Source organism: Pseudomonas sp. NCCP-436 (assembly GCF_019656335.1).
Classification (GTDB): domain Bacteria; phylum Pseudomonadota; class Gammaproteobacteria; order Pseudomonadales; family Pseudomonadaceae; genus Aquipseudomonas.
Genome location: NZ_BPLZ01000003.1, coordinates 165,248 through 221,366, shown reverse-complemented (window position 1 = coordinate 221,366; position 56,119 = coordinate 165,248). Strand labels below are relative to the sequence as shown.

The 56,119-nt window shown below is 62.8% G+C and carries 53 protein-coding genes and 1 pseudogene (2 of these 54 cut by a window edge); 28 read left to right on the top strand and 26 right to left on the bottom strand.

What is annotated here, in order from left to right; genetic code table 11:
* From mlaE to hisC, 9 genes are all read left to right on the top strand, one after another.
* On the top strand, positions 1-734 hold the 3' portion of the coding sequence (gene mlaE / locus NCCP436_RS05105; RefSeq protein WP_220802716.1) for a lipid asymmetry maintenance ABC transporter permease subunit MlaE. 64 nt of this gene lie to the left of the window's left edge; the window shows 734 of its 798 coding nt (coding positions 65-798); the start codon falls outside the window, past its left edge; the stop codon is at positions 732-734.
* Positions 734-1,204: an outer membrane lipid asymmetry maintenance protein MlaD gene (gene mlaD / locus NCCP436_RS05100; RefSeq protein WP_220802715.1), complete on the top strand. Its 471-nt coding sequence runs from the start codon at positions 734-736 to the stop codon at positions 1,202-1,204. Before mlaE ends, mlaD begins: the two co-directional genes overlap by 1 nt.
* Before the next feature lie 14 nt (positions 1,205-1,218).
* Positions 1,219-1,851 (top strand): phospholipid-binding protein MlaC, encoded by a 633-nt coding sequence (locus NCCP436_RS05095; RefSeq protein WP_220802714.1) that lies wholly within the window; start codon positions 1,219-1,221, stop codon positions 1,849-1,851.
* Entirely contained in the window at positions 1,848-2,153 is a 306-nt protein-coding gene (locus NCCP436_RS05090) for a lipid asymmetry maintenance protein MlaB (protein ID WP_220802713.1), read from the top strand. The genes NCCP436_RS05095 and NCCP436_RS05090 overlap by 4 nt, the downstream gene beginning before the upstream one ends.
* A gap of 98 nt (positions 2,154-2,251) precedes the next feature.
* Complete coding sequence (locus NCCP436_RS05085) at positions 2,252-2,491, top strand: BolA family protein (protein ID WP_220802712.1); 240 nt, start codon at positions 2,252-2,254, stop codon at positions 2,489-2,491.
* Positions 2,492-2,513: 22 nt separating this feature from the next.
* A complete protein-coding gene (murA, locus tag NCCP436_RS05080; protein ID WP_220802711.1) occupies positions 2,514-3,779 on the top strand; it encodes a UDP-N-acetylglucosamine 1-carboxyvinyltransferase in 1,266 nt (421 codons plus the stop codon).
* A 48-nt stretch (positions 3,780-3,827) separates the two neighbouring features.
* Positions 3,828-4,463 (top strand): ATP phosphoribosyltransferase, encoded by a 636-nt coding sequence (gene hisG / locus NCCP436_RS05075; protein ID WP_220802710.1) that lies wholly within the window; start codon positions 3,828-3,830, stop codon positions 4,461-4,463.
* Between the two features lie 125 nt (positions 4,464-4,588).
* Positions 4,589-5,896, top strand: a complete 1,308-nt coding sequence (gene hisD / locus NCCP436_RS05070) for a histidinol dehydrogenase (RefSeq protein WP_220802709.1) — start codon at positions 4,589-4,591, stop codon at positions 5,894-5,896.
* Between the two features lie 54 nt (positions 5,897-5,950).
* Complete coding sequence (gene hisC / locus NCCP436_RS05065; RefSeq protein WP_220802708.1) at positions 5,951-7,003, top strand: histidinol-phosphate transaminase; 1,053 nt, start codon at positions 5,951-5,953, stop codon at positions 7,001-7,003.
* A gap of 55 nt (positions 7,004-7,058) precedes the next feature.
* On the opposite strand, the gene NCCP436_RS05060 is transcribed toward hisC, so the two are convergent.
* The 3 genes from NCCP436_RS05060 to algW all read right to left on the bottom strand — a co-directional run bounded on the left by NCCP436_RS05060 (position 7,059) and on the right by algW (position 11,113).
* Positions 7,059-7,784, bottom strand: a complete 726-nt coding sequence (locus tag NCCP436_RS05060; RefSeq protein WP_220802707.1) for a DUF4198 domain-containing protein — start codon at positions 7,782-7,784, stop codon at positions 7,059-7,061.
* An 11-nt stretch (positions 7,785-7,795) separates the two neighbouring features.
* The gene (locus NCCP436_RS05055; protein ID WP_375709471.1) at positions 7,796-9,883 is read right to left on the bottom strand and encodes a TonB-dependent siderophore receptor; all 2,088 of its coding nucleotides are present in this window, start codon (positions 9,881-9,883) and stop codon (positions 7,796-7,798) included.
* An 87-nt stretch (positions 9,884-9,970) separates the two neighbouring features.
* The gene (algW, locus tag NCCP436_RS05050) at positions 9,971-11,113 is read right to left on the bottom strand and encodes a Do family serine endopeptidase AlgW (RefSeq protein WP_220802705.1); all 1,143 of its coding nucleotides are present in this window, start codon (positions 11,111-11,113) and stop codon (positions 9,971-9,973) included.
* A gap of 110 nt (positions 11,114-11,223) precedes the next feature.
* Between algW and NCCP436_RS05045 the strand changes: the two genes are divergently transcribed.
* The 3 genes from NCCP436_RS05045 to cysN all read left to right on the top strand — a co-directional run bounded on the left by NCCP436_RS05045 (position 11,224) and on the right by cysN (position 14,942).
* Positions 11,224-11,982: a Nif3-like dinuclear metal center hexameric protein gene (locus NCCP436_RS05045; protein ID WP_220802704.1), complete on the top strand. Its 759-nt coding sequence runs from the start codon at positions 11,224-11,226 to the stop codon at positions 11,980-11,982.
* A 134-nt stretch (positions 11,983-12,116) separates the two neighbouring features.
* Positions 12,117-13,034 (top strand): sulfate adenylyltransferase subunit CysD, encoded by a 918-nt coding sequence (gene cysD / locus NCCP436_RS05040; RefSeq protein ID WP_220802703.1) that lies wholly within the window; start codon positions 12,117-12,119, stop codon positions 13,032-13,034.
* A 12-nt stretch (positions 13,035-13,046) separates the two neighbouring features.
* Positions 13,047-14,942 carry a sulfate adenylyltransferase subunit CysN gene (cysN, locus tag NCCP436_RS05035; protein WP_220802702.1) on the top strand — a complete coding sequence of 632 codons (1,896 nt, stop codon included), beginning with the start codon at positions 13,047-13,049 and terminating at the stop codon, positions 14,940-14,942.
* A gap of 90 nt (positions 14,943-15,032) precedes the next feature.
* Here the strand turns inward: cysN and lipA are convergent, their stop codons facing one another.
* From lipA to leuS, 6 genes and pseudogenes are all read right to left on the bottom strand, one after another.
* On the bottom strand, positions 15,033-16,085 hold the full coding sequence (lipA, locus tag NCCP436_RS05030) for a lipoyl synthase (protein ID WP_220802701.1): 1,053 nt from the start codon (positions 16,083-16,085) through the stop codon (positions 15,033-15,035).
* Between the two features lie 139 nt (positions 16,086-16,224).
* Positions 16,225-17,478, bottom strand: a complete 1,254-nt coding sequence (locus NCCP436_RS05025; RefSeq protein ID WP_220802700.1) for a lytic murein transglycosylase — start codon at positions 17,476-17,478, stop codon at positions 16,225-16,227.
* Between the two features lie 80 nt (positions 17,479-17,558).
* Positions 17,559-17,705 (bottom strand): annotated as a pseudogene (gene arfA / locus NCCP436_RS05020) (alternative ribosome rescue factor ArfA); the annotation flags it as partial.
* A gap of 85 nt (positions 17,706-17,790) precedes the next feature.
* Positions 17,791-18,822: a DNA polymerase III subunit delta gene (gene holA / locus NCCP436_RS05015; protein WP_220802698.1), complete on the bottom strand. Its 1,032-nt coding sequence runs from the start codon at positions 18,820-18,822 to the stop codon at positions 17,791-17,793.
* A 43-nt stretch (positions 18,823-18,865) separates the two neighbouring features.
* Positions 18,866-19,477 (bottom strand): LPS assembly lipoprotein LptE, encoded by a 612-nt coding sequence (gene lptE / locus NCCP436_RS05010; protein ID WP_220802697.1) that lies wholly within the window; start codon positions 19,475-19,477, stop codon positions 18,866-18,868.
* A 54-nt stretch (positions 19,478-19,531) separates the two neighbouring features.
* Positions 19,532-22,144, bottom strand: coding sequence for a leucine--tRNA ligase (gene leuS, locus NCCP436_RS05005; RefSeq protein WP_220802696.1), 2,613 nt, complete (start codon positions 22,142-22,144; stop codon positions 19,532-19,534).
* 361 nt (positions 22,145-22,505) lie between these two features.
* On the opposite strand from leuS, the gene NCCP436_RS05000 reads away from it, so the two are divergent.
* Both NCCP436_RS05000 and NCCP436_RS04995 read left to right on the top strand, forming a co-directional pair.
* A complete protein-coding gene (locus tag NCCP436_RS05000; RefSeq protein WP_220802695.1) occupies positions 22,506-22,670 on the top strand; it encodes a hypothetical protein in 165 nt (54 codons plus the stop codon).
* A gap of 35 nt (positions 22,671-22,705) precedes the next feature.
* Entirely contained in the window at positions 22,706-23,476 is a 771-nt protein-coding gene (locus tag NCCP436_RS04995; protein ID WP_220802694.1) for a YdcF family protein, read from the top strand.
* Positions 23,477-23,480: 4 nt separating this feature from the next.
* Here NCCP436_RS04995 and lnt read toward each other — a convergent pair whose 3' ends face one another.
* The 5 genes from lnt to miaB form a co-directional block, all read right to left on the bottom strand.
* Positions 23,481-25,004, bottom strand: a complete 1,524-nt coding sequence (gene lnt / locus NCCP436_RS04990; protein WP_220802693.1) for an apolipoprotein N-acyltransferase — start codon at positions 25,002-25,004, stop codon at positions 23,481-23,483.
* Between the two features lie 103 nt (positions 25,005-25,107).
* On the bottom strand, positions 25,108-25,947 hold the full coding sequence (locus tag NCCP436_RS04985) for an HlyC/CorC family transporter (RefSeq protein ID WP_220802692.1): 840 nt from the start codon (positions 25,945-25,947) through the stop codon (positions 25,108-25,110).
* 121 nt (positions 25,948-26,068) lie between these two features.
* Complete coding sequence (ybeY, locus tag NCCP436_RS04980) at positions 26,069-26,524, bottom strand: rRNA maturation RNase YbeY (protein WP_220802691.1); 456 nt, start codon at positions 26,522-26,524, stop codon at positions 26,069-26,071.
* Complete coding sequence (locus tag NCCP436_RS04975; protein ID WP_375709470.1) at positions 26,517-27,554, bottom strand: PhoH family protein; 1,038 nt, start codon at positions 27,552-27,554, stop codon at positions 26,517-26,519. Before NCCP436_RS04975 ends, ybeY begins: the two co-directional genes overlap by 8 nt.
* A 56-nt stretch (positions 27,555-27,610) precedes the next feature.
* The gene (miaB, locus tag NCCP436_RS04970; RefSeq protein WP_220802689.1) at positions 27,611-28,954 is read right to left on the bottom strand and encodes a tRNA (N6-isopentenyl adenosine(37)-C2)-methylthiotransferase MiaB; all 1,344 of its coding nucleotides are present in this window, start codon (positions 28,952-28,954) and stop codon (positions 27,611-27,613) included.
* Positions 28,955-29,118: 164 nt separating this feature from the next.
* On the opposite strand from miaB, the gene NCCP436_RS04965 reads away from it, so the two are divergent.
* A complete protein-coding gene (locus NCCP436_RS04965) occupies positions 29,119-29,442 on the top strand; it encodes a DUF1820 family protein (RefSeq protein WP_220802688.1) in 324 nt (107 codons plus the stop codon).
* Between the two features lie 51 nt (positions 29,443-29,493).
* Here NCCP436_RS04965 and NCCP436_RS04960 read toward each other — a convergent pair whose 3' ends face one another.
* From NCCP436_RS04960 to NCCP436_RS04945, 4 genes are all read right to left on the bottom strand, one after another.
* Positions 29,494-30,042 carry a tetratricopeptide repeat protein gene (locus NCCP436_RS04960; protein ID WP_220802687.1) on the bottom strand — a complete coding sequence of 183 codons (549 nt, stop codon included), beginning with the start codon at positions 30,040-30,042 and terminating at the stop codon, positions 29,494-29,496.
* A gap of 203 nt (positions 30,043-30,245) precedes the next feature.
* Complete coding sequence (hemL, locus tag NCCP436_RS04955; protein ID WP_220802686.1) at positions 30,246-31,535, bottom strand: glutamate-1-semialdehyde 2,1-aminomutase; 1,290 nt, start codon at positions 31,533-31,535, stop codon at positions 30,246-30,248.
* A 23-nt stretch (positions 31,536-31,558) separates the two neighbouring features.
* The gene (gene thiE / locus NCCP436_RS04950) at positions 31,559-32,182 is read right to left on the bottom strand and encodes a thiamine phosphate synthase (RefSeq protein ID WP_220802685.1); all 624 of its coding nucleotides are present in this window, start codon (positions 32,180-32,182) and stop codon (positions 31,559-31,561) included.
* Entirely contained in the window at positions 32,179-32,976 is a 798-nt protein-coding gene (locus NCCP436_RS04945) for a bifunctional hydroxymethylpyrimidine kinase/phosphomethylpyrimidine kinase (RefSeq protein WP_220802684.1), read from the bottom strand. The genes thiE and NCCP436_RS04945 overlap by 4 nt, the downstream gene beginning before the upstream one ends.
* Before the next feature lie 144 nt (positions 32,977-33,120).
* Here NCCP436_RS04945 and NCCP436_RS04940 point away from each other — a divergent pair, with 144 nt between their 5' ends.
* From NCCP436_RS04940 to amn, 10 genes are all read left to right on the top strand, one after another.
* A complete protein-coding gene (locus tag NCCP436_RS04940; protein WP_220802919.1) occupies positions 33,121-34,281 on the top strand; it encodes an MFS transporter in 1,161 nt (386 codons plus the stop codon).
* 89 nt (positions 34,282-34,370) lie between these two features.
* Entirely contained in the window at positions 34,371-35,117 is a 747-nt protein-coding gene (locus tag NCCP436_RS04935; protein WP_220802683.1) for a siderophore ferric iron reductase, read from the top strand.
* Positions 35,111-35,878, top strand: coding sequence for an ABC transporter ATP-binding protein (locus tag NCCP436_RS04930; protein WP_220802682.1), 768 nt, complete (start codon positions 35,111-35,113; stop codon positions 35,876-35,878). Before NCCP436_RS04935 ends, NCCP436_RS04930 begins: the two co-directional genes overlap by 7 nt.
* Before the next feature lie 2 nt (positions 35,879-35,880).
* Positions 35,881-37,857, top strand: coding sequence for a Fe(3+)-hydroxamate ABC transporter permease FhuB (fhuB, locus tag NCCP436_RS04925; protein ID WP_220802681.1), 1,977 nt, complete (start codon positions 35,881-35,883; stop codon positions 37,855-37,857).
* Complete coding sequence (locus NCCP436_RS04920) at positions 37,854-38,744, top strand: ABC transporter substrate-binding protein (RefSeq protein WP_220802680.1); 891 nt, start codon at positions 37,854-37,856, stop codon at positions 38,742-38,744. The genes fhuB and NCCP436_RS04920 overlap by 4 nt, the downstream gene beginning before the upstream one ends.
* A gap of 88 nt (positions 38,745-38,832) precedes the next feature.
* A complete protein-coding gene (locus tag NCCP436_RS04915) occupies positions 38,833-41,226 on the top strand; it encodes a hybrid sensor histidine kinase/response regulator (protein ID WP_220802679.1) in 2,394 nt (797 codons plus the stop codon).
* Positions 41,227-41,387: 161 nt separating this feature from the next.
* Complete coding sequence (locus NCCP436_RS04910; RefSeq protein ID WP_220802678.1) at positions 41,388-42,026, top strand: TetR/AcrR family transcriptional regulator; 639 nt, start codon at positions 41,388-41,390, stop codon at positions 42,024-42,026.
* A complete protein-coding gene (locus NCCP436_RS04905) occupies positions 42,026-43,675 on the top strand; it encodes an acyl-CoA dehydrogenase family protein (protein WP_220802677.1) in 1,650 nt (549 codons plus the stop codon). Before NCCP436_RS04910 ends, NCCP436_RS04905 begins: the two co-directional genes overlap by 1 nt.
* 11 nt (positions 43,676-43,686) lie before the next feature.
* Positions 43,687-44,124, top strand: a complete 438-nt coding sequence (locus tag NCCP436_RS04900; protein ID WP_220802676.1) for a PaaI family thioesterase — start codon at positions 43,687-43,689, stop codon at positions 44,122-44,124.
* 408 nt (positions 44,125-44,532) lie between these two features.
* Positions 44,533-46,005, top strand: coding sequence for an AMP nucleosidase (amn, locus tag NCCP436_RS04895; protein ID WP_220802675.1), 1,473 nt, complete (start codon positions 44,533-44,535; stop codon positions 46,003-46,005).
* A 41-nt stretch (positions 46,006-46,046) separates the two neighbouring features.
* Here amn and NCCP436_RS04890 read toward each other — a convergent pair whose 3' ends face one another.
* Positions 46,047-47,015, bottom strand: a complete 969-nt coding sequence (locus NCCP436_RS04890; RefSeq protein WP_220802674.1) for a threonine dehydratase — start codon at positions 47,013-47,015, stop codon at positions 46,047-46,049.
* A gap of 80 nt (positions 47,016-47,095) precedes the next feature.
* Between NCCP436_RS04890 and NCCP436_RS04885 the strand changes: the two genes are divergently transcribed.
* On the top strand, positions 47,096-48,424 hold the full coding sequence (locus tag NCCP436_RS04885; RefSeq protein ID WP_220802673.1) for a PLP-dependent aminotransferase family protein: 1,329 nt from the start codon (positions 47,096-47,098) through the stop codon (positions 48,422-48,424).
* Between the two features lie 12 nt (positions 48,425-48,436).
* Here the strand turns inward: NCCP436_RS04885 and NCCP436_RS04880 are convergent, their stop codons facing one another.
* The gene (locus tag NCCP436_RS04880; protein WP_220802672.1) at positions 48,437-48,886 is read right to left on the bottom strand and encodes a GNAT family N-acetyltransferase; all 450 of its coding nucleotides are present in this window, start codon (positions 48,884-48,886) and stop codon (positions 48,437-48,439) included.
* Between the two features lie 102 nt (positions 48,887-48,988).
* Between NCCP436_RS04880 and NCCP436_RS04875 the strand changes: the two genes are divergently transcribed.
* Complete coding sequence (locus NCCP436_RS04875) at positions 48,989-49,612, top strand: pseudouridine synthase (RefSeq protein WP_220802671.1); 624 nt, start codon at positions 48,989-48,991, stop codon at positions 49,610-49,612.
* Between the two features lie 60 nt (positions 49,613-49,672).
* On the opposite strand, the gene NCCP436_RS04870 is transcribed toward NCCP436_RS04875, so the two are convergent.
* The 5 genes from NCCP436_RS04870 to NCCP436_RS04850 form a co-directional block, all read right to left on the bottom strand.
* Positions 49,673-50,065 (bottom strand): globin, encoded by a 393-nt coding sequence (locus NCCP436_RS04870; protein ID WP_220802670.1) that lies wholly within the window; start codon positions 50,063-50,065, stop codon positions 49,673-49,675.
* Positions 50,066-50,166: 101 nt separating this feature from the next.
* On the bottom strand, positions 50,167-50,379 hold the full coding sequence (locus NCCP436_RS04865) for a DUF2788 domain-containing protein (protein WP_220802669.1): 213 nt from the start codon (positions 50,377-50,379) through the stop codon (positions 50,167-50,169).
* 89 nt (positions 50,380-50,468) lie between these two features.
* Positions 50,469-50,948 (bottom strand): Lrp/AsnC family transcriptional regulator, encoded by a 480-nt coding sequence (locus NCCP436_RS04860; protein WP_220802668.1) that lies wholly within the window; start codon positions 50,946-50,948, stop codon positions 50,469-50,471.
* 350 nt (positions 50,949-51,298) lie between these two features.
* A complete protein-coding gene (locus tag NCCP436_RS04855; RefSeq protein ID WP_220802667.1) occupies positions 51,299-52,192 on the bottom strand; it encodes a cation diffusion facilitator family transporter in 894 nt (297 codons plus the stop codon).
* A 2-nt stretch (positions 52,193-52,194) separates the two neighbouring features.
* A complete protein-coding gene (locus NCCP436_RS04850) occupies positions 52,195-52,614 on the bottom strand; it encodes a polyribonucleotide nucleotidyltransferase (protein ID WP_220802666.1) in 420 nt (139 codons plus the stop codon).
* Positions 52,615-52,802: 188 nt separating this feature from the next.
* Between NCCP436_RS04850 and hrpB the strand changes: the two genes are divergently transcribed.
* Positions 52,803-55,337 carry an ATP-dependent helicase HrpB gene (gene hrpB / locus NCCP436_RS04845; RefSeq protein WP_220802665.1) on the top strand — a complete coding sequence of 845 codons (2,535 nt, stop codon included), beginning with the start codon at positions 52,803-52,805 and terminating at the stop codon, positions 55,335-55,337.
* Between the two features lie 24 nt (positions 55,338-55,361).
* Here the strand turns inward: hrpB and NCCP436_RS04840 are convergent, their stop codons facing one another.
* Positions 55,362-56,119, bottom strand: the 3' portion of a protein-coding gene (locus tag NCCP436_RS04840; protein WP_220802664.1) for an endonuclease/exonuclease/phosphatase family protein. Its footprint extends 226 nt past the window's final position; only the last 758 of its 984 coding nucleotides appear in the window; the start codon falls outside the window, past its right edge — the gene reads right to left on this strand; the stop codon is at positions 55,362-55,364.

Sequence of the window (56,119 nt, the reverse complement as noted above, 5' to 3'; positions counted from 1 at the left end):
CAACGCTGGGGCGTTCGGTGATGTTTCTGGGGGGCGCGCTGTTTGCCCGCAGCCGCGCCGGCAAGCCGCTGCAGTTGTTGACCCGGCAGTTGTTCGCCGTGGGTGTGATGTCGCTGGCAATCATTGTGGTGTCCGGCATCTTTATTGGCATGGTGCTGGCACTGCAGGGCTATAACATTCTGGTCAGCTACGGTTCCGAGCAGGCTGTCGGGCAGATGGTGGCCCTGACCCTGCTGCGTGAGTTGGGACCTGTAGTCACGGCGTTGCTGTTTGCCGGTCGTGCAGGTTCGGCGCTGACCGCCGAGATCGGCAACATGAAGTCCACCGAGCAGTTGTCCAGCCTGGAAATGATTGGCGTGGATCCGCTCAAGTACATCATCGCGCCGCGCCTGTGGGCCGGTTTCATTTCGATGCCGCTGCTGTCGATGATCTTCTGTGTGGTCGGCATTTGGGGCGGGGCGATGGTTGCCGTGGACTGGCTGGGAGTCTACGAAGGTTCCTACTGGAGCAATATGCAAAACAGCGTGTCCTTCCAGGAAGACGTTCTCAACGGGGTGATCAAGAGCGTCGTGTTTGCCTTCGTCGTTACCTGGATCGCGGTGTTCCAGGGCTATGACTGCGAGCCCACTTCCGAAGGTATCAGTCGGGCAACCACCCGTACCGTGGTATATGCCTCGCTTGCCGTGCTCGGCCTCGATTTCATTCTGACCGCTTTGATGTTTGGAGACCTCTGATGCAAAACCGCACGCTGGAGATTGGTGTCGGCTTGTTTCTCATGGCCGGGGTGCTGGCCCTGTTGCTGCTGGCCCTGCGTGTCAGTGGCCTGAGCGTCGGAAGCTCGGGCGATACCTACAAGGTGTATGCCTACTTCGACAATATCGCCGGGTTGACCGTGCGCTCGAAGGTGACTATGGCCGGGGTAACCATCGGCAAGGTAACGGCCATCGACCTGGATCGCGACAGCTACATGGGGCGTGTGACCCTGGAGCTCGATAGTGCCGTCAACAATTTGCCTGAGGACTCCACTGCGTCGATCCTGACTGCAGGCTTGCTCGGTGAGAAGTACATCGGCATCAGTGTCGGAGGCGAGGAGGCGGTGCTCAAGGATGGCGCTACCATCCATGACACCCAGTCCGCGCTGGTGCTGGAAGACCTGATTGGCAAGTTCCTGCTCAATTCGGTTAACAAAGACGAAGCCAACTGATGAGAGTGTCCGAGATGTTCAAGACTTTGCGTAATTCGTTGCTGGCGCTGCTGGCTGCCATGCCGTTGCTGGCTCTGGCTGCGCCGAGTGCCCATGAGGTAGTGCAGCAGACCACCGATACTCTGCTGGCCGACCTTAAGGCCAACAAGGAGCATTACCGCAATGACCCGAACGCCTTTTACCAGGCACTCAACGACATCCTCGGGCCGGTTGTGGACGTGGATGGCATTTCCCGTGGAGTGATGACTGTGCGCTACTCGCGTCAGGCCTCTGCCGAGCAGATGGCGCGCTTCCAGGAGAACTTCAAGCGCAGCCTGATGCAGTTCTATGGCAATGCGCTGCTGGAGTATGACAATCAGGATATTCGTGTGCTGCCAGCCAGCACTGTGCCGGAGGGCGATCGCGCATCGGTGGGCATGGAGATTCGTGACGGCAAGGGTGTGGTCTACCCGCTCTCCTACACCATGGTGTCGCTGGACGGTACCTGGAAACTGCGCAATGTGGTGATCAATGGCATCAATATCGGCAAGCTGTTCCGTGATCAGTTCGCCCAGTCGATGCAGAATCATCGTAACAATCTGGACAAGGTCATTGATACCTGGGCCGACACCGTGGCCAAGGCCCGTCAAGCTCGGGGCGAGTCGTGAGTCGCGCCAGCCTCGTCGAGCGTGCGCCGGGCCGCCTGCAGCTCGTCGGTGTTCTGGACTACGTCAGTGGCCCGCAACTGCGCGAGCAGGGTGCCCGGCTGATTGCCGGAAGCTGCGAATCGCATCTGTCGCTCGATTGCAGCGGTGTGGAAAAGTCCAGTAGTGTCGGTCTGGCGCTGCTGCTGGCCTTTATCCGCGACGCCAGCAAGGCCGGGCGGGAGCTGCGGATTGCCGCATTGCCCGAGGACATGCGGCAGATTGCCCAGGTCTGCGGCCTGCTGGAGCTGCTGCCGCTGGAATAACGGCGGCGCAGCATGCGGGGTTCGCAGGCGAGGGGCTTTTTTGTATGATGGCCGGCCCGCGGGCGCAGGTAGCCCGGATGCGTCAGTCGAGGTCGAGCATGCAGGCTGCAGAAGTGAAAAGCCTCCTAGAGGAAAAACTCCCGAATACCCAGGTGGAAGTCGAAGGCGAAGGCTGCAACTTCCAGCTCAACCTGATCAGCGACGAACTGGCCGCTCTCAGCCCGGTCAAGCGTCAGCAGCAGATCTATGCCCACCTCAACGCCTGGATCGCCGATGGCAGCATCCACGCCGTGACCATGAAATTCTTCAGCCGGGCCGACTGGGCCGCGCGTTCCTGAGCCTGCGGGCGACGAGATTGCTATGGACAAACTGATCATTACCGGCGGCGCCCGCCTCAATGGCGAAATCCGCATTTCCGGTGCCAAGAACTCGGCTTTGCCGATTCTTGCCGCCACCTTGCTGGGCGACGAGCCCGTCACCATCTGCAACCTGCCTCATCTGCACGACATCACCACGATGATCGAGCTGTTCGGGCGCATGGGCATCGAGCCGGTGATCGACGAGAAGCTGGCTGTGGAAGTCGATGCGCGGGCGATCAAGACCTTGGTCGCGCCCTACGAGCTGGTCAAGACCATGCGTGCCTCAATCCTCGTGCTTGGGCCGATGGTGGCACGCTTCGGTGAAGCCGAAGTGGCACTGCCGGGCGGTTGCGCCATCGGCTCGCGTCCGGTCGACCTGCACATCCGTGGCCTTGAGGCCATGGGCGCGATCATCGATGTCGAGGGCGGCTACATCAAGGCTCGGGCTCCTGAAGGTGGCCTGCGTGGTGCGCATTTCTTCTTCGACGTGGTCAGTGTGACCGGCACCGAGAACATCATGATGGCCGCGACCCTGGCCAAGGGCCGCAGCGTGCTGGAAAACGCGGCGCGCGAGCCTGAAGTGGTCGACCTGGCCAACTGCCTGATCGCCATGGGGGCGAAGATCCAGGGCGCCGGTACCGACACCATAATCATCGACGGCGTCGAGCGCCTGCATGGCGCGCGTTACAACGTGATGCCCGACCGTATCGAAACCGGTACCTATCTGGTTGCTGCTGCCGTCACCGGTGGTCGCGTCAGGGTCAAGGATGCCGATCCGTCGACCCTGGAGGCCGTGCTGGCCAAGCTGCAGGAAGCAGGTGCCGAGATCACCACCGGTCCGGACTGGATCGAACTGGACATGAAGGGCAAGCGCCCGAAGGCGGTCAACCTGCGTACCGCTCCGTACCCGGCATTCCCCACCGACATGCAGGCGCAGTTCATTGCCCTGAATGCCGTGGCCGAAGGCACCGGCACCATCATCGAGACCGTTTTCGAAAACCGTTTCATGCACGTGTACGAAATGCTGCGCATGGGGGCCAACATCCTGGTCGAAGGTAATACCGCCGTCGTCACCGGGGTAGAGAAACTCAAGGGTGCGCCGGTAATGGCTACGGATCTGCGTGCCTCGGCCAGTCTGGTGCTGGCAGCGCTGGTGGCTGAGGGCGATACGCTGATTGATCGCATTTACCACATCGACCGTGGTTACGAGTGCATTGAGGAAAAACTGCAATTGCTGGGCGCTGCGATCCGTCGCGTGCCGGGCTAAGGCTCGCCTTCCCTTAGCCGTCCGACCTTCGCCCAAGGAAAACCTTTCATGCTGACCATCGCCCTGTCCAAAGGCCGTATTCTCGATGACACCCTGCCGCTGCTGGCGGCAGCCGGCATCGAGCCGACCGAGAATCCGGACAAGAGCCGCAAGCTGATTATTCCCACCAGTCAGGACGATGTGCGCCTGCTGATCGTACGGGCCACCGATGTGCCCACCTATGTCGAGCACGGTGCTGCCGATCTTGGCGTGGCCGGTAAGGACGTGCTGATGGAATACGGCGGTGAGGGGCTGTATGAGCCGCTTGACCTGCAGATTGCCCGCTGCAAGCTGATGACGGCCGGCAAGGTCGGCGCGAGTGAGCCGCAGGGGCGGCTGCGCGTAGCCACCAAGTTCGTCAACGTCGCCAAGCGCTACTACGCCGAACAGGGCCGTCAGGTCGAAGTGATCAAGCTGTATGGTTCCATGGAGCTGGCGCCGCTGGTAGGACTGGCGGACAAGATCATCGACGTGGTCGATACCGGCAATACGCTGCGCGCCAACGGCCTGGAGCCTCAGGAGCTGATCGCAACCATCAGTTCCCGACTGATCGTCAACAAGGCATCGATGAAGATGCAGCATGCTCGCATTCAGGCGCTGATCGAAACGCTGCGCAGCGCTGTCGACGCGCGACACCAAGGCTGATTCCTCACGCGGCCAAATGCCGCGCAGCCCTATCCGTGTCATAGCCATTTTTCTCGGGTGCCCGCACGGTGGGCCTGCTACATTACGGGCGCCCGAGAAAACGCCATTTAGATGAGGCTTTCGCTATGACTGCTCCCGTTGCCATCCGCCGACTCAACGCTGCCGATACGGATTTCGCGCGTCATCTGGATCATCTGCTGTCCTGGGAAAGCGTGTCCGACGATGCCGTCAACCAGCGTGTGCTGGAAATCATCCAGGCAGTGCGTGCACGTGGTGACGAGGCGCTGGTCGAGTACACCTGCCGCTTCGACGGTCTGGAGGTTGCCTCGATGGCTGACCTGATCCTGCCGCGTGAGCGTCTGGAACTGGCCCTGACCCGTATCAGCTCCGAGCAGCGTCAGTCGCTCGAAGTTGCCGCCGAGCGTGTGCGCAGCTATCACGAGAAACAGCGCCAGGATTCCTGGCGTTACACCGAGGCCGATGGCACTGTGCTTGGCCAGAAGGTCACTCCATTGGATCGTGCCGGCCTCTATGTCCCGGGCGGCAAGGCCTCCTATCCGTCATCGGTGCTGATGAACGCCATTCCGGCCAAGGTGGCCGGCGTCCCCGAGGTGGTCATGGTGGTGCCGACCCCGCGTGGCGAGATCAACGAGATCGTTCTGGCCGCAGCGGCCATCGCCGGTGTTGACCGAGTATTCACCATCGGTGGTGCACAGGCCGTTGCCGCTTTGGCCTATGGCACCGAGAGCGTGCCGCCAGTAGACAAGATTGTCGGCCCGGGCAACATCTATGTGGCCACCGCCAAGCGCCATGTGTTCGGCAAGGTTGGTATCGACATGATCGCAGGTCCCTCAGAGATCCTCGTGGTCTGCGATGGCGGCACCGATCCGGACTGGATCGCCATGGATCTGTTCTCCCAGGCTGAGCACGATGAGGATGCCCAGGCCATTCTGGTCAGCCCGGATGCCGCCTTCCTCGACCGTGTTGCCGAGAGCATTGCCCGTCTGCTGCCGACCATGGAACGTGCGGAGATCATCCGAACCTCCATGGAAGGCCGCGGCGCACTGATTCAGGTTGCCGACATGGAGCAAGCCGTCGAGGTGGCCAACCGTATCGCACCGGAACATCTGGAGCTGTCGGTGGCCGACCCTGAAGCCTGGTTGCCGAAAATCCGCCATGCCGGCGCCATCTTCATGGGACGCTATACCGCCGAAGCGCTGGGTGATTACGTGGCTGGTCCCAACCACGTGCTGCCGACTTCCGGTACGGCACGTTTCTCTTCGCCGCTGGGGGTGTACGACTTCCAGAAACGCTCGTCGATCATCTTCTGTTCGGCCGATGGGGCCTCGGAGCTGGGCAAGAGCGCCTCGGTGCTGGCCCGCGGCGAATCGCTGACTGCGCATGCGCGTAGTGCCGAGTACCGTATCAAGTGACCGGGTGCGCTCGGCGCACCTCATGATTCCCTGTATTCGAGGAGAGAAGGGCAGATGAGCAAGTTCTGGAGCCCCTTCGTAAAAGACCTGGTGCCCTATGTGCCGGGTGAGCAGCCCAAGTTGAGCAAGCTGGTCAAGCTCAACACCAACGAGAATCCCTACGGCCCGTCGCCGAAGGCCATCGTGGCCATGCAGGCCGAGCTGAACGACAATTTGCGTCTGTATCCGGATCCGAACGGCGAGCGCCTCAAGCAGGCGGTGGCCGATTACTATGGGGTGCAGACCAATCAGGTATTTGTCGGCAATGGTTCCGACGAGGTGCTGGCGCATGCCTTTCATGGTCTGTTCCAGCACGGTAAGCCGTTACTGTTTCCGGACGTGACCTACAGCTTCTACCCGGTCTACTGCGGCCTCTACGGCATCGAGCCGCAGAGCGTGCCCCTGGATGAGCAGTTCCGGATCCGTGTCGAGGATTATGCCCGGCCCAACGGTGGCATCATCTTCCCCAACCCCAATGCACCGACTGGCTGCCTGCTGCCGCTGGAGGCCATCGAACGGCTGCTGCAGGGCAGCCCGGACTCGGTGGTACTGGTGGACGAGGCCTATATCGATTTCGGCGGTGAGACGGCAATAAGCCTGGTCGACAAGTATCCGAACCTGCTGGTGACGCAGACGCTGTCCAAGTCGCGCTCGCTGGCCGGGTTGCGGGTCGGCATTGCTGTCGGTCATCCGGACCTGATCGAGGCGCTGGAGCGGATCAAGAACAGCTTCAACTCCTACCCGCTCGACCGTATGGCGATTGCCGGTGCGGCGGCCGCCTTTGAGGATCGTGCCTATTTCGAGCAGACCTGCCAGCAGGTGATCGACAGTCGCGAGCGCCTGACGGCCGGCCTGCAGGCACTGGGCTTCGAGGTGCTGCCTTCGGCGGCCAACTTCGTCTTTGCCCGTCACCCGGCCAAGGATGCCGCCGATCTGGCGGCCAACCTGCGTGAGCAGGGTGTGATTGTGCGCCACTTCAGACAGGAGCGTATTGCTCAGTTCCTGCGTATCACCATCGGGACAGCAGAGCAGAATCAGGCGTTGCTGGAGGCGTTGCAGAGTTTGTAAGTGCCGGCCTCGGGTGCGGACTCACTTGCCGATGAATCCGCACCCGCGAGTCTGATCAGTGATGGTGATCCGATCCAGCAAAGGTCAGTGAGGTGAACAGGCCACGTGTTTCGATATCGGCATTATCTGTCACCGGCAGGTTCACTTCTGCGGCGATGATATTCAGTCCCTGGTTGCGCACCACGACTATGGCGCGACCTTCGTTATCGGTTGTGGCGCTGATCTCGTTTGGGGCGCCACGGTAGTCACCCACCAGTTTGACCCCGGCCATGGGCTTGCCGTCTACCAGGACGCGCACGGCAAGTGGTTTGCCCGGCTCAACCTCCAGTGGATCGACTTCCGGCAGAATGACCATTTTCAACTGCTTCAAGTCCGGTATTTTGGCGCCTTTGCTGTAGATCGCCAGGCTGTACTTGTAAGTGTGCAGCGACTGAGTGGAGTTCGGTACCTGACTGCGTCCCTGATTGATCCATTGGCCATTCGGGGTCTTCGACCAGGCGCCGTTATCCAGTGCCACGGCCATTACTGCAGGCGGCTTGATCGGTTGCAGGCGGGCGTGGTCGGCCAGACGTTCGACGGTTACCGGGATCATCTTGCCGGCGATATCGTAGGCCCAGGCACCACTGATTTTCTCCGCTTTGAAAGCGTCATCTTCGGCTCCGTGGCCGTAAATCACTTCGATGTTGCCGCGTCGCTGTTCGGTCCATAGGCCGTGGGCGCTGGCTTGAGCTGCCAGCAGGGCGATGCAGAATACACCTGTGACTAGGGGCAGGACTTTCATTTAGGGATTCCTTAGAGATCGAGAGTGAGGTTGAAACTGAGGTTGCGTGGCTCACCGGGCGTTACCCAGAGGCTGCTGTAGGAGCGTTCGTAGTATTTTTCGTCAAACAGGTTGTTGAGCTGGGCGCCGAGCCTGAGGCGCTCGTTGACCCGGTAATGCGCCAGCAGATCGACGGTCTGGTAGGCCGGTAATTGAAAGTCGCTGCCGCTTTCGCCGGAACGGTCGCCGACGTAGGTATAGGCTACCCCTACATCCGAGCCGCGCAGCCAGCCGTTCTGGAACTCGTAGACTGCCAGCAGGCTGCCGCTTCGCTTGGCCACACCGAGCAGACGGCTGCCGGGCGGCAGGCTGGCGTCTCCCTTGATGACTTTGGCATCGATATAGGCGAAAGCACCGATCACCCGCAGTGCATCGTTTAGCTGGCCGCTCAGTTGCAGATCGAAACCCTGACTTCGCGCCTCGCCGGCAGTGCTTTGAAAGGCCGGGTCGCGTGGGTCTGCGGTGAGTACGTTCTCCTTGGTCAGGTGGAAGGCAGCCAAAGTGGCGCTGAGACGATCATCCAGAAGATCCAGCTTCACTCCTGCCTCGTAGCCGATGCCTTCTTCCGGATCGAAGCTTGCGTTGCTGCTGTCCAGGCCATTGTTCGGCTTGAGCGAGGTCGAGGCATTGGCAAACAGGCCGAGCTGTGGTGTCAGTTGGTACAGCAGGCCGAGACGATAGGTCAGCGCATCATGCTGTTGACTGCTGTGCTGGCTGCTGACGCGATTGTCGATGTGCTGCTCGAAGTGCTCAAAGCGCAGGCCGATCAGGCCGTGAAAGCGCTCGCTGAAGCTGATCTGATCCTGCAGGTTGAGGGCGTGGCTCTTCACCTGTTCGTGATTGTCGCTGCCGGAGCGTGCGCCGTTTGGTCGGGGGCGGCCGTAGATCGGTTCGTAGATGTCGATGTCGCTACGTGGACGAACCTCGGTGACCTGTTCGTTCTTGCGGTAGTTCTCATGCTCGGCGCCCAGCAGCAGGCGATGCTGCAAGCCGGCGATGTTCAGGTCGCCGTGCAATTCGACCTGAGTGATGCTGTCATGCCAACTGGTATCGCGCTCTCGAAAGCGTCGTGTGAGCGTGCGGCCATCGTCTGCCAGCGCTTGGTTCTCCGATGCGTAGCCGCCCAGCGCGCCTTCTTTGAAATGGCTTGCCAGACGTACCTGCCAACTGTCGTTGAGGGTATGCTCCAGGCTGGCCTGCAGCAGGTTGTTATCGTTGCTGATATGGCCGTCGTTCGGCTCACCGAGAAAGGTGGAGCGCGACACGCTACCCAGTTTGCCGCCAGGGGCGGCGATGCCGCGGTCGAGCACCGAGCGGTGGCGCACCAGTTCTGCCTCCAGCAGCAGTCGGGTATTCGGGCTGAGGTGCCAGCTCAGACTGGGGGCGACGAATACCCGCTGGTTGTCCACATGGTCGCGGAAGCTGTGATTGTCTTCCACTGCCAGATTCAGGCGTGACAGCAGATCGCCGGCTTCGTCCAGTGGAGTATTGATGTCCAGCGCAGTGCGATAACGATCCCAGCTACCCGCGCTGGTCTGTAAGCGGGCAAAGCGTTCTACCAGCGGTTTCTTGGTCACCATGTTGACTGTTCCGCCGGGATCACCACGGCCATAAAGACTGGCTGCCGGACCCTTGAGCACTTCAACGCGTTCGATATTGGCGGTATCGGGCGTGCTCGGATAACCCCGGTTGGCGCTGAAACCATCCTTGTAGAACTCCGAGGTAGTGAACCCACGCACGCTGTATTCGTAGAGTGTCAGGCCGCCGAAGTTGTTTTGCTTCGATACGCCCCCGGCGAAATCAAGCGCGCGTTCGACATTGCTGCTGCCCAGATCTTCCAGAACGCTGGCAGGAATTACGCTGATGGCCTGAGGTATTTCACGCAGGGGGGTGTCGGTCTTTGTGGCGCTGGCCGAGCGGGTTGCACGATAGCCCTGTACTGGGCCATCGGCCGTTTCGGGACTGGCACTGACGATGCTGTCTTCCAGGTGTGCAGGGGATTCGGCAGCGAGCGCGCAGGGCGCCAGCAGGCTGGCGAGCAGGGCGGGTGTGGCACGCAGCAAGAGGGCAACTCCAAACGGATGAATTTAATGTAATAACATAACATAAGATTCAAGCGAGAAAATTCGCAGTTGGAAAAAGCTTGTTCAGTTGCCGTTGACGGGGGGACGAATGCCGACTTCGGCCGACAGGTTCAACTGTTTGCCGTTGCGCAGTACCTCGATGCGGATTTTCTCGCCAGGGTGTGTGCGCGCTACCTGGTTCATCGAGCGGCGGCCGTCGCTGGCGGGCTCTCCGTCGATACTGAGGATCAGATCGCCTGGCTGCAGCCCGGCGCGCTGTGCCGGGCCGTTGCGGTAGACACCGGCGACGACGATACCGGGCCGCCCTTCCAGTCCGAAGGATTCGGCCAGCTCCGGAGTCAGTGGCTGAACCTCTACACCTAGGTAGCCGCGGATCACCTGGCCGTGCTCGATGATCGCCTGCATCACTTCGATCGCCAGCTTTACCGGGATGGCGAAGCCAATACCCTGGGAGCCTCCCGACTTGGAAAATATGGCCGTGTTGATGCCCACCAGGTTGCCCTGGGCATCGACCAGGGCTCCGCCTGAGTTGCCCGGGTTGATGGCAGCATCGGTCTGGATGAAGTCTTCGTAGGTATTGAGCCCCAGTTGATGGCGACCAGTGGCACTGATGATGCCCATGGTCACCGTCTGGCCGACGCCGAAGGGGTTGCCGATGGCCAGGACAACATCGCCGATGCGGATGCTGTCCGAACGTCCCAGGGTGATCGATGGCAGATCCGGAAGATCGATCTTAAGAACTGCCAGATCGGTCTCCGGATCCTTGCCGATAACCCGGGCCAGGGTTTCCCTGCCGTCCTTGAGGGCAACGACGATCTGGTCGGCGTCGCTGACCACGTGGTTGTTGGTCAGCAGGTAGCCCTCTCGGCTCATCAGCACTGCCGAGCCCAGGCTCGATTCCATGCGCTGCTGGCGAGGCAGGTTGTCACCGAAGAAGCGGCGGAAGGCGGGATCCTCGAACAGAGGATGGGCCGGCTTGCTTACCAGCTTGGTGGTGTACAGGTTGGCCACTGCGGGCGAAGCCGTGTCCACGGCCTCGGCATAGGATACCGGGCCTTCCTGCAGGCGGCTGTAAACCGGGGCTTGAACGAGGTTTACGCTCTGATGCGGCAGCCCGACCCATTCCGGGTACTGCTTGATCAGCAGCAGAGCCAGAAGCACACCGACCAGCAGGGGCCAACCGAGAAAACGCAGAGCCTGGAGCATCGGGACAGTCCTGAGGGTTGCTAGGTCGCAAGGTGATCCTTAAGGTGGCGCATTATAGAGAGGTGCTTGCCAAGAAGGCAGCGGCCTGTAACAGCTTGAGAGGAATCTTCATGGCCATTGCCCTGTCCACGCTCGTCCGGGAAGCCGATGCTTTTCTGAATGCCGCACGTATCAGTGACTATTGCCCGAACGGACTGCAGGTGGAGGGACGGCCGCAGATCAGCCGTATTGTCAGTGGCGTTACCGCCAGTCAGGCGTTGATCGAGGCGGCCATCGAAGCTGAAGCCGATGTGCTGCTGGTACATCACGGCTACTTCTGGAAGGGCGAAAATCCCTGCGTCACCGGCATGAAGCAGCGTCGCCTCAAGGCGCTGCTGGCTCACGACATCAGCCTGCTGGCCTATCACCTGCCGCTGGACGTACACCCGGAGGTTGGCAACAACGTACAGTTGGCGCGGCGGCTCGGGCTGGTCGTCGAAGGGCCGCTGGAGCCGGACAATCCGCGCAGCGTCGGGCTGGTCGGAGCACTGCAGGAGGCCATGAGCCCGGCTGATTTTGCCGATCACGTCCATCAGGTGCTTGGGCGAGAACCCCTGCTGGTCGAGGGGGACGGCCTGATTCGCCGAGTTGGCTGGTGCACAGGTGGTGGCCAGGGTTACATCGACCAGGCAATTGCAGCCGGTGTCGACCTCTACCTGACCGGAGAGGCGTCCGAGCAGACCTTCCACAGCGCCCGGGAGAATGGCATCAGCTTTATCGCGGCTGGCCATCACGCCACCGAGCGCTATGGCGTTCAGGCACTTGGGGATTATCTGGCGCGGCGTTTTGCCCTGGAGCACCTGTTCATCGACTGCCCGAATCCGGTCTGAAGTCGCAGCTCGCCAGGTATAACGCTAGAACGTTTCGGTCTAACCAGCGTCCTGAGTATAAACAAGCCCTGTGTTAGAGTGCGCGCTCGTCCACGGCCCGCCGGCCCCAGAGAAAACGTGATCCGTGAGTAGCCATGCTCGATAAACTGACCCACCTGAAGCAGCTTGAGGCGGAAAGTATCCACATCATCCGCGAAGTGGCTGCTGAGTTCGACAACCCGGTGATGCTCTATTCCATCGGCAAGGATTCTGCCGTGATGCTGCATCTGGCACGCAAGGCGTTCTTTCCCGGCAAGCTGCCGTTTCCGGTGATGCACGTCGACACCCGCTGGAAGTTCCAGGAAATGTACCGTTTCCGCGACAAAATGGTCAGCGAGATGGGCCTGGAGCTGATTACCCACGTCAATCCGGACGGCATCGCTCAGGACATCAACCCCTTCACTCACGGCAGTGCCAAGCACACCGACGTGATGAAGACCGAGGGCCTGAAGCAGGCGCTGGACAAATACGGCTTCGATGCCGCCTTCGGTGGCGCCCGCCGCGACGAGGAGAAATCCCGCGCCAAGGAGCGCGTCTATTCGTTCCGTGACAGCAAGCACCGCTGGGATCCGAAGAATCAGCGTCCCGAGCTGTGGAACATCTACAACGGCAAGGTCAAGAAGGGCGAGTCGATCCGCGTGTTTCCGCTGTCGAACTGGACCGAGCTGGATATCTGGCAGTACATCTACCTTGAGCAGATCCCGATCGTGCCGCTGTACTTCGCCGCCGAGCGCGAGGTGATCGAGAAGAACGGCACGCTGATCATGATCGACGACGAGCGCATCCTCGAGCACCTGTCCGATGAGGAGAAGGCTCGCATCACCAAGAAAATGGTGCGTTTCCGCACCCTTGGCTGCTACCCGCTGACCGGTGCGGTGGAGTCCAGCGCCACCACGCTGCCGGAAATCATCCAGGAAATGCTCCTGACCCGTACCTCCGAGCGCCAGGGCCGCGTCATCGACCACGACGCCGCCGGCTCGATGGAAGAAAAGAAACGTCAGGGCTACTTCTAAGGATTCCGCATCATGAGTCACCAATCCGATCTGATCAGCCAGGACATCCTCGCCTACCTGGCCCAGCACGAGCGCAAGGAACTGCTGCGCTTCCTCACCTGTGGCAACGTCGATGACGGCAAAAGTACCCTGATCGGGCGCCTGTTGCACGACTCCAAGATGATCTACGAAGATCATCTGGAAGCCATCACCAAGGATTCCAAGAAGGTCGGCACCACCGGTGATGAGGTCGACCTGGCGCTGCTGGTCGACGGTCTGCAGGCCGAGCGCGAGCAGGGCATCACCATCGATGTGGCCTACCGCTATTTCAGCACTGCCAAGCGCAAGTTCATCATTGCCGATACCCCCGGCCATGAGCAGTACACCCGCAACATGGCTACCGGTGCTTCGACCTGCGACCTGGCCATCATCCTGATCGACGCCCGCTACGGCGTGCAGACCCAGACCCGTCGGCACAGCTTTATCGCCAGCCTGCTGGGCATCAAGCACATCGTCGTCGCAGTCAACAAGATGGATCTGAAGGACTTCGATCAGGGCGTGTTCGAGCAGATCAAGGCCGACTACCTGGCCTTCGCCGAAAAGATCAACCTCAAGCCCAGCTCGTTGCACTTCGTGCCGATGTCGGCGCTCAAGGGCGACAACGTGGTCAACAGATCCGAGCGCTCGCCCTGGTACACCGGCCAGTCGCTGATGGAGATTCTCGAGACCGTGGAAGTGGCGGGTGACCGCAATTTCGAGGATCTGCGCTTCCCGGTGCAGTACGTCAACCGGCCCAACCTGAACTTCCGCGGCTTCGCCGGCACCCTGGCCAGCGGCATCGTGCGTAAGGGTGATGAAGTGGCTGCGCTGCCTTCGGGCAAGACCAGCCGGGTCAAATCCATCGTCACCTTCGAGGGCGAACTGGAGCAGGCCGGTCCTGGTCAGGCGGTGACCCTGACGCTGGAAGACGAGATCGACGTGTCCCGTGGCGACATGCTGGTGCATGCCGATAACCGTCCACAAATCGCCGACGGCTTCGAGGCCATGCTGGTATGGATGGGCGAGGAGCCGATGCTGCCGGGCAAGAAGTACGACATCAAGCGTGCCACCAGCTATGTGCCGGGCTCGATTCCGAGCATTGTCCACAAGGTTGACGTCAACACGCTGGAGCAGAGCGCTGCCAGCAATCTGCAGCTCAACGAGATTGCCCGGGTGCGCGTCGCGCTGGATGTGCCCATTGCCCTGGACGGCTACGAACACAACCGCACCACTGGCGCCTTCATCGTCATCGACCGGCTGACCAACGCCACTGTCGGTGCCGGCATGATCATCGCCGATCCGGTGGCGCACGGTGCCGGTCCGCATGGCCGCCTGGCTCACGTTTCCACCGAGGAGCGCGCGCTGCGCTTCGGTCAGCGTCCGGCCACCGTGCTGTTCAGTGGTCTCTCCGGTGCAGGCAAGAGCACCCTGGCCTATGCCGTGGAGCGCAAGCTGTTCGACATGGGCCGTGCGGTCTATGTGCTCGACGGCCAGAACCTGCGTCATGACCTGAACAAGGGCCTGCCACAGGATCGCGCCGGTCGTGCCGAGAACTGGCGCCGTGCTGCTCATGTGGCACGCCAGTTCAACGAGGCCGGATTGATAGCTCTGGCTGCCTTCGTCGCTCCGGATGCCGAAGGGCGTGAACAGGCACGAGCGCTGATCGGTGCCGAGCGGCTGATTACCGTCTATGTCCAGGCTTCGCCGCAGGTCTGCGCCGAGCGCGACCCGCAGGGGCTGTATGCCGCCGGTGGCGACAACATCCCGGGCGAGTCCTTCCCCTATGACGTGCCGCTGAATGCGGATCTGCTGATCGACACCCAGACGCAATCGGTGGAAGAGGGCGTCAAGGCGGTGCTGGAGCTGCTGCGTCAGCGCGGTGCGATCTGATCCGGAACGGCTCCCGTCGGCTGTGCTGGCGGGAAGTCTGAATGAAAAACGGGGCCTCAGGGCCCCGTTTTTCCTTTCTGTGCGCTGTGCTCAGTTGAGGTTCAGCGCTGGAATCAGACTGGCATTGACCTCCTGCCCAGGCACCGGTACAGGTGCTGCCAGGCCCAGGTTGTTCTTCTCGAACACCCGGTCGGCGCGGTAGCTGGAGCGCACCAGCGGGCCGGCGGCGACTTCCATGAAGCCCTTTTCCAGGCCAATGTCGCGCAGGCGGTTGAACTCTTCCGGGCTGACCCAGCGCTGCACCTTGAGGTGGTTGCGGGTTGGTTGCAGATACTGGCCGAGGGTAAGGATGTCCACGCCGATGGCGCGCAGGTCATCCATGGTTTCGAGGATTTCCTCGTCGGTCTCGCCCAGGCCCAGCATCAGGCTGGTCTTGGTCAGGATGTCCGGTCGATGGCGCTTGGCATGAGCCAGCACATTCAGGGTCTTCTCGTAACCGGCGCGTGGATCGCGCACCACATGGGTCAGACGCTTGACCGTCTCGACGTTCTGTGCGAACACCTCAAGACCCGAGTCCACCACCAGCTCGATGGCCTTGTGGTCACCGTCGAAGTCCGGCGTCAGGGCCTCGACCACTACCTGTGGAGTGTTTTCCTTGATGGCGCGCACGCAGGCGGCGTAGTGGCTGGCGCCGCCGTCTTGCAGATCGTCACGATCCACCGAGGTCAACACGATGTAGCGCAGGGCCATCAGCTCTACGGAACGGGCAGTATTTTGCGGCTCTTCCGGATCGAGCCAGCCATTCGGATTGCCGGTATCCACCGCGCAGAAGCGGCAGGCCCGGGTGCATACCGAACCCATCAGCATGATGGTGGCGGTGCCGTTCGACCAGCATTCGCCCATATTCGGGCAGTGCGACTCCTGGCAGACGGTACTCAGGCGATGTTCGCCGACGTTGCGCTTGACGGCCTCGAAGCGGCTGCCGCCAGGGGCCTTGACGCGTAGCCACTTGGGCTTGGGTTCGAAAACCTGGGGCTCGGCCGAGGCGCGGCGCTTCTGGCCGTCCTTGATCGCGGTAATGCCCTGGGCGGTGCGGAACTTTTCGCCGCTGGCTACGGGTTTGGGCGAGGAAGTGTCGGACATTGGGAATCTGGACTCCGGTAGGGGTTCCACTGGCGGTGGCTCGTGGCCGTCCGGGAGTCTATCACAGAAGGGCGCCCGGGGCGTCGGCACCGCCGGTCGACTGCGCTCCGGCGCTGCCGGATTCAGCTGCAGCGCGATCTCAGCGCTGACGCAGTTTCAGTAGCAACTGACGTGTCGGATAGCCATCCGCCGGCCAGTTCAGCTGTAGCTGCAGGGCACGGATCGCTTTGCGCGTGTTGGCGCCGATGATGCCGTCGGCAGGCCCCGGGTCGAAGCCGTTGAGTGTCAGCAGTTGCTGCAGCTCAATGCGTTCGCTGCGGCCCAGTTGTTGCTCATCGCGCGGCCAGTTTCCGCTGACCTCGGTGGGACGCATCAGATTGTCGGAAAGCAGGCCGATGGCCAGAGCGTAGGAAGTGGAATTGTTGTACCTGAGGATGCTGCGGAAGTTGTCCAGCAGCAGGAAGGCCGGACCACGGTGACCGGCCGGCAGGGCCAGTTCGGCCCGCGCACTGGCGGCCGCGCCGGTGGGAACCAGCGGGCGCACGCCCAGTGCGGCCCATTCGGCAAGGCTGCGGCGCTCTTGCGGATCGGCCAGGGAATAGTCGAAGTGATCCGGCAGGCGCACTTCGAAACCCCATGGCTGGCCTGTTTGCCAGCCGGAAGCCTGCAGGTAGTGGGCGGCTGAGGCTAGGGCGTCGCTGGAGGAGTTCCATAGATCGCGACGACCGTCACCGTCAAAATCCACCGCGTGCTGGTTGTAGGTGGTGGGCATGAACTGGGTCTGCCCCATGGCGCCGGCCCAGGAGCCGATCATGCTTTCGGCGCTGATGTCGCCTTGTTGCAGGATCTGCAGGGCCGCCAGTAACTGGGTACGCCAGAAGTCCTGGCGGCGTCCCTCAAAGGCCAGGGTTGTCAGCGAGCGGATCACGCTGTGGCTGCCGATGTTATTGCCGAAGTTGCTTTCCAGGCCCCAGATCGCTACCAGAATCTGGGCATCGACACCGTACTGCTGTTCGATGCGCTGCAGCATCAGATGATGCTGGGCCAGTAGTACCCGGCCGCGGCCGATGCGGTTGCCGGAGACGGCGCCGTCGAGGTATTCCCACACCGGGCGGGTGAACTCCGGCTGGCTGCTGTCGGCCTTGAGTACCGCAGGGTCCGGGCTGATGTCGGCCATGACGCGGTCAAACAGGGCTGCGTCGATGCCGCTGGTCAGTGCTTCTTCGCGTAGTGTCTGGCGCCACTGGGCAAAGCTGGGAGTCGGTTCGGCCAGGGGGGCGACCGCTGATGCAGGTGTCGGCGCCGGCAGGGACTCGGCTGGAGCCTGGGCGCAGGCCGCGAGCATGATGAGGGGGATCAGGGCCAGCGTGCGGCGAGGAAACTGATGGGGCATGTCTGTCTCGGAGCGTTTAGCAGGTCGCTACATTAGCATGAGCATGGCATGCACTGGGCCATTGTGGATTTGATCCACCCCATAAAGTACGAAGCCTCCCAGTTGCGGGAGGCTTCGCGGCGGTAGCTGCCCTTGCCCTTGAGAGGGCGTTCTTCGCGGCTGCGGAACAGCGGCTGGGCAATAATGGACTTGGCCTTGTTCGGCCGCTTGCCGGCTTTCTTGCTCATGGGGCTTTCTCCTTGCATGCCTGCCCTGAGTGCGGGCGCGCGGACTATGCGCCTGCCTCCGGGAAAAGTCCAGCCAGCGCCGCCGTCAGCTCAGGCGCAGGCGCTGGCCGGCCAGTTGCAGGGTCAGCAGGGACAGGTCGTTCCAGGGATCGCCCGGCGCCTGCCCCTTGATCTGTGCATCGATGATCTGCGCCTGTTGCAGCAATTGGCCCCAGCGCTTGCTGCTGTGGCGCTGCAGAGCCTTGGAAAGTAGCGGGCGGCGCTTGTCCCAGACCGGTGGGCGGGCGCTTGAGAAGGCCTTGTCCAGCGGGATGCCCTGGCTCTGCTGGTGGGCGAGGCCGGCCAGCAGGCGGATCTCGCGTGCCAGTGCCCAGAGGATCACCGGCGTTTCCACGCCTTCGCCGCGCAGCCCTTCAAGCATGCGCAGGGCATGTACGGCATCCCCGGTAAGGGCGCAGTCGATCAGGCCGAAGACATCGAAGCGGGCACTGTCGGCAACAGCAGCCTGCACGGTTTCAGTGTCGATCTGGTTGCCTTCGGCCAGCAGCTTGAGCTTTTCCACCTCCTGGGCGGCAGCAAGCAGGTTGCCTTCAACCCGCGCGGCGATCATTTCCACGGCGTCAGCGCTGGCGTTCAGTCCGGCCTGGGCCAGGCGCTGGCGGATCCATTGCGGCAACTGATGTGCATCCACTGGCCAGATCTGGATGAACTGGCTGGTCTGGCCGTCGATCAGGGCCTTGGCCCACTTACTCTTTTGCGTGCTGCCGTCGAGCTTGGGCAGGCTCAGCAGCAGCACGGTGTCCTCCGGTGGGCGGGCGAGGTATTCAAGCAAGGCAGCAGCCCCCTTGTCGCCCGGTTTGCCGGAGGGCAGGCGCAATTCCAGCAGGCGCTTTTCGGCGAACAGCGAGAGGCTGGCGCCGGCCTGAAGCAGGTTTCCCCAATCGAAGTTGGCTTCGGCGTTGAACACCTGGCGCTCGCTGAAGCCCTGCTGGCGACAGGCAGTGCGAATGGCGTCGGCAGCTTCCTGGCAGAGCAGGGGTTCATCGCCGCTGACGGCATAGATCGGGGCGAGAGAGCCCTGCAGGTGTTTGCCGAGTTGAGCCGGAGCGAGTTTCATCGGAACGTTCGGGCCAGGGGGCCGCCTGGGCGGCCCGGCAGGCTCAGGGCAGCGGCAGTTCGATGGGCGATTGCAGCGGAGCGCTCTGTTCCTGTTGCATGCGCTTGGCAGCCCGGCGCGCCTCGATCTCCGCCTGACGACGGGCCTCGGCGGTCTGCTGCAGCTCGTCGAGCTGGGCCGGGGTGATCTGCTGCAGGTTCTGCGACAGGCGCTGAATCAGCTCACGGCGCATCTCACCGCGCAGTTGATTGGCTTCCTGATCGGAGCCGGCCAGGTTGTTGTCGTCCTGCTGGTAGTAGCTTTGTACATTCACCTGGTCGTTGAGCAGGCGCAGGTCGCGCGAGCCACGGATTTCGTACTGCAGAGCCATGTTCAGCTCGTATTCGGCAGTGCGGGCGCCGCTGTTGAAGCTGGCACTGCGGCGCTCTTCGCTTTCCTGGGTGATGACCAGTTTGTAGGGGGCGCCGGCATGCACGCGAACACCGTTGTGTTGCAGCACTTCGCGCAGCTCCTGGACGGTTTCACCATAGGTGTTGCGGGCGGTGACGTTGAGTTCGGTCAGAGCGAACTGCACGTCACCGGTGCCGCGCAGCTGGAAGCCGCATGCACCCAGCAGGCTGGCCAGACCGATCACCAGCAGATTCCGTTTCATCATTCTCATATCCCCTTGGCGGATCGCGGCGCCGCCACCGGACGGCGCCACTGGTTGTCAGTTGGCGACGATGTTGACCAGCTTGCCCGGCACTACGATGACCTTGCGGATGCTCAGTCCCTCGGTGAAGCGCTGCACGTTCTCGTTGGCGCGGGCAGCAGCCTCGATTTCCTCGCGGGAGGCAGACGCCGGCACCTCGATCTGCCCGCGCAGCTTGCCATTGACCTGGATAACCAGGGTCAGGCTGTCCTGCACCAGAGCCGACTCGTCCACCTGCGGCCAGGCGGCGTCAATGATCGCGTCATCCTTGCCCAGCTCGCGCCACAGTTCGTGACAGATGTGCGGGGTGATGGGGGCCAGGATAAGGGCGATGGTCTCCAGGCCTTCCTGAATCAGTGCGCGATCCTGCTCGGTGGCAGTGGGGGCCTTCTCCAGTACATTCATCAACGTCATCACTTGAGCAATGGCGGTGTTGAACTTGTGGTGCTGGCCGATATCGTTGCTGGCCTGGCGGATGGCCAGGTGAATGGCGCGGCGCACGGCCTTCTGCTCGTCATTCAGAGCGCTCACATCCAGCTTGCCCGGCAGGCCGGCGCTGATGTGGTTGTAGGCCAGGCGCCAGACGCGGCGCAGGAAGCGGTTGGCACCCTCAACGCCGGCATCCGACCATTCGCAGCTCATGTCGGGCGGCGAGGCGAACATCATGAACAGGCGGCAGGTGTCGGCGCCGTACTGATCGATCATCGACTGCGGGTCGACGCCGTTGTTCTTTGACTTGGACATCTTCTCGGTGCCGCCGATTTCCACCGGCAGGCCATCGGCCTTCAGCTTGGCGCCGATGACCTTGCCCTTGCTGTCGCGCTCGACATCCACATCGGCCGGGTTGAACCAGTCCTTGCCGCCGTTTTCCAGGGAGCGGTAGTAGGTCTCGGCGACCACCATGCCCTGGGTCAGTAGGTTCTTGAACGGCTCATTGGACGACACCAGGCCTTCGTCGCGCATCAGCTTGTGGAAGAAGCGTGCGTACAGCAGGTGCAGGATGGCGTGCTCGATGCCGCCGATGTACTGGTCGACCGGCAGCCAGTGGTTGGCCGCCTGCGGATCCACCATGCCCTTGTCGTAGTTCGGGCTGGCGTAGCGGGCGTAGTACCAGGACGACTCGACGAAGGTGTCCATGGTGTCGGTTTCGCGCTTGGCCGGCGCGCCACATTTCGGGCAGCTGCACTCGTAGAATTCGGGCATTTTCGCCAGCGGCGAGCCGGTGCCGTCCGGCACCACATCTTCAGGCAGCACTACCGGCAGCTGGTCTTCCGGCACCGGCACGTCGCCGCAGCTTGGGCAGTGGATGATCGGGATCGGGCAACCCCAGTAGCGCTGGCGGCTGATACCCCAGTCGCGCAGACGGAACTGGGTCTTGCGCGCGCCGTGGCCGCTGGCTTCCAGGTCGCCGACTATGGCGTCGAAGGCGGCCTGGAACTCCAGATTGTCATACTTGCCGGAGTTGATGGTGGTCAGCCCGCTCTTGTCGGCGTACCAGTCCTGCCATTCGCTGCTGCTGAATTCCTTGCCTTCGGCGGCGTAGACCTGAACGATCGGCAGGTTGTATTTGCCGGCGAACTCGAAGTCGCGCTCGTCATGTGCAGGCACAGCCATTACCGCGCCCTCGCCGTAGCCCCACAGCACGTAGTTGGCGACGAATACCGGCAGTTTGTTGCCGGTCAGCGGGTGGATGACGAACTGGCCGGTGGCCAGGCCTTTCTTTTCCATGGTGGCCATATCGGCTTCCGCGACCGATCCAGCCTTGCATTCGGCGATAAAGGCCTGCAACTCGGCGTTGTTCTCGGCGGCGCGGGTGGCCAGCGGGTGTTCGGCGGCCACGGCCACGTAGGTGGCGCCCATCAGGGTGTCCGGACGGGTCGAGTAGACCTTCAACTGACCCTCGATACCGATGCTTTCGACGTCATAGTCGAAAACGATGTCGGCACCAAAGCTCTTGCCGATCCAGTTGCGCTGCATGGTCTTGACCTGTTCCGGCCAGCCATCGAGCTCGTCCAGGCTGCTCAGCAGCTCCTCAGCGTAGGCGGTGATGCGGAAGTAGTACATCGGGATTTCGCGCTTCTCGATCAGCGCTCCCGAGCGCCAGCCGCGGCCGTCGATGACCTGTTCGTTGGCCAGCACGGTCTGGTCGACCGGGTCCCAGTTCACGGTGCCGTTCTTGCGGTAGATCACACCCTTTTCGAACAGTCTGGTGAACAGCCATTGCTCCCAGCGGTAGTAGTCCGGCTTGCAGGTGGTGACTTCGCGGGTCCAGTCAATGGCCAGGCCCAGCGATTTGAGCTGGGACTTCATGTAGGCGATGTTCTCGTACGTCCACTTGGCCGGTGCCACCTGGTTTTTCATCGCGGCGTTTTCTGCCGGCATGCCGAAGGCGTCCCAGCCCATCGGCTGCAGCACGTTCTTGCCGAGCATGCGCTGGTAGCGGGCGATCACGTCACCGATGGTGTAGTTGCGCACGTGCCCCATGTGTAGCTTGCCGCTGGGGTAGGGGAACATCGACAGGCAGTAGAAGGTGTCCTTGCCGGGCTGTTCGCTGACGACGAAGGAGTTGTGCGCGTCCCAGTGGGACTGTGCTGCGGCTTCTATTTCACGGGGTGAATACTGTTCGTGCATGGCTCTGGCGCTGGGAAGTGGGCTATGGGCCTGGCTGCGTTCAGCCCGGCAGGCCGTGGTCCGGATGGGAGCGGGAGGTGCCACCCTGCAAGCGGGTACGGCACGAGCCCGGTCGCTCCAGACCTGGTCTGACGCGAGTCTGATTGCAGAGAGGCCCTTGCGGAAAACGCCTTAGCATACATGAGCGCCGTCTATCGAGGGAAACCCAGATTGTGCCGGCTCCGCCGTTTGTCGTGCGGGCCTGCTGCTGTCTCGGCCTTCACTAAGCTTGAAGCAGAAGGCAGCCGGTGTCGGGTCTGTGAGGTGGCGGATGGGGGACGGATGGTACGCAAAACGCAGAGATGATCTCTACGAGCGTCTGTTGCGACGTTTGGCCCAGGCGCTGGAGCAGGTCGACAGCATTGGCCATCTGCAGAGCGGCTCAGCGCAGGAACTGGAGCTTGTCGGACTGACGACGGCCGAACTGGAGCTGATCCATGCCTACCTGAGGGGTGACTTGCAGCGGCTGCCTCGTCTGCAGCCGTGACAAGCTGCTAGGCTTGGGCGCCGCGGAGGTGCTCAATGCCGATTCGTTATATTTTCAAGCAGTTGTTGATGCCGCCGGGTGTCCTGTTACTGCTGATCTTGCTGGCCTGGTGGTTGCGGCGTGCACGTCCGCGGCTGGCCTGTCTGTGCCTGATTGCAGGGCTCGGCGGGCTCTGGCTGATGAGTCTGCCGGCGGTGATGCAGGGAGCTGCCAGGCTTCTTGAGCGGGAGCCGGTACTGACTCCTGCGGACTGGCCGGAGCTGGCCGGGCGCGCCGATGCCATCGTCGTGCTTGGCGCTGGCCGTCAGCAGCATGAGCCGGGCTGGGGAAATGTGGATCAGCCAGGACTGATGGCGCTTGAGCGGCTGCGTTATGCGGCACGTCTGGCGCGGGCTTCAGGGCTTCCGCTGGCAACCAGTGGCGGACTGCACTATGGGTGGCCACCCAGCGAGGCGGCGCTGATGGCCGAGGTGCTGCAGCAGGACTACGGTGTGCCGGTACGCTGGTTGGAAGAGGGCAGTCGAACCACCTGGGAGAACGCCCGTTTCAGTGCCGAGCTGTTGCAGCCGCAGGGTATCCGTCGGGTGGTGCTGGTGACCCAGGCCTGGCACATGCCTCGGGCGCGCTGGAGCTTCGAACAGGCCGGCTTTGACGTAGTCAGCGCGCCAACGGGGCATCTTGGCCGTAGTTACGAGCGGCCGCTGGGCGGCTGGTTGCCCGAGTCGCTGGTGATCTGGCAGAGCAGCCAGTTGCTCAACGAGGCCGCTGGACTGCTGCTCTATCCGTTGCTCTACGGTCGTGAATGACCAATTACAGCGTTTTCGCCATGCGCCCGGCCAGTAGTGCCCAGCCCAGCAGCAGAGCACAGAGCAGCGCCAGCGGCCAGATCCGCCACTGCAGATAGGGCGTCAGGCCCTGCATTGGGGTGGCCTCTCCGTACAGCACGCCCTGCTCGAACTGCGGCAGCCATTGCTGCACACGGCCATAGGGGTCGATGACCACGGTGACGCCGTTGTTGGTCGCGCGAATCATCCAGCGCCCGCTCTCCAGTGCGCGCATCTGCGCCATCTGCAGGTGTTGCAGGGGGCCGATGGAGCGGCCAAACCAGGCGTCATTGCTTACCGTCAGCAGGATGTCGCTATCGGCTGCAAGGGTTGCAGCAAACTCCGGATAGACCACCTCGTAGCAGATAAACGGGGCAATGCGGTAACCCTTGGCCAGCAGTGGCGACTGGTTAGCCGGCCCACGGGCGAAGTCGGACATTGGCAGATCAAAGAAGGCAATCAGTCCGCGCAGCATGTCCTGCAGCGGCACGTATTCGCCGAACGGCACCAGCTTCTGCTTGAGGTAGGTGCCCTGACTGTCACCGATGCCGATGATTGCGTTGTAGTAGCGCAACTCGCCGGCATCGTTGGCCTGACGCAGCGGCACGCCGGTGATCAATGCGCTTTGACGATCACGGGCGAAGCGATCCATCACGCCGATGTAGCCTTGGGCCATGTCCCGCAATACTGGAATGGCGGTTTCCGGCCAGACCAGGAGATCCACCTGCCGGGCGCTGAAGCTGAGGTCGCGGTACAGCGCCAACTGCGCATTGAGCTGCTGCGGATCCCATTTCATGTTCTGCTCCACGTTGCCCTGCACTGCCGCCACTGTCAGTGGTTTGCCTGCGGGCTGGGTCCAGGCGCGATCCTGCAGGGCCAGGCCGGCCAGCCAGGGGGCCAGCAGCAGAGCCAAGCCTGCGAAATAGCGGGATCTGTGCGGACGTAGCGCTTCAAGGTTGACGATCAGCGCGGCGCTCAGAGCAAGAACGAAGGAAATCAGCCACACGCCGCCGACCGGTGCGAGGCCGGCCAATGGGCCGCTGAGCTGGCTGTAACCGGCGTAGAGCCAGGGAAATCCGGTAAGGAACCAGCCACGGAAGACTTCCTGCAGCAGCCACAGGGCGGCAAAGGCCAGGGCATCGGCCAGTGGTGCCTCGCTGCGTCGCACCCAGCGGGCCCAGACGGCGCTCATCAGAGCGAAAAACAGCCCGAGTCCGGCAACGAATCCCAGGGTCAGCAGGCTGGCGAGTGCGGGAGAGGCGGCGCCGTAGTCATGGATGCTGACGTACACCCAGCTGGTACCGGCGGCGAAGGTGCCGAAACCGTAGCACCAGCCGCGCAGAGCGGCCTGGGCCGGGCGCAGTTCTCGCAACACCAGATACAGCAGGCCGATCGAGAGTACCGCCAGCGGCCAGATATCGAAGGGCGCGAAGGCTAGTGGCGAGATGGCGCCGGCAAGCAGAGCGAGGAGGTTGCCGGGCCAGCCCGGGCGAGTCATCCAGTGCAGCATGGGCAAGTCCTGGGAATGTGGTGGCGCAAGGTTAGAGCGCAACGGTCGCAGAGGGAAGCCGGCTGCTGCCTCGCCATGGGTGTGCCATGGCGAGGCCGGTTTTTTAGCGGTTCAGCGGCGTAACCCGTAGCAGGTGAATGCGTCGGCTGTCGGCGTTGAGTACGCGGAAGCGGAAATCGCCGATAGTGGTGATCTCGTTACGTTTGGGCAGGTGGTCGAAGGCGCTCATGACCAGGCCGCCTACGGTGTCGTAGGTGTCGTCCGGAAATTCGCTGCCAAAGGCCTCGTTGAAACTGTCGATAGGCGTCAGTGCCTTGATCAGGAAATCGCCGGAGGGAAGTGGCTTGATATAGCCGTTTTCCTCGACGTCGTGCTCATCCTCGATATCGCCGACGATCTGCTCCAGAACGTCTTCGATGGTTACCAGTCCGGCGACGCCACCGTATTCGTCGATGACTACGGCCATATGGTTGTGGTTGGCGCGGAATTCACGCAGGAGCACGTTGAGACGCTTGGATTCGGGAACGAAGGTGGCCGGGCGGAGCATCTTCGTCAGGTCGAAGTCCGGTTGCTCGCCGGAAAGAATCAGTGGCAGCAGATCCTTGGCCAGGAGAATGCCGAGCACGTCGTCAAGGCTCTCACCGATGACCGGGTAGCGCGAGTGGGCTGCATCGATGATGGCCGGCAGAAAATCACGGGGTGTCTGGCTGGCCTTGATGCTGATCATCTGCGATCGCGGCACCATGATGTCGCGTACCTGCAGATCCGCGACCTGGATGGCGCCCTCGACGATGGACAGCGCTTCACTGTCCAGCAGTTGGTTCTGATGGGCATCGCGCAGGACTTCCAGCAGTTCCTGGCGGTTTCTCGGCTCATGAGCAAAGGCCTGGGTCAGCTTGTTGAACCAGGATCTTTGCTCGTTGCTCGATCGATCTTCGCTCATGGCGTTTTACTCGGGGTTCCTTGTCAGGAGAAGGTTGCGGGCAACCCATTGGGAGAATGCCGCGTCGGCGGCGATCGTGAAGTTGTAACCTGTGGCTGCAGGCGCTGCTGCCCGCGACCTGTCAGTGTTCGTCGGCATAGGGGTCCGGGTGGCCCAGTTCAGCCAGTAAATGGCGTTCAAGGGCTTCCATTTCAAGGGCTTCCTCTTCCTCGATATGGTCGTAGCCAAGCAGGTGCAGGCAGCCATGGATGACCAGGTGCGCCCAGTGCGCCTCCAGTGTCTTGCCCTGTTCGGCGGCCTCTCGCTCGACCACCGGCACGCAGATCACCAGGTCGCCGAGTAACGGGATGTCGAGGATTCCCTCCGGCACGTCGGCCGGGAAGGAAAGGACGTTGGTGGCGTAGTCCCTATGTCGCCAGGTGCTGTTCAGTTCGCGGCCTTCGCCCTCGTCGACCAGGCGGATGGTCAGTTCGGAGTCGCCCTGGCGCTGGCGCAGCGCCAGTTCGCACCAGAGTCTGAACTGAGATTCGTCAGGATGGCGGCCGCTGCTGGCCAGTTGCAGATCCAGCTCAAGCATGGTCGTTCCCGCTGCTATTCTGCTGCTGGCCGTCGTGGCGTTCGTAGGCCTCGACGATGCGCTGTACCAGCGGGTGACGTACCACGTCCTTGGGCTTGAAGTGGGTGAAGCTGATGCCAGGCACCTCGCGCAGTACTTCGATGACATGGGCCAGGCCACTTCTGGTGCCGCGCGGCAGGTCGACCTGGGTAATGTCGCCGGTGATCACGGCAGTGGAGCCGAAGCCGATGCGGGTCAGGAACATCTTCATCTGCTCGACGGTGGTGTTCTGACTCTCGTCGAGGATGATGAAGCTGTTGTTCAGAGTCCGGCCACGCATGTAGGCCAGCGGAGCCACCTCGATCACCTGCTTCTCGATCAGCTTGGCTACGTGGTCGAAGCCGAGCATCTCGTAGAGCGCGTCATACAGCGGGCGCAGGTAGGGGTCGATCTTCTGTGCCAGATCGCCAGGCAAAAAGCCCAGCTTTTCACCCGCTTCCACCGCCGGGCGCACCAGCAGAATGCGTCGCACCTGTTCGCGCTCGAGGGCATCCACCGCGCAGGCCACCGCCAGGTAGGTCTTGCCGGTGCCGGCCGGGCCGATGCCGAAGTTGATGTCGTTGTCGAGGATCGCCTTGACGTAGCGTTGCTGGTTGGCGCCGCGCGGCTTGATCACGCCTTTGCGTGTGCGCAGGCTGACCTGAGGCAGATTGCTCGGGTTGACCAGCTCCTCAATGCCGGATTCCTGCAAATACAGATGCACCAGATCCGGCGACAGCTCGCTGCCTTTGGTCTCGCGATAGAGCTTGCGCAGCAGTTGCTCGGCGGCGCGGGCCTTGGCGTTGTCGCCAAGCAGTTCGAACTGGTTGCCACGGTTGCGGATCTCCAGACCGAGACGCTCTTCAATCAGGCGCAGGTGCTCGTCGAACTGGCCGCAGAGGTTGGCGAAACGTTGGGCCTCGAAGGGCTCAAGGGTGAAGCGATGGGGTTCTAGGGATGTGTTCAAGGTGTGTGTGAGTGGCCAATCGGCTGGGGAATGAAGGGCAAGCATAACGCTGTCCGCCTACCTGTGAAAGCATAGGCGGCTCAGGCTTTGGTCGAGGCTGCTCAGTGCCGGGTTGCCGACTCCAGCAGGGTGCCGCGCAGCGAATGGGGCAGGGCTTCGTCGATGTGCACGTCGACGAACTGGCCGATTAGTCGCGGGTTGTCCGAGCGGAAGTTGACGATGCGGTTGTGCTCGGTGCGTCCCTGCAGCATCCCCGGATCCTTCTTCGAGTAGTCGCTGACCAGGATGCGCTGGACAGTTCCTACCATTCGCCGGCTGTTCTCGAAGCCGTTCTGGTTGATGCGTGCCTGGAGGATTTGCAGGCGCTGTTTCTTCACCGCTTCCGGGGTGTCGTCCGGCAGGTCGGCCGCCGGGGTACCGGGACGGGCGCTGTAGATGAAGGAAAAGGAGAAGTCGAAACCGACGTCTTCGATCAGCTTCATGGTTTGCTCGAAGTCCTTCTCGGTTTCACCGGGGAAGCCGACGATGAAGTCCGAGCTGATCAGAATCTCGGGCACGGCGGCGCGCAGCTTGCGAATGCGCGACTTGTACTCCAGCGCCGTGTGGTTGCGCTTCATGGCCGCTAGGATGCGGTCGGAGCCGGACTGCACCGGCAGATGCAGGTATTTGACCAGTTGCGGGATTTCGGCATGGGCGGCGATGATGGCATCGGAGAACTCCAGCGGGTGGCTGGTGGTGTAGCGGATGCGCTCGACGCCATCAAGGGCGGCCACGGCATGCAGCAGTTCGGCGAAGTCGGCGATGCGACCGTCCGGGGTTTCACCGCGATAGCCGTTGACGTTCTGCCCGAGCAGGGTGATTTCCTTCACGCCCTTTTCGGTTAGTGCGCTGATCTCCATCAGTACGTCGACCAGCGGGCGGCTGACTTCCTCGCCGCGGGTGTAGGGCACCACGCAGAAGGTGCAGTACTTGCTGCAGCCTTCCATGACCGAGACGAAGGCGCTGGGACCGTCGACGCGCGGCTCGGGCAGTCGGTCGAACTTCTCGATCTCGGGGAAGCTGATATCCACCTGGGCGGTCTTGGTTGCCCGTGCGGCGTCGATCATCTCCGGCAGGCGGTGCAGGGTCTGGGGGCCAAACACCACGTCGACATAGGGCGCACGGTCGCGGATCGCCGCGCCTTCCTGACTGGCCACGCAACCGCCGACGCCAATCACCAGATCCGGCTTGGCATGCTTCAGTTCACGCCAGCGGCCGAGCTGGGAAAAGACCTTTTCCTGTGCCTTTTCGCGGATCGAGCAGGTGTTGAGCAGGATCACGTCGGCTTCTTCAGGATTGGCGGTGACTTCCAGGGCCTGATGCTCGCCCAGCAGATCCACCATGCGCGAGCTGTCGTACTCGTTCATCTGGCAACCGTGGGTTTCGATATAGAGCTTCTTGGTCATGGCAGTGTCTGGGTGGTTAAAAAATGACCGCGCATTATAGGGGGCTGCCCAGGAGGATGCTACTGTCGGCGCTTGGAAATAGCTTGCCAGGCGTACCGGATGCAGCCGCTTCAGGTGCTGCTGTGGTATGCTCCGCGCCCCGTTTTTCCTGGCTTCGAGAATCCATGAGCAAGCGTGATCCCATCTACAAGGTGATTTTTCTTAACCAGGGGCAGGTGTACGAAATGTACGCCCGGCAGATCTTCCAGAGCGATCTGTGGGGGTTCCTGGAGGTGGAGGAGTTCGTCTTCGGCGAGCGCAATCAACTGGTGGTCGACCCCAGCGAGGAAAAGCTCAAGGCACAGTTCGAAGGCGTAGTGCGCAGCTTTGTGCCGATGCACTCGATCATTCGTATCGACGAGGTGGAGCGCCTGGGCACGGCCAAGATCAGCGAGGCCAAGGGCGGCGGCAATGTGATGCCGTTTCCCATGCCAATGCCAGAGAAGTAGGCTGCTGCGCAAGCTCACCGCAAGCCGGGCGGGCTATCCGTCGGCTCGGCGTCAGGGTAGCGGCGAGAATGGAGAGCGGCCCTCGGCGGTCTGCAGTTCCAGCAGGTAGCTGCGGAAGATCTGGCCGAGTACCTGACTGGCAATTTCAAGCTCGTCGCGCCGCATCTGCGCTGAAACCAGGTCGGCGCTGTCCATGGCCTCGTCGGAGCCATTGACCGAGGCCATCTTCAGAATGATGTAGGCCTGCACGTTATTGGCCGGCACGCCTTCGCCGCGAAAGAACATGGTGCCCAAGCGCAACTGAGCCCCGGCATGGCCTTGCAGAGAAGCGCGTTCGAACCAGGTCAGGGCCTGCTTGAGGTCGCGCGGGATACGCTTGCCGTCGTAGTAGTACTCACCCAGTTCGAAGGCAGCCTGCAGGTTGCCGCCGTGGGCCATTTCCTGACAGCGGGCGAGCGCATCGGGCATTTCTTCCGGCTGGGCGTTGAGTGCGCAACTGCCGGAGGCCGGAATCAGCAGGGAATTGCCGCCTGCGTCTGCAAGCAGCGGGAGGAAGAGCAGCAGGCAGCCCAGGGACAGGCTACGGCCGGTGCGGTTCATCGGGATGGCGGTGCCTCAGCAGGTCGGGCGGATAACGGGCGCAGCCGGCCTGAAAGTGTGCCGGCCCCGGCATTATGAGGTAAACCGGTATCCAGTTACAAAGCCTTTGCCCGGCCCAACTGACTGCAGGCTGAACGTCCTGCCGGCGATGACCGGCAGGACGTATCCGGAGTTCCGGCAGGCAGGCTGCCGGAGGAGGGCGATCAGCCTTTTTTCAGCTCGGCAAAGGCTTGCTCGGCGGCGTCCAGGGTGATCTGCAGCTCGGCATCGCCGTGGGCGATGGAGGTGAACCCTGCTTCGTAGGCACTCGGTGCCAGGTACACGCCGCCTTCGAGCATCAGATGGAAGAAGCGGTTGAAGCGTACAGTATCGCTGGCCATGACATCAGAGAAGGTGACGATGTCGGAGGCCGAGCTGAAATACAGGCCAAACATGCCGCCGGCCTGAGTAGTGACGAAGGGAATGCCGGCGGCATCGGCACGCTGTTGCAGCCCCTTGAGCATGCGCGTGGTGTAGTTGGTCAGCTCGCTATGGAAGCCCGGACGGCTGATCAGCTTGAGGGTGGTCAGGCCGGCTGCCATGGCCAGTGGGTTGCCCGACAGGGTGCCTGCCTGGTAGACCGGGCCGAGCGGGGCGATCTTCTCCATGATCTCGCGCTTGCCGCCGAAGCAGCCCACCGGCATACCGCCGCCAATGATCTTGCCGAAGGTGGTCAGATCCGGGGTCACACCGTAGTGCGCCTGTGCACCGCCGAGGGCCACGCGGAAGCCGGTCATCACCTCGTCGAAGATCAGCACCACACCGTGCTTGTCGCACTGCTCGCGCAGGCCCTGGAGAAAGCCGGGCGCCGGCGGTACGCAGTTCATGTTGCCGGCCACCGGCTCGACGATGATGCAGGCGACTTCCTGGCCGACCTGCGCCAGGCACTCGGCCACGGCGTCGATGTCGTTGAACGGCAGGGTCAGGGTGTGCTTGGCGAAGGCCGCCGGCACACCTGCGGAATTCGGTACACCTTGGGTCAGAGCGCCGGAGCCGGCCTTGACCAGCAGGCTGTCGGAGTGGCCGTGGTAGCAGCCCTCGAACTTGATGATGCTGTCGCGGCCGGTGTAGCCGCGGGCCAGGCGAATGGCGCTCATGGTCGCCTCGGTGCCGGAACTGACCATGCGCACCAGCTCCATGGACGGCACGATGGAGCACACCAGTTCGGCCATCTCCACTTCCAGGGCGGTCGGCGCGCCGTAGGACAGGCCGTGTTCCAGCTGCTTGCGCACCGCATCGAGCACGTCCGGATGGCTGTGGCCGAGAATCATCGGGCCCCAGGAACCGACATAGTCGACGTAGCGCTTGTTGTCCTCGTCGATCACATAGGCGCCTTCGGCGTGTTTGAAAAACAGCGGGGTGCCGCCGACGCTGCGGAAGGCGCGTACCGGCGAGTTGACGCCGCCTGGGATGTGCTTCTGGGCGTTGGCAAAGAGGATTTCGGAGCGGGACATGGCAGGTTCTCTCTGAAACGGGATCAATCGAACAGCGCCGTGAAGGCGCGGGCGCGGTCTTCCACCTCGAGGGCGGAGTCCGCAGCGAACAGGGCGTGGATCACGGCGACCATGCTGGCGCCGCGGGCGATCAGACCGGGGGCGGTGTCCAGGGTTACGCCGCCGATGGCGACGATGGGCTGGGCGAAGCGCTCGCGGGCCTGATCCAGCAACTCCACGGTAGCCGCCGGCGCGCCGGGTTTGGTTTGGGAGTTGAAGAAGCGGCCGAAGGCGATATAGCTGGCACCATCGGCGACCGCACGTTCGGCCAGCTCCAGTTGCGCGTGGCAGGTGCCGCCGATCACGGCGTTTGCACCAAGGCGGGCGCGGGCTGCGGCCAGTGAGCCGTCCGTCTGGCCCAGATGCAGGCCGACGTTCAGGCGGGCGGCCAGCTCCAGGTCGTCATTGATGATCAATGTGGCGCCGTGGCACTGGCAGAGTTCGACCAGCGCCTGCGCTTCATCGAAACGGCGCCTGGCATCGCCTGACTTGTCACGGTACTGCAACAGACGTGCACCGCCACGCAGCGCCGCTTCTGCATAGGGCAGCAGTTTGCTATCAGCTAGCAGCGGTGTGTCGGTGATGGCGTAGAGGCCGCGCAGTGTCATGGGCAAAAGTCCAGGGGCAGGCGGCGCGGGATGTACTGGCCGTGGCCCGGGCTTTCGGCGTCACGCAGGGTGCGCCAGGTGTAATCGAGCGCGGTGCGTACGGCGCTGACCAGTTCCTCGCCCAGTGCCAGCCGGCCGGCCAGGGTGCTGGCCAGGGTACAGCCGGAGCCGTGGTAGCTGCCGGGCAGGCGCGGGCAGGTGAAATCGTGACGACTGCCGTCGCGGCAGTAGAGGCGGTTGTGTACTTCGGCTTCGTCGCCATGACCGCCGGTAATCAGCAGGTTTTCAATGTAGGGCAGCAGTTTTGCGGCACATTCGTCGGCCGTGCCATCGGGGAGTTCGGCAAGGATGCGCGCCTCCGGCAGGTTGGGCGTGGCGATGCTGGAGACGGCGAACAGCCGCTCGCGCAGGGCATAGCCTACTTCGTCCTTGCCCAGCGCGCCGCCGCCGCCGGCACGCAGTACCGGGTCACAGACCAGCGGTACGCCCGGCAACAGGCTCATCACTTCAAGCACGGTATCGACCATCTCCACCGAGCCGAGCATGCCCAGCTTGACGGCAGCTATGGGCACATCGGCGATCACGGCCCGGGCCTGGGCCAGTACCCAGTCGCGGTCGAGCACGCGGAAGTCGGAAACGTCGACGGTATCCTGCACGGTCAGGGCGGTCACAGTCGGGGCAGCGTGACAGCCTTGGGCCAGCAGGGCTTCGATATCGGCTTGCAGGCCGGCGCCGCCACTGGGGTCGTGGCCGGACATGCAGAGCACTACGGGACGGGAGTTTGGCGTTTTCATGGTGCGCGAGCTTATCACTAACCGCCTGTCAGTCGCTGCATGGCATGTCGGTGGTTAGCCTTTCTGATTCTCGTCCGTATTGGCCTTTAGCTGGCAGTAGATGTCATCATGCGCGCCCCATGCTGCCATGCCCGACTGTTGCCGATGACGCTGCGTACCTGTCTGATCATGATGACCGCTCTGGCGGTGATTACCGATAACCTGATCATCCCGTTCTATCCGCAGTACTTCGCCGAGCGCTTCGACAATCCGCCGGAGCAGCACGTTGGTCTTTATCTGGCGGTAGTCAGCCTTGTGGTGATGGCGGTTTTTCCGCTATGGGCACGCCTGGCCAGGCGTGTGCATCCTGTACGTATTCTGATCAGTGCGCAGTTGATGGCTGGCAGCCTGACTGCGGCCTGCTATTTCATTGACTCGCTGCCACTGTTCTGGAGCGTGTCGCTGCTGATGGTGGTGTTCAAAGGCAGTTACCTGCTGATGTATCCCTATGTGATGAGTCTGCAACAACAGGATGATCACACCCAGACCATCGGCACGCTGTCGGTGGTGGTGCACTTCGGCGCAATCCTCGGCGCCGCGCTGGGTGGTCTGATTTTGCAGGTCATGAATATCGGGGATGTGTTTCTGGTAATGGCGGCCGGTGATTTCATCCAGATGGCCATCTGTATGCACCTGGTTCGAGGCTATTTACCAGCGCCGGGCGAGCAATCCACAGGGGACGCGGTGCCGGCCCGCAACGAGACGCGCAGCCTGCCAGCCATTTATCGTCTGTGTCTGGTAATGCTGCTGTTCTATTTCGTCGGTTATGTCACGCGGCCGTTCTTCGCTGTCTACTGGCAGCAGGTAGCGCACTGGAATAGCGAAATGGTCGCCGGCTTTGTCTACTCGCTGCCTGGCGCGGTGGCTGTAGCGGCGCTGTGGTGGGGACGAAGTGCGAGCAGGCAGGGCAATACCCGTGACGGCATTCTTGCCGGTTTGCTGCTGGGAGCAGTAGCCACCTTTATCCAGGGCTTTGCTGACCAATGGCTGATTCTGCTGGGCCGCGTGCTGTTCGGCTGGGCGCTGTATCAGGTTACCGTGCGGCTTGATGCACTGCTGTTCGAACTCAGTTCGCCAGAGCACTACGCTGTAGATTTCAGCAAGATCAATATCTTTCAGTGTCTGGGCAATATGGCTTCGGCCTATGGTGCCGGACTGCTGGTCAGTCATTACGGCCAGGCGATGCCGTTCTGGGTCGGTGCTGGCGGCCTGTTGTTGACGGCGGCATTGTTCCCGTTGCTGGTGCGTAGGCAGCACAGCACTTGAGTCTTAGTGGCTAATGATAATTTGATGCACATGCGTATCGGTGATTAAATTCGCCCCCTGCACAGTCGCTGTTGTCCGGGTTCACCGCGATGCAAGATCACCATCATTTGCTCGATATCCTTTCCCGCAGCCTGCCCGGTTTACAGGGGCGGTTGGGGCACCCCGGGCCTGAGCTGCTGGTCTGTGGCCGCGAAGGCAATGCCGGGCGTATTGCCGGGCTTTATCAACACTGGCGCCAGGCGCATCCGGAAGCCGGCCCGCATTACTGGACGGCGCGCAGCTGGACTTATCTGGTCTGGCAACCCATCTACCTGACGTTGCTCGGAGTACATCTGGCGCGGCGTGTCCCTTGTCTGTCCAGTCTTGGTCAGGAAGTTCAGGACGGCGTGGTATCGGGGTTTTGTCTTGCCGAGGTTTTATCGCTGCCGGCTGTGGAAGATCAGGCCGTCAGTCTGGCTGCCCGTCGGCTGCAGGATTGGCTGTGTCGCCAGCATGTCGAGTTCTGCCAGGTACAGAACATTCACGGCAAGTTGGCCCAGCGCCTGGCAGCCGATTATGTGCTGGCAGCACTTTTGCTGGTGCAGCGCCAGCGGACGCTGGACAACCAGCGACTACGAGCGCTGGCGGCACGCTGGCTGGATGCGCTGGGCCTGCGTGGCAGCAGTGAGCTGCTGGAGATCCGGCTGGATGACGGGCGCGACTGTCTGTCTCTGGAGCGTAAGGCCTGTTGCCAGCACTTCCGTCGTTGCGACGGTGAGATGTGCAGCACCTGTCCAAAGCTGCGGCGTGAGGAGCGTCTGGTGCGTCTGCGTGAGGAGCTGGCTCAGGCATGCTGAAGTTGCGTGATATCGAAGTGCGCCGTGGCGAGCGGCTAACGCTGGCGCTGGATGAGCTGCACCTGGAGGGGGATCGTTTCACCGTGATCCTCGGCCACAACGGCTCGGGCAAGTCGACTCTGATGAATCTGCTGGCGCGTCAACTGCAGCCGACACAGGGTGTCCTGCAGCTCGATGGGCAGCCCTTGCAGCGCTTTTCCGCACGTGATTTTGCCCGGCGCGTGGCTTTCCTGCCGCAGCATCTGCCCGATGTGGCCGGTCTGACCGTGCGTGAGCTGGTGCGTCTGGGGCGTTTCCCCTGGCGAGGTTTGCTTGGTCGCTGGCGTGCCGAGGATCATGCGGCGGTGGAGCGGGCGCTGAGGCAGACCGATGTCGCTCAGTATGCCGATCATCTGGCCGACAGCCTTTCCGGCGGTGAGCGCCAGCGTGCCTGGATCGCCATGCTGCTGGCGCAGCAATCACCCTTGCTGCTGCTCGATGAGCCGACCTCGGCGCTCGATCTTGCGCACCAGTATGAACTGATGGGGCTGTTACGCCGGCTCAATCGCGACAGTGGGCGTGGAGTCGTGGCCATTCTTCACGACATCAACCTGACCGCGCGGCATGCCGATCGGGTGATCGCACTCAAGCAGGGTCGCATTTTCTTCGACGGCAGCCCGGATGAGTTGCTTGACGGCCTACTGCTTAGCCAGCTTTACGATATCGATATCCAGTTGATCGAGCAGCCTGGCAGCGTACGCAAGATCGCCGTGGTGGCCTGAGCATGATGTCCGTTTGGGCGCCAGCACGCCATGTCCTGACATTTCTCCTGCTGTTGCTTCTGACGTTGCTGCATCTGTGCCTTGCGACTGATCTCGGCCCGTTCGATCTATGGAGCATTCTTGGGGCGACCGGGGAGAGTTTCGAGCGTCTGCAATTGCAGTTGTCGGCGCTGCCACGACTCTGTATGGCCCTGCTGGTGGGCGCTGCGCTGGGGGTATCCGGCAGTCTGTTGCAACAGATCACTCAGAACCGCCTGGTTTCACCGATGACCATCGGCGCGTCTTCCGGGGCCTGGCTCGGGCTGGTGCTGGCGACCCTGCTGCTGCCAGCCTTTGCCGCCAATCACGGTCAGTGGGCTGCGCTCGCTGGAGCACTACTGGCGGTCGGTCTGGTTCTGTTGATTGCCGGTCGCAGTGGTATCGGCGGTTTGCCGCTGGTGCTAGGCGGCATGGCGATGAATCTGCTGCTCGGTGCGTTGGCTGCCGGGTTGGTGCTGATCAACAACCAGTACACCCAGGGTTTGTTCGTTTGGGGCGCAGGAGACCTGGCGCAGATCGACTGGCACTGGGTGCAGTGGTTATGGCCCAAGTTGCTGCTGATTGTGCCGTTGTTGCTGCTGGCGCCGCGACCGTTGAGCCTGCTGCAACTCGGCAGCGAAGCTGCCCAGGGACGTGGCCTGGCCCTGTGGCCGGTGATGCTGATGCTGTTTCTGGCAGCGCTTTGGCTGTGTGCGGTATCGATCACTGCGGTGGGGCTGATCGGCTTCATCGGCCTGCTCACACCGAATATGGCCAAGATGCTTGGCGCCCGTACGGCGCGTGATGAGCTGCTCTACAGCACCCTGCTCGGTGCCGTGCTGCTGCTCGGTACTGATGTGCTGGCTTTGCTGGGCAATCGTGTCAGTGGCCAATTGGTACCCAGTGGCGCCGCAGCCGCATTGATCGGTGCGCCGGTGCTGTTGTGGCTGGCGCGTCGGCATCTGGCAGCGGAAGATCCACACGGTCTGCAACTGCCGGCTGGTGCCGAATGCTTTGGTTGGCGCGGCGCGCTCCGGGTTGGGATTCTGGCCGGGATCGCACTGGTACTGGCTTTGGGGCTTGCCCGCGGCCTCGATGGCTGGCGTCTGGAATGGCCGTCGGCACTGCTCTGGTCACTACGCTGGCCGCGTGTGCTCACCGCTGCTTCTGCTGGTGCCGGGCTGGCGATTTCCGGCCTGCTATTGCACCGCCTGCTGCGTAATCCACTGGCCAGCCCGGATATTCTCGGTCTTTCCGCAGGCGCCACCCTGGCGGTGATGCTGGTGCTGATCCTTTTCGGTGGTTCTGCGTTCGGCGCGGTCGCTCCGCTGGCCGCGTTCATCGGCAGTCTGCTAGTGCTGGTGGTGTTGATGCTGCTGGGCCGGCGTCACCATTATTCCCCGGCTTTGATGGCGTTGCTGGGTATTTCCCTCGGCGCGTTGCTGAACGCTGCGCTGCAGTTTGTGCTGGCCAAGGGCACGGGGGATTCGTTCGCATTGCTGGGCTGGCTGGCGGGCTCCACCTATCGCGCCACACCTCAGCAGGCGTCGTGGCTGGCTTTGGGGGTGCTGCTTTTCGGCGCCTTGGCATTGTTGTTCCAGCGTGCGCTGACGTTGATCGGCATTGGTGACGGGGTGGCCGCCAGTCGCGGGCTTAACGTCCCGCGACTACGTCTGGTCGTACTGGTGCTGGTGGCGTTGCTTTGTGCGCTGGTCACCAGTCTGCTTGGGCCGGTGGCATTCCTTGGTTTGCTGGCGCCTCATATCGCGGCGTTACTCGGTGCGCGCCGGGTGGCTGCGCAACTGTTGCTCGCTGCCGGGCTCGGTGCAGTGCTGATGCTGCTGGCCGACTGGGTTGGACGCACGCTGATTTTCCCTTTGCAGATTCCGGTGGGCATCGTCGCCTCGGTGCTCTGCGGTGGATATTTCGTCTACCTGCTGGTTCGCGGGAGACTGTCATGAGTCGCTGGCTGTTGTGTGCACTGTTATTCTGGCTGCCCCCCGTGTGGGCCAGCGATACACCCCGGGTGGCGGCGCTGAGCTGGGAGGCCACCGAGCACCTGCTTATGCTCGATGTAACGCCACTGGCTGTGGCGGATGCCGGCGACTACCGGGCCTGGGTGGTACGTCCGCCGTTGCCAGATGAAGTGCCCTCGGTCGGCTCGCGCCTGGAGCCCAACCTCGAATTGCTGGCTGAGTTGCGGCCGCAGCTGATCGTTATTCCGCCGCTGCTTGAAGACATCCGGCCGTTGCTCGAGCGCATCGCGCCGGTTCAGGTATATCAGGGCTTCAGCCAGCAGCACGATAACCTGCAGGTGCAGCGCAAGGCGTTTCTCGACCTGGCACGCTCACTCGGGCGCGAGGCCTTGGCCGAGCAGCGCCTAAAGGTCATGGAGGCCGAACTGGCAAACTGGCGTGAGCGTCTGCACGCTCACTATGGTGAGCATTTGCCGGCAGTTACGGTGATTCGTTTCTCGTCGCCGACTGCGGCCTTTATCAACGGCCCCAATTCAATGCCACAGCACGCGCTGGAGTTGCTCGGTCTGCAGCCGGCGATCCAGCTGGAGCCGAGTCCGTGGGGTATTACCCAGGTGCCCATCACTACTCTGGGACGCATCGACCAGGGAGTGGTGCTGCATATAGAGCCCTTCGCTCAGGAAGCTCAACTGTTCGCCTCGCCCTTGTGGCAGGCGATGCCCTTTGTGCGTGAACAGCGCTTCGCCGGTATGCCGTCGACCTGGACCTATGGCGGGGTGTTCTCCCTGAAGTACCTGGCCGAGGCCATTGGCGAAGCGTTGCTCAATCTGCCGTCTGAATCTGGAAAAGCGAAACTCCTGCCCCTAGAGTAGGGCGCTTCAAATATAAGTCTGCCGTGCGTGACGACATCACAGAGGGGAATGGGGGCCCGATGTCGTTCGACAGGGCTTGTGGGGGCGTATGTACCGGCTGCTCTTAATCTTTCTGAGCCTCGTTTTTCCTTCGCTTGTGGGCGCCGTTACCTTTGACGAACAGATGCGCATGCTGCCGTTGGGGCAGAGCATGTACGTGTTTGAGGACGTGCGTGGCGATGCCAGTATCGACGACGTGGTGTCGCCTGCGCTGCAGGGCAGCTTTCGTCTGCATGACAAGCCAGTGCTCAATGCCGGTTACTCGCGTTCGGTGTTCTGGCTGAGGCTGGATCTGGAATATCGTCCACTGCGAGCGACGGGCGCGCGCGATTGGCTGCTGGAGCTGAGCTATCCGCCGCTCGACCATATCGAACTCTACCTGCCCGGTGCCGATGGCCGCTTCATGCTGGCACAGCGAACCGGCGATACGTTGCCGTTCGATAGTCGCCAGATCCGGCTGAACAACCACCTGTTCGAGCTGAGGCTGGAGCCGGGCCAGGCACAGCGTGTGTACCTGCGCCTGGAAAGCCAGGGTTCGCTCCAGGCACCGTTGACCCTGTGGTCGCCCAATGCGTACCTGGAGCACCAGCCGGGCCGTATTTATGTACTGGGCATCATCTACGGTGTGCTGCTGGTGATGCTGGTGTACAACCTGTTCATCTTCCTCAGTGTGCGTGACACCAGTTACCTCTATTACATCCTCTACATTGCTTCCTTCGGTCTCTACCAAATCTCGGTCAACGGTGCCGGTATCGAGTACTTTTGGCCTGACAGCCCCTGGTGGGCCAATGCCGCTACGCCCTTCCTGATCGGTTCAGCGGTGCTGTTCGGCTGCCAGTTCGCCCGTAGCTTCCTGCATACCTCCGAGCACAGTCCATGGATAGACCGTGCACTGATGCTGATGATGGCCGGTGGCGCGCTGGTAATGGTGCTGGCCCTGACCGCCAGTTACGCTCTCGCACTGCGCCTGGCCACTTATCTGGCGTTGAGTTTCACTGTGCTGATCTTCTCGGCCGGTATCCTTTCCTGGTTGCGCGGCATGCGTGTGGCGCGTTACTTCATCTTCGCCTGGACCGCCTTCCTGCTCGGCGGCATCATCAACACGCTGATGGTGCTCGGTTATCTGCCCAATGTCTTTCTCACCATGTACGCCAGCCAGATCGGTTCGGCTCTGGAGGTGGGACTGCTGTCGTTGGCACTGGCCGACCGCATCAACGCCATGAAGGAGGAGCGCACGCGCATCCTGCAGGATGCCGGTGACAAGCTGGAGGCGCTGAACCAGGAGCTGGCCGACAGCAACCGCTTCAAGGACGAGTTCCTTGCCACCGTTACCCATGAGCTGCGTACACCGATGAATGGCGTGATCGGCTCGCTGGAGCTGATGCAGACGGTGAAGATGGATGACGAGCTGGAACAGTACCATCAGACAGCATCGGCCTCGGCCCGCGACATGATGCGGATGGTCAATGACATCCTCGCGCTCACCGAGTTGCAGGCCGGCAAGCTTTACCCGCGACGCGAAGCTTTCAGCCTGCGCGGTCTGTTCGACGGATTGTGCGCGCAATACTCCGCGCGGGCTGAAGGCAAGGGGCTTTCATTCAGGATGCGGCTGGACGAAAGCCTGCCCGATACTCTGGAGGGAGACGCCGGCAAATTGTCCCAGGCACTGGGCTACCTGTTGGACAATGCCATCAAATTCACCAATGAAGGACAGGTGAGCCTGCGCATAGCTCCGCTAAGCCGCAACGAGCACAGCCTCATGCTGGCGGTGGAGGTTCGCGATAGCGGAATCGGTCTGGCCGACGGTGAGACTGATCTCTACCAGCGCTTTCTGCAGTTGGACGGCACCATAACGCGCAAATATGGCGGGCTGGGTATCGGCCTGTCGATCTGCCGGCAACTGGTCGACCTGCAGGGCGGGACGCTGACGCATGAGTCGGCGCCCGGCGCAGGCTGCTGCTTCCGCATGCAGGTGCCACTGGTACTGGCGCCCCAGACGTTGCTCGCTGCGTCGGCACGCTCGCAGCGGCGCGGGGACGGCGAGGTTGTGCGTCAGGCGCATCAGTGCACCGTGCTGGTCGTGGAGGACAATGCCATCAATCAGTTGGTCACGCGCGGCATGCTGCTCAAGCTCGGCTATCGCGTGCGCACGGCCGACAATGGCGCCGAAGCCCTTGAGTTGTTGCGTCAGGAGCATATGGACGCTGTTCTGCTGGATTGCCAGATGCCAGTGATGGACGGTTTTGCTACCTGTCGTGCATTGCGCGCCTTGCCAGGCTGTGCGGCTATTCCGGTGCTGGCGATCACAGCTCACGGTCACAGTGGTGACCGTGAGCGCTGCCTGGCAGCGGGTATGAGCGACTACCTGGCCAAGCCGGTGAAGTTCGATGAGCTGCGCGCTCTCTTGCACGACTGGGTACTGTGCCAGCCGGCCATCGTCTGATCCGCGAGTACACCCAGCTCCGTCGCAGTCACGTTCTCGGTGCTGGTGGCGTGCCGTTCACTCCATTTGGCACCTATCCAGCCGCAGTTTTGGCCGGATCGTCCCTTTAGCCATGATCTGAATCCTGATTCACTACTTGTCAGTGAATCAGGATTCAGATCATGGCCTACCGTATCACCGCCGCCCGGCTCGACCGTGACCAGGCCCTGCGCCGGCGCATCCTTGCCTGTGCTCTAGCGCGGGTCGCCGCCGGCGGCTTCGCGGCGCTCACCATGCAGGCGCTGGCCGAGGAAGTCGGTATCGCCACCGGCAGCCTCTACCGCCATTTCCGCAGCAAGGGCGAACTGGCCGCCGAGGTTTTTGCCCAGGCCAGCCAGCGCGAGGTCGATGCCCTGGCCGCAGCTTTGCGCGGCTCCGGCAGTGCCACGCAGCGCTTGCGCCAGGGACTGCAGCAGTTCGCCGCGCGCGCCTGGCACAGCCGGCAGTTGGCCTTTGCCCTGATCGCCGAACCGGTCGAGGCCGAGGTGGACGAGCAGCGTCTGCTGTACCGTGAAGCCTATGCCGAGCTGTTCGTCGAACTGCTCGAACAGGGCACGCACAGTGGCGAGTTTCAGGTTCGGCAGAGCAGCCTGGTGGCTGCCTGCCTGGTCGGCGCGATTGCCGAGGCCCTGGTCGGGCCGCTGTCACCGCCGGCGCGGGCTGCCCGCGAAGCCGGCCAACCCAGTCTGGAACTGGCCGAGGTCAGTTCCGGAATTGTCACCTTCTGCCTGCGCGCCGTCGGCGCCAAGGAGCCTCAGTGATGAAACCCAGCCTGCACGCCGAGACCCACCAAGTGTTCAACCAGGTGCCGTCGCTCGATGGCGCCAACCTCTATCGCCTCGACCTGCCACTGCAGGAGTGGATCCGCCGCTACCACGGCGACTGGGCCGAGGAGCGGCTGAACACCTACGGCGCCCTGGCCGGTGGCCCGCTGATGCAGGCCGGCTTCCTCGCCAACGAGAACAGGCCGGTGTTCAAGACTCATGATCGCTACGGCAACCGTATCGACCTGGTGGAATTCCACCCGGCCTACCACGAGCTGATGCGCACCGCCATCGAACACGGGCTGCCTTCGCTGCCCTGGGTCGACCCGCGCGCCGGTGCCCACGTCGCCCGCGCCGGCCTGACCTACCTGCACAGCCAGGCCGAGGCCGCCAGCGGCTGCCCGCTGACCATGACCTTCGCCGCCGTGCCGGCCCTGCGCCTGCAGCCGGACATCGCCGAGGTGTGGCTGCCGAAGATCCTCGCCAGCGAGTACGACCCGCGCAATGTCGGCATCGAGCAGAAGGCCGGCGTCACCATCGGCATGGCCATGACTGAGAAGCAGGGTGGCACCGACGTGCGCGCCAACACCACCCGCGCCTACCCGGTCGGCCTCGGCGGCCCGGGCCAGGCCTACGAACTGGTCGGCCACAAGTGGTTCTGTTCGGCGCCCATGTGCGATGCCTTCCTGACCCTGGCCTACACCGACAAGGGCCTGTCCTGCTTCCTACTGCCGCGCCACCGTCCGGACGGCACGCGCAACCAGTTCTATGTGCAGCGGCTGAAGAACAAGCTGGGCAACTGGGCCAACGCCTCCAGCGAGGTGGAATACCGCGGCGCCCTGGCCTGGATGATCGGCGAGGAAGGTCGCGGCGTGCCGACCATCATCGAGATGGTGGCCATGACCCGCTTCGACTGCATGGTCGGCTCCAGCAGCCTGATGCGCCAGGCGCTGACCCAGGCCGCGCACCACTGCGCGCATCGCAAGGTCGGAGGCAAGCTGCTGGCCGACCAGCCGCTGATGCAGAACGTGCTGGCCGACCTAGCGCTGGAGAGCGAGGCGGCTCTGGCGCTGACCATGCGCATGGGCCGCGCATTGGATCGCCAGCATGATGAACAGGAAGAGAAGTTCGCCCGCCTGGTCACGGCCGTGGGCAAGTACTGGATCTGCAAGCGCGCCCCGGAAATGATCTACGAGGCCAGCGAATGCATGGGGGGCGCCGGTTACGTCGAGGAAACCATCCTGCCGCGCCTGTACCGCGAAGCGCCGGTCAACTCGATCTGGGAAGGCTCCGGCAACGTGCAATGCCTGGACGTGCTGCGTGCCCTGTCCAAGGAACCGGGCGTGCTCGATGCGCTGTTCGCCGAATTAGGCGACGGCCATGGCGATGCCCGTCTCCGGGCGCATATCCAGCGCCTGAAGGCCGATTTCAGCGACACCGCCGATATCCAGTACCGCGCCCGCCAGCTGACCGAGGACATGGCTGTGGCGCTGCAGGCCAAACTGCTGCTGGAGGCGGGCAATGCCACCGTTTCCGATGCCTTTATCGCCAGCCGCCTGGAGGGCCGTGGCCGTGTCTACGGTACGCTGGCGCGTGGTGTCGATGTTGAGGCGTTGCTGGCGCGCAGCACGCCCCACCTGGCCTGAAGGAGGGCGCCATGCAGGCTCATCCGCGCTATCGCGAACTGGTCGAGCAGGGTTTCGCCGACGCCAACTTCATCAATGATCTGGGTATCCGGGCGACCGACTGCGGCCCGGGCTGGGTCGAAGCGGAGCTGGAGATCCTGCCACGTCACCTGCAGCAGAATGGCTACATCCATGCCGGCGTGCAGACCTCTCTGGCCGATCATGCCGCCGGCGCCGCAGCTGCTACGCTGGTGGCCGAAGGGCAGACGGTGCTGACCCTGGAGTTCAAGGTCAACCTGCTGCGCCCGGCGCGCAGCGCCCACCTGTTCTGCCGCGCCGAGGTGCTCAAGGCGGGGCGCCAGGCGACCGTGGTCGAAGCGGAGGTGTTCGGTGAGGAGAACGGACAGAAACGTCTGTACAGCAAGGCATCGGTGACCATGGCCGTGGTGACGCTGGCGGATCGCGCCTGAGCCCGTTTCGAGGTGCCAGCCGTGCTTGAAGGCTTGCCTGGAAGTTATTTGGGGGCGCTATTGGACTGCCTGAGATATCTTGATCTTTAACAAGGAAAAGTTGGTAGATTTTTAGCGGCCAATTTTCCCCTTTTGGAACAGTTGGTTACGCTAAGTATGTTCCCCGCGCCAGCGGGGATGAACCGGTATCGGTCGGCATGCGCACTCCTGAAGGCGTGTTCCCCGCGTCAGCGGGGATGATCGTGTAGTAATGTTCTCTGCACCGGTCGGAGTAACTTAGAGCGTAAGTGCTTGAGGTGTTGCCGGGGCCACAGAAAGTACAGATCACTGGATCAGTTCAGGCATGCTAGGTTTTCGTCATCTGATACAGGCAAGATAGAGCTGTCCGTTCACTCAGGAAGGTGTGCCGTGAAAAGCTGCTCAGATGACTTCGTCGTTGCCTACACCCCGGAGGAGGCGGTGGATCGCCTCGCTGCGCTGCATAAGGAGGCTACTGGTGCCCTGAGTCGTGCGCTCAGGCGTTATCTCAAGGAGCGCGTTCGCCCGGATGCCGCGGAGCATTGCCTGTTTCGTTATCCGGAGCTGCGTCTGATCTACCTGTGCCAGGGGGAGGTGCCGACCACGGTGCGGGCCTATGCCAAGGTTCAGGTGCCCGGTACCTATGCCATCACCGTCACTCAGCCGGAGGCCTTTCGGAAGTACCTGCTTGAGCAGCTGCGGCCGCTGATGAGCGACTTCACCGTGCGTGTTGAGGTCGGTCGCAGCCAGCAGAACATTCCTTACCCCTATGTGGTGGAGGGCGGTGATGAGCTGGCTGGCAGTGGTGTGACTGCCGCCGAGCTGGCACGGGTGTTCCCCAGCACCGATCTGTCGGCGGCCTCCGACGGCACGGCCGACGGTCTGTTCGACTGGGAGAATGTCGATCCTTTGCCATTGGCATTGTTTGATGCGGCGCGCACCGACTTTTCGCTCAAGCGCATCCAGCATTACACCGGCAGCGACTGGCGCCATGTACAGCCGTGGATTCTGCTGACCAACTACCACCGCTATGTGGATCAGTTCATCCGTCACGGTCTGGATATGCTGCTGGGGGATTCACGTTTCACCCGTCTGGTATTGCCGGGCAACGTGGTGGTCGAGCGTGGCATGGCCGAGGGCGAGATGCAGGCCATCATCGAGAATGTGCTCTGGCATCGTTATCAGATGCCGGCTTACCACCTGCTGGCCGAGGACGGCCACGGTATTACCCTGATCAACATCGGCGTAGGGCCATCCAACGCGAAAAACATCACGGATCACCTGGCGGTGCTGCGTCCGCACTGCTGGCTGATGATAGGCCACTGTGGCGGCCTGCGGCAGTCGCAGACCATCGGGGACTATGTGCTGGCCCATGCCTACATGCGCCGGGATGGAATCCTTGACCGGGTGCTGCCGCCACACATCCCGCTACCGGCGCTGGCCGAGGTGCAGCAGGCGTTGCAGGAGGCGGCCCGGCTGGTGACCGGCGAGCAGGGTGATGAGTTGAAGAAGCGCCTGCGTACCGGCACCGTGCTGACTTACGACGACCGCAACTGGGAGTTGCGCTGGGCTCAGGAGCGGCCACTGATCAACCTTTCCCGTGCCGTTGCGGTGGATATGGAAAGTGGCACCATTGCAGCCCAGGGCTATCGCTTGCGGGTGCCCTATGGCACGCTGCTGTGTGTTTCTGACAAGCCGCTGCACAGTGAGATCAAGCTGCCGGGGGCTGCCGGCGCCTTTTACGAGCGTGCCGTAACCCAGCATCTGCATATCGGCATCACCGCGCTGGAGCTGATGCGCAGTCAGATGAATTCGCTGCACTCGCGCAAGCTGCGCAGTTTCGACGAGCCGCCGTTCCGCTGATAGGGCCAGTGCTACTGGCTCGGCCATATCAATATGGTGGATCAGGCAGCGCTGGCCTCGTCGCGCAGCAGTTCGGCCAGTGCCAACCGGTCGATGTTGGCGCCGCTGAGTACCACGGCCACGCGCTGCCCGGCATTGTATTCGCCTTCCTGCATCAGCGCTGCCAGCGCGGCCGCACCGGCGCCTTCGGCAAGGTTGTGGGTGTCTTCGTGGTAGGTGCGGATGGCGGTACGAATTTCCTCGTCGCTTACACGCACGATCCGCGTTGCGCCGGTGCGGATGATCTCCAGTGCTTCGGGTTGAGGTTGGCGGCAGGCGATGCCATCGGCCAGGGTCTCGGCCCGTTCGGTGCTGATTAGCTGCCCCTGTTCGAAACTCTGCGCATAGGCGTCGGCACCGTGGGCGACCACGCCGATGATTTCGGTGTCGAGACCGAGCAGATCGCGGGTTCGGATCATGCCGCAGATGCCCGAGCCGAGTCCGATGGGCACGTAGACACGACGTAAATTCGGCACGGCTTCGAGCAGTTCCAGAGCGTAGGTGGCGACGCCGCGTACCAGGTCCTCGTGCAGCGAAGGCACCCAGTGCAGTCCGTGACGTTCGGCCTGCCGTGCTGCCTCGGCACGTGCTTCGTCGAAGTCGTGACCGTGTTCGATTACCTCGGCGCCGAGGGCGCGCATAGCAGCGTTCTTTTCGCGGGCGTTGCCATGCGGTACCAGGATACGAATCGGCAGGCCTGCGGCGCGGGCGGCCAGGGCCAGACTTTGGCCGTGATTGCCACGGGTGGCGGTGACCAGGCCGCGTACGTCCGGCTCGCGGCGCAGCAGGGCGTCGATGTAGACCAGTCCGCCACGTACCTTGAAGGCAGCAGTGGGCGCATGGTTTTCGTGCTTGACCCAGATCTCGCAGCCGAGTCTCTGGGACAGCAGCGGCCAGGCCAGTTGCGGGGTTCGGCTCATATGGCGGTAGACCAGTTGTGCGCTCTGGCGTAGTTGGGCGAGATCGAACATGGCGGGGGCTCCGGGTGGCATTGACCTGGATGCTAATCTCGAAGATTGTATGGGTAAATCTTTATATTGCATGGCAAGCAATGTGGCTCCCTGACTTTAAAGACAGTCCGCTGCCTACCTATCTCGCGCTGGTCGAGGCCATCGCTACGGCTATCGGATGTGGCGAGCTGAGGCCGGGAGAGCGACTGCCACCGCAGCGGCGTCTGGCCTGGGCTATGGGCATCAATCCGAGCACGGTGATGCTGGCCTACCGCGAGGCGGCCCGCCGGCATTTGGTGTCCGGCGAGGTGGGGCGGGGCACCTATGTGCTGGCTGGCAGTCGTGAGGCAAGCCTGTTTCGCCTGCGGCAGCCATCCGGGCTGATCGACCTTTCAACCAACGTGCCGGTACACGATCCGGACAACCGCGATCTGGCCGACAGCCTGGCGGAGCTGGCCGGGCGTGGCGAGCTGAATGCGTTGCTGGCTTACCCTTCGGCAGCGCTGGTCGAGCGGGCCCACCTGGCCGGAGCCAACTGGCTGCGTCAGCGCGGCCTGGAGCTGGAACCGGATGGTCTGGTGCTCTGTGCTGGCGCTCAGCAGGGTGTTTCGGCAGCGCTACTGGCGTTGTGCGAGGCTGGTGAGCCGATCCTGGTGGAGCGCTTCAGCGCACCCGGGATCAAGGCTGCAGCCCGCCAGTTGCGTCTGCCATTGCATGGCGTGGCGATGGATGAGCGGGGAATCCTGCCGGATGATCTGGATCGCCAGGCGCGCGCTACCGGTGCCCGGGTTGTGGTGCTGACGCCCTGCCTGCAGAACCCCACTGGTGCCACATTGGACGCCGAACGACGAGCGGCAGTGGCGGAGGTGGCGCGGCGTCATGGCCTGTGGCTGGTGGAGGATGATGTCTATGGTGTGCTGGGTAGTGAGGCTCCACTGGCGGCGCGGATACCGGAGCGTTGCCTGCTGATCAGCAGCCTGTCCAAGAGCGTGGCGCCAGGGCTGCGGGTTGGCTTCATTGGTGGGGCCGGCGAATTGCTCGAACGCATAGACCGTGAAGCACAGGCCACGCGTTGGGCGGTAGCGCCTTTGAGTCTGGCGCTGGCCTGCGAATGGATTGAAGACGGCACCGCTGCACGGCGCCTGCATTGGCAGCGACAGGAACTGCAGCTGCGCTGGCGTCTGACCGCACGGGTGCTGGGCGCGCGCATGCCGGCGGGGCGGGTGGTGGCGCCTCATTTGTGGCTCGACAACGCACCGCCCGGCTTGACTGAGGCCTGTCGGCAGCAGGGGGTGGAAGTCGTGCCGGCCTCGGTATTTGCAGTCGATGCCAGCCCGGCAACTGCCGTGCGTGTCAGCCTTGCCGCAGCAGCTAGCCGTGCCGAACTCAAGCAGGCGCTGGAGCGGATCGTGGCGGCCTGGCCTTTGTGAGGGCCGGCGTACTCAGACTGTGGTTGCAAGCCCCAGATGCAGGATGGGGAAAGGTCGGCCGCCGCCGTCCAGGCGCGAGCGGTCGAGCACCTCGAAACCGAGTTTCCGGTAGAAGGCCAGAGCGGCAGGGTTCTGCTCGTTGACATCGACCCGCGTGACGCCGAGTTGATCGATGGCATGGCGCATCAGGCGCGTGCCGATACCCAGGCCGTGCCGGGCTGGATCGACGAAAAGCATTTCCACCCGGTTCCCGGCGCAGCCGAGAAACCCTGTGATGCGTCCATGACTGTCGCGCGCGCAGGTCAGTTGCACCGCCGGAAAGTACTGGCTGGCCAGCAGAGGCTTGATCAGCAACAGGTCGGTGTCTGGCAGAAAGTGATGCGTGGCGCGCACCGCCGCCTCCCAGATATCCACCAGTACTGGCCATTCTTCCTGGGCAGGTGTTTCGAGTTGCAGTTGCATGGGGCGGCTATCGTTCATTGGCTAAGTCAAGGTAGGTGGTGCGGGCGGTATCTTGCCAGTCATGGGGTAAACTGTGCAGCTTTATTTCATAGGCCGCGAACGATGTCCCGACCACCCCGTAGCCCAGCAGCGCGCCGGCCCGGTATCAGCCGACGACAGGCCAAGCTGCCGCCCGCCCAGCCTCGTTTGATCCTGTTGAACAAGCCGTTCGACGTGCTGACCCAGTTCAGTGACGGACAGGGCCGTGCCACGCTCAAGGATTACGTTGACGTGCCTGGTGTGTATCCGGCCGGGCGGCTGGATCGTGACAGTGAAGGATTGTTGCTGCTGACCAACGACGGGCGACTGCAGGCGCGTATTGCCGATCCGAAGCACAAGTTGCCGAAGACCTACTGGGTGCAGGTCGAGGGCGAGGCTGGTGAGGAGCAGCTCCAGCGCCTGTGTGACGGGGTGACGCTCAATGACGGCCCGACCCTGCCGGCTGAGGCCCGCCGCCTGAATGAGCCGCAGTTGTGGGAGCGCAATCCACCGGTGCGCTTTCGCAAGACTGTACCAACCACCTGGCTGGAACTGGTGATTCGCGAGGGGCGCAATCGCCAGGTCCGGCGCATGACTGCGGCGGTGGGCCTGCCGACCCTGCGTCTGGTGCGCGTGGCTATCGGCCCGTGGCGACTGGGGCCGCTGCAGCCAGGGCAGTGGTGCGAAGTGCCGGCCCGGCTGGACTGAATCAGGCGTCTGACCTGAGGCGACGCTGTAGGCAGGCAGTGCCGGCAAACATGATTTGGATCAATATCCGGCCTTGATCACGGCGATACCTTTGTTCAGCACCTCGCGCCAGGCTTGACGAACTTCGGCGTTGCACTCCTTGTCATGCTCACTGATGGTCAGCAGCAGGGCATCGAGCCATAGGTCGTAGAGCTCGGGGCGGATGTCCAGACGGTGGCGTGAGTGTGATTCGCCCAGCGCGCGCAGCTTGGTGTCAGGCATCCCGCGGGCGTGCATCACCAGATTGAGGATGCCCTGACGCAGCAACTGCTTCTGTGCACTCATATCGGTGCTGACGAACTTTTCGCGGATGAGTGGGGAGCTGGCCAGAAAGTGCCGGTAGAAACTGTCGAAAAAATCAGGGCTGGCGCAGCAGCGTCCATAGCTCTGCATTACCACGCTGGCGGCGTTCATGTGTAACTCCTTGCATGTACGGGTGAACCGAGCCTTGGCGGCGGCTCTCGAAAACGGTCGGGCGCATCAAGTCGGTCTGGCGCTGCGTCGGTTTCAGGTGGTCAGATGCCTCGTACGCTTTCGATGATGTAGGTGATGACCGGTTTGGCCAGGAAGGCGAACAGGCACAGGCCCAGCCCGAGGAACAGAATCGCGGTTCCCAGGCGTCCAGCCTTGGACTTCTTTGCAAGATCCCAGATGATGAAAAACATGAAAAGAATCAGTCCGCCCACCAGGACGTACATCATCAGGGCTTCGAATTGTTCGGTTTCCATTTTTCCTCAGACCCGGACGGAAAACGCAGGGCGGCGATTATACCCGCCCTGCGTCAATCTGCAGCAGCTCCCGTCTGAGCCTGCGACTTTCAGTCGCGCAGGTGCTGCAGAGGTAGCTGGGTAGTAGAGAGGATCTGCTGCAGAACGAAACTCGAGCGCACGCTGGACACGCCATCAATGCGAGTCAGTGTGCCGAGCAGTAGTTTCTGATAATGCTCCATATCCGGCACTACGACTTTAAGCTGATAGTCGGCGTCCATTCCTGTCACCAGGCAGCACTCCAGTACTTCCGGGCACTTGCGGATCTGCTCCTGGAAGTGTTCGAAGCGCTCGGGGGTATGCCGATCCATGCCGATCAGTACATAGGCTGTCAGGCTCAGGCCCAGCTTCTTGCGGTCAAGCAGAGCAACCTGGCCCAGGATGTAGCCGTCGTCTTCCAGTTGCTTGACTCGTCGCGAGCAGGGCGAAGGGGACAGACCGATACGTTCGGCCAGTTCCTGATTCGACAGTGATGCATTGCGCTGCAGTTCAGCGAGAATGTTCAGGTCGTAACGGTCTAGTTTGTCCATTTCTCTCCTGGTTTGTTTTTTTATTGCTTTATTTGTGTCTAATTTAGCTGGTTGTTGCTAATTTGCTAGTGTGGAAAGGGAAATTAGCAATCATTTTTCAGGTCGCCTGGCGTAATATTTTTCTCAGTTTCACGGCCCGGACGACAAGTCCAACCGGCCTCATCCAACCAGATGAGCCGGCGCCAACGATCCTACCTGATCGTTCCGGCACCCGGGTCCGCATTGCCCAACCAGGCAGGCGACGAAAGCGGCGACATTAGCGCCAGCACCGGACAGATTTCCCGAGGGGGCCGCAAGGCCCCTTTTTTGTGGCTATCGTTCGCTACTTCGACAGTGCGTTCCGGCCGGTTTCAAGCTGTTGTCGGTGACTTGAGCACTTCGGGCGGGTCTGCATGCACCAGTACCTCGGCCTGCGGATAGTGGCGGCGGATCGCCTGTTCCGCCTGGACGCAGTGTTCGTGAGCCTCCGACAGGCTCATGCTGCCAGGCAGCTCCAGATGCAGCTGGACGAACCAGTGGGTGCCGGAGACCCGTGTGCGCAGGTCGTGTGCTCCGAGCACGCCGGGCACCGCGCAGGCCAGGGCGTGCATGTGTGTGCTGACTGCGACCGGCAGTTCCTCGTCCATCAGCACGGCCACCGCACCGCGCACGATGCTGACCGCGCTCCAGAAGATGTAGAAGGCGATACCTATGGCGAACAGGGCGTCGGTGCGCTGCCATCCGGCCAGAGTCAGTAGCAGGGCCAGCAGGATGCTGCTGTTGAGCAGCAGATCCGAACGGTAATGCAGTGAGTCGGCGTGGATGGCGGTGGAGCCGGTTTCGCGCACCACCTTGCGTTGGAACATCAGCAGAGCGGCGGTAAGCGCCAGTGACAGCAGCATCACTGCAATGCCGAGGGCCTCGGCCTGCAGTGGCTGCGGCGTCTGCAAACGTTCGAGTCCTTGCAGGCTGATAAGCAGGGCGCTGACGCCGATGAACAGTGCCTGGCCCAGTCCGGCCAGTGCCTCGGCCTTACCGTGACCGAAACGGTGCTCCTTGTCGGCCGGGCGCAGAGCGACATGCACGGCGATCAGGTTGACCAGCGAGGCGGCACTGTCGAGCAATGAGTCGGTCAGACCGGCCAGTAGACTGACCGAGCCGCTCAGCCACCAGGCTAAGGCTTTGGCCAGTACCAGGGACAAGGCAACGCCCAGCGCGGCCCGGGTGGCCAGCCGAAGCAGTCTGGCGTGCTCGGCACTGGCCATGTTCAGGCTGCCGGGCGCAGGCCGTAGGCGGCGAGTTGCTGGCTGCTGCCGCTATGCTGGATCAGGCGCGGATCGTCCAGCGGCAACTGCTGGCCGGTCTGTTGCTGGATCAGTGCTTGTAGCGCTTGGCGATCCACCTGGCCTTGGCTATCGAGCAGCTGGCGGAGCTGCTGTGGGTCGACCTGGGCGGTCTGTCCGTGTGGCAGATAGATGGCGCCGGTGGCGAAGTCCACGGCGAAGGCGATCAGCCCCGGAATGACGTAAAACAGCAAGCCGATGGCGTTGGCACCCACTATTACCGGGTCCAGCCGGCCATCGATCTGGCCTCGGCGTTCCGGGTAGAAGAGGCTGCCGCAGGCGGACAATTGAGTCAGCAGGGCGAGGACAAGCATGCCGCTTACAAGGCGGGATTTCGTGCGCATCGAGCACCTCCGGATAAATGGCGCAACTATAGCATTGCGATATGACAAAACCGCTGGATGGCGTGCTCCGGCTGCGCATCGGAGCATGCCGTACAGTTGTACTGAGACTGTTGTACAGGGCCGGAGGTTCGCTGCATCGCCGGTCAGCACTGCTGCTCTATAATCGCCGCCCCTGCCGTGGAGGTCTCATGAACGCCCTGCCTATCGATGCCCTGCTGCCCGCCCTCAATGCCGCCCTCGCCAGTCGTCATGAGGTGGTGCTGGAGGCTCCGCCCGGCGCCGGCAAGACCACCCGTGTGCCACTGGCGCTGCTCGACGCGCCCTGGCTGGCGGGACAATCGATCCTGATGCTGGAGCCGCGTCGGCTGGCTGCACGTGCTGCTGCCGAGCGGCTGGCCGCAGAGCTTGGCGAGCGGGTTGGCGAAACGGTGGGCTATCGGATCCGCCTGGAGAGCCGGGTCGGCCCTCTGACCCGTATCGAGGTGGTCACCGAGGGCATTCTTGCTCGGCGCCTGCAGGACGACCCGGCGTTGGAGGGAGTCGGCCTGGTGATCTTCGATGAATTTCACGAGCGCAGCCTGGATGCCGATCTGGCCCTGGCGTTGACGCTCAACGGCCGCGTCTTGTTTCGTGGTGAGGACAGCGGCGAAACACCGCTAAAAGTGCTGCTGATGTCCGCCACCCTGGAGGGTGAGCGTCTGTCCGCGTTGCTCGGTGATGCTCCGGTACTGCGTAGCGAGGGGCGTATGTTCCCGGTGGATATTCGCTGGGGTGCGCCCTTTCAGCCGGGTGAGTGGATCGAGCCAAGGGTTGTTCAGACGATACAGCAGGCGCTGGCCGATGAGTCTGGCAGTTTGCTGGTGTTTCTCCCCGGGCAGGCGGAGATTCGCCGGGTCGCCGAACAACTGGGCGAGGCCCTGGCCGGGCGTGAGGAGATTCTGCTGTGTCCGCTGCACGGTGAGCTCGACCTGGCGGCCCAGCGCGCGGCCATCGAACCGGCTCCAGAGGGCAGGCGCAAGGTGGTGCTTGCCACCAATATCGCTGAAACCAGTCTGACCATCGATGGCGTGCGGGTTGTGATTGATGCCGGTCTGGCGCGGGTGCCGCGCTTTGATCCGGCCAGTGGCATGACCCGCCTCGAAACCCAGCGCATCTCCCGCGCCTCCGCCACCCAGCGTGCCGGCCGCGCCGGCCGACTGGAGCCGGGGGTGTGCTATCGGCTGTGGTCGCAGGCCCAGCACGAACAGCTCAGCGCCCATGCCGCGGCGGAAATTCTTCAGGCGGATCTGGCCGGACTGGCCTTGCAGCTGCTGCGCTGGGGCGTGACCCCGGACGAGTTACGCTGGCTCGATGCACCGCCACCAGCCGCCTATGCCCAGGCGCTAGACCTGCTGGCGCGGCTTGGCTCCCTCGACGAGCGCGGTGCGCTCAATACCCATGGCCAGGCCATGGCCGAGTTGCCGACACATCCGCGTCTGGCGCACTTGCTGCTGTGCGCTCAGGCACTGGGACTGGGTGCACTGGCCTGTGACCTGGCTGCCTTGCTGGCAGAGCGGGACATACTGCGCGGCGGCGATGCCGATCTGCATGCTCGGCTGGCGCTACTCAGTGGGGAAAGCCGGGTGGCACGGAGCGCCATGGGGGCCGTGCAGCGTACCAGGCAGCTTGCCCGGCAGTTCCAGGGACTGTTGCGGGGGCAGCCGGTGATCCGGGCCGTCAGTGATCCGCAGCATCCGCGCTGGCTTGGCTGTTTGCTGGCGTTCGCCTACCCGGACCGGATCGCTCGTCAGCGTCGTGCCGGTGGCGCCGATTACCGGCTGGCCAACGGGCGTGCCGCGCAGTTTGCCGAGAGTGATGCGCTGATGAAGTACGAGTGGCTGGTGGTGGCTGATCTGGGCAGTCGTCAGGGACAGCGCGAAGAGCGCATCTATCTGGCGGCGGAGCTGGATCCGACGCTGTTCGAGGATGAACTGGCGGAGCAGGTCGAGGAGTTGGACGTGCTCGATTGGGATGAACGCGAAGGCGTGCTGCGCGCCGAACGCCAGCGTCGGATCGGTGAGCTGGTGCTGGAGCGTCAGGCCTTGCCTGAACTGGATGAACAGGCGCGCTGTCGGGCATTGGTCGGTCTGGTACGGCGCAAGGGACTGGAGCTGCTACCCTGGACGCCCGAACTGCGTCAGTGGCAGGCGCGCGTGGCGCTGCTGCGTGAGCTGGATCTGCAGCAGCAGAGGCAGAGCCTGTGGCCGGATCTTTCCGATGCTGCACTACTGGCGAGTCTTGATCAGTGGCTGGCCCCTTATCTGGGCAGAGTCAGCCGCCTCAGTCACTTTGCCGGGCTTGACCTGGCGGCGATACTTCAGAGCCTTCTGCCCTGGCCACTGCCGCAGCAGCTTGACGAGCTGGCGCCAAAATATCTGCAAGTGCCTTCCGGCTCGCGCATCGCCATCGACTACACGGAGCAGCCTCCGGTGCTCGCCGTGCGTCTGCAGGAGCTGTTCGGTCTGGCCACTACGCCACGCATCGCCGGCGGCCGGCTTGGCCTCAAGTTGCACCTACTGTCGCCTGCGCGCCGCCCGGTGCAGGTCACCCAAGACCTGGCCAGCTTCTGGGCCAACACCTATGCCGAGGTGAAGAAGGATCTCAAGGGGCGTTATCCCAAGCACTACTGGCCGGACGATCCGTTGATCGCCGAGCCTACGGCTCGGGCCAAACCGAGGAAATAGACTTGCAGCCGTGTATCAGTACTTCTATTCGCCGCCAGGCAGGAAGAAGCGTCCGATCAGTGGCAGGTGAGGTGTAATGAGGCTGGTATCGTTCTGTCGCACCTGGCTGGCAAAAGGTGTCAGGCGCGGGCTGTAGAGCAGGTAGTCGAGCGTGCGCGGCGTTCCTTCCAGGCGGGTGTGCCAGCTTGCCTGTCCGGTACCACTGGCCTGGTTCAGGCTGGGTATCAGCGGGTAGCGTCGGGCCAGCTTTTGCAGGGTAGTGCCGCTGCCATCAGGTGAGAAGGAGTGTGTCTGGCCGGGCGGCAGGAGGTTCAGGGTGCCGCCGAGTAGCCAGGTCATGCCGCTGCGTTGCAGCTCTTGCAGCAGTGCGTCGGTTGCCGCTGCCTGCTGTTGACGAGTCTCATGTGCCGCGTTGCCTTCGGCGAAATGAGTGTTGACCACGACCAGTTCGCCCTGGCCGCGTACCGGCAGATAGTTGACCAGCAGGGCGGAGCGTGGGCGGAAGGCGCGGATCCTCAGTTCATCCCCGGATGCCGGCAGTTGCAGGCGTTCGGCGCGGTTGATTTGAAAGCGGCTGAGGATGGCGAGCTTCAGTCCGGCGTTGCCGGGCAGACGCGGGTGTGCGATGTAGCCGCTCTGGCTGTAGAGCGTCTGGCTGAGGCAGGGATAGAGTCCGGCCAGCCGCGCCTGCAGTTGCGCGTCGGCGTTGCTGTTGTTGCGTAGGGCCTGCAGCAGCACAACGTCAGGCTGCTCGTCGCGCAGGATGCTCGCAATTGCCTCGA

Bases quoted from the DNA above. Each gene is read 5' to 3' on its own strand.
- NCCP436_RS04880 (WP_220802672.1), bottom strand. From the start codon at position 48,886: ATGCAACTGCAACTCGAAACACCTGCCCAGGAAGAATGGCCAGTACTG.
- NCCP436_RS04910 (WP_220802678.1), top strand. From the start codon at position 41,388: ATGGCCTACCGTATCACCGCCGCCCGGCTCGACCGTGACCAGGCCCTG.
- NCCP436_RS04860 (WP_220802668.1), bottom strand. From the start codon at position 50,948: ATGGACAAACTAGACCGTTACGACCTGAACATTCTCGCTGAACTGCAG.
- NCCP436_RS04915 (WP_220802679.1), top strand. From the start codon at position 38,833: ATGTACCGGCTGCTCTTAATCTTTCTGAGCCTCGTTTTTCCTTCGCTT.
- NCCP436_RS04905 (WP_220802677.1), top strand. From the start codon at position 42,026: ATGAAACCCAGCCTGCACGCCGAGACCCACCAAGTGTTCAACCAGGTG.
- fhuB (WP_220802681.1), top strand. From the start codon at position 35,881: ATGATGTCCGTTTGGGCGCCAGCACGCCATGTCCTGACATTTCTCCTG.
- NCCP436_RS04965 (WP_220802688.1), top strand. From the start codon at position 29,119: ATGAGCAAGCGTGATCCCATCTACAAGGTGATTTTTCTTAACCAGGGG.
- NCCP436_RS04960 (WP_220802687.1), bottom strand. From the start codon at position 30,042: ATGAACCGCACCGGCCGTAGCCTGTCCCTGGGCTGCCTGCTGCTCTTC.
- lnt (WP_220802693.1), bottom strand. From the start codon at position 25,004: ATGCTGCACTGGATGACTCGCCCGGGCTGGCCCGGCAACCTCCTCGCT.
- hrpB (WP_220802665.1), top strand. From the start codon at position 52,803: ATGAACGCCCTGCCTATCGATGCCCTGCTGCCCGCCCTCAATGCCGCC.
- NCCP436_RS05085 (WP_220802712.1), top strand. From the start codon at position 2,252: ATGCAGGCTGCAGAAGTGAAAAGCCTCCTAGAGGAAAAACTCCCGAAT.
- NCCP436_RS04885 (WP_220802673.1), top strand. From the start codon at position 47,096: ATGTGGCTCCCTGACTTTAAAGACAGTCCGCTGCCTACCTATCTCGCG.
- NCCP436_RS04900 (WP_220802676.1), top strand. From the start codon at position 43,687: ATGCAGGCTCATCCGCGCTATCGCGAACTGGTCGAGCAGGGTTTCGCC.
- NCCP436_RS04940 (WP_220802919.1), top strand. From the start codon at position 33,121: ATGACGCTGCGTACCTGTCTGATCATGATGACCGCTCTGGCGGTGATT.
- NCCP436_RS04850 (WP_220802666.1), bottom strand. From the start codon at position 52,614: ATGCGCACGAAATCCCGCCTTGTAAGCGGCATGCTTGTCCTCGCCCTG.
- NCCP436_RS04890 (WP_220802674.1), bottom strand. From the start codon at position 47,015: ATGTTCGATCTCGCCCAACTACGCCAGAGCGCACAACTGGTCTACCGC.
- NCCP436_RS04975 (WP_375709470.1), bottom strand. From the start codon at position 27,554: ATGCTTGCCCTTCATTCCCCAGCCGATTGGCCACTCACACACACCTTG.
- miaB (WP_220802689.1), bottom strand. From the start codon at position 28,954: ATGACCAAGAAGCTCTATATCGAAACCCACGGTTGCCAGATGAACGAG.
- mlaD (WP_220802715.1), top strand. From the start codon at position 734: ATGCAAAACCGCACGCTGGAGATTGGTGTCGGCTTGTTTCTCATGGCC.
- hemL (WP_220802686.1), bottom strand. From the start codon at position 31,535: ATGTCCCGCTCCGAAATCCTCTTTGCCAACGCCCAGAAGCACATCCCA.
- NCCP436_RS04870 (WP_220802670.1), bottom strand. From the start codon at position 50,065: ATGAACGCCGCCAGCGTGGTAATGCAGAGCTATGGACGCTGCTGCGCC.
- hisC (WP_220802708.1), top strand. From the start codon at position 5,951: ATGAGCAAGTTCTGGAGCCCCTTCGTAAAAGACCTGGTGCCCTATGTG.
- NCCP436_RS04865 (WP_220802669.1), bottom strand. From the start codon at position 50,379: ATGGAAACCGAACAATTCGAAGCCCTGATGATGTACGTCCTGGTGGGC.
- NCCP436_RS05045 (WP_220802704.1), top strand. From the start codon at position 11,224: ATGGCCATTGCCCTGTCCACGCTCGTCCGGGAAGCCGATGCTTTTCTG.
- NCCP436_RS04935 (WP_220802683.1), top strand. From the start codon at position 34,371: ATGCAAGATCACCATCATTTGCTCGATATCCTTTCCCGCAGCCTGCCC.
- NCCP436_RS05095 (WP_220802714.1), top strand. From the start codon at position 1,219: ATGTTCAAGACTTTGCGTAATTCGTTGCTGGCGCTGCTGGCTGCCATG.
- hisG (WP_220802710.1), top strand. From the start codon at position 3,828: ATGCTGACCATCGCCCTGTCCAAAGGCCGTATTCTCGATGACACCCTG.
- murA (WP_220802711.1), top strand. From the start codon at position 2,514: ATGGACAAACTGATCATTACCGGCGGCGCCCGCCTCAATGGCGAAATC.
- holA (WP_220802698.1), bottom strand. From the start codon at position 18,822: ATGAAACTCGCTCCGGCTCAACTCGGCAAACACCTGCAGGGCTCTCTC.
- NCCP436_RS04945 (WP_220802684.1), bottom strand. From the start codon at position 32,976: ATGAAAACGCCAAACTCCCGTCCCGTAGTGCTCTGCATGTCCGGCCAC.
- NCCP436_RS04995 (WP_220802694.1), top strand. From the start codon at position 22,706: ATGCCGATTCGTTATATTTTCAAGCAGTTGTTGATGCCGCCGGGTGTC.
- NCCP436_RS04920 (WP_220802680.1), top strand. From the start codon at position 37,854: ATGAGTCGCTGGCTGTTGTGTGCACTGTTATTCTGGCTGCCCCCCGTG.
- NCCP436_RS05060 (WP_220802707.1), bottom strand. From the start codon at position 7,784: ATGAAAGTCCTGCCCCTAGTCACAGGTGTATTCTGCATCGCCCTGCTG.
- NCCP436_RS04985 (WP_220802692.1), bottom strand. From the start codon at position 25,947: ATGAGCGAAGATCGATCGAGCAACGAGCAAAGATCCTGGTTCAACAAG.
- NCCP436_RS04875 (WP_220802671.1), top strand. From the start codon at position 48,989: ATGTCCCGACCACCCCGTAGCCCAGCAGCGCGCCGGCCCGGTATCAGC.
- NCCP436_RS04930 (WP_220802682.1), top strand. From the start codon at position 35,111: ATGCTGAAGTTGCGTGATATCGAAGTGCGCCGTGGCGAGCGGCTAACG.
- hisD (WP_220802709.1), top strand. From the start codon at position 4,589: ATGACTGCTCCCGTTGCCATCCGCCGACTCAACGCTGCCGATACGGAT.
- thiE (WP_220802685.1), bottom strand. From the start codon at position 32,182: ATGACACTGCGCGGCCTCTACGCCATCACCGACACACCGCTGCTAGCT.
- cysN (WP_220802702.1), top strand. From the start codon at position 13,047: ATGAGTCACCAATCCGATCTGATCAGCCAGGACATCCTCGCCTACCTG.
- lptE (WP_220802697.1), bottom strand. From the start codon at position 19,477: ATGATGAAACGGAATCTGCTGGTGATCGGTCTGGCCAGCCTGCTGGGT.
- NCCP436_RS04855 (WP_220802667.1), bottom strand. From the start codon at position 52,192: ATGGCCAGTGCCGAGCACGCCAGACTGCTTCGGCTGGCCACCCGGGCC.
- NCCP436_RS05025 (WP_220802700.1), bottom strand. From the start codon at position 17,478: ATGCCCCATCAGTTTCCTCGCCGCACGCTGGCCCTGATCCCCCTCATC.
- cysD (WP_220802703.1), top strand. From the start codon at position 12,117: ATGCTCGATAAACTGACCCACCTGAAGCAGCTTGAGGCGGAAAGTATC.
- leuS (WP_220802696.1), bottom strand. From the start codon at position 22,144: ATGCACGAACAGTATTCACCCCGTGAAATAGAAGCCGCAGCACAGTCC.
- lipA (WP_220802701.1), bottom strand. From the start codon at position 16,085: ATGTCCGACACTTCCTCGCCCAAACCCGTAGCCAGCGGCGAAAAGTTC.
- algW (WP_220802705.1), bottom strand. From the start codon at position 11,113: ATGCTCCAGGCTCTGCGTTTTCTCGGTTGGCCCCTGCTGGTCGGTGTG.
- ybeY (WP_220802691.1), bottom strand. From the start codon at position 26,524: ATGCTTGAGCTGGATCTGCAACTGGCCAGCAGCGGCCGCCATCCTGAC.